Raw genomic sequence first — 57671 nt, 5'->3', positions numbered from 1 at the left:
TCATTGAATTTGATCCTAAAGGCACTGTGCTTTCTGCAAACCCCAATTTTCTCCGAACACTGGGATACAGTGCCTCTCAAGTAGTCGGTCAGCATCACCGTATGTTCTGTTTTGATGAGTTTTACAAAGATAATCCTCATTTTTGGCGAGATCTTGAAGATGGACAAATTAAATCAGGTCTTTTTCAACGGCGGAGTTCACATGGGGCAAGTGTTTGGATTGAAGCGACATACAACCCGATCAAGGATGAGAAAGGCAAAGTGGTTAAAGTGGTTAAATTTGCTAGTGATATTACAACCCGTATTGAACGCAACCAAGCAATCGCAGAAGCCTCAGAAGTTGCTTACTCGACTTCGGTCGAAACTGCGCAAATAGCTCAGGAGGGGGCTCAGCTTTTATCTGATTCAGTCGAAGTATCTTTAAACGTTTCTAAAAAAGCGGATGATACAGTGCAAAAAATTCAGCAGTTAAACGCAAGTTCTCAAAACATTCAGAATATTGTCTCAACCATTCAAGGTATTGCTGACCAGACCAACCTTTTAGCTCTTAATGCGGCGATAGAAGCGGCGCGGGCTGGTGAGCATGGTCGAGGTTTTGCGGTTGTAGCAGATGAGGTTCGCCAACTGGCTTCGCGTACTTCGGAGTCAACGGATGAGATAGTTAAAGTTGTTGAAGAGAATCAGGGGTTGATCAACGAAGTCACCGATATGATGAGTGAAGTGTCGTCGATATTGGAAGAAGGGAATGCCAAAATTACAGAAGTATCGACGGTGATGGATGAGATCCACAAAGGAGCCGAAAATGTTTCTAACACTGTGATGGGGCTTTCAGAAAGTCAGTCTTAGTGAGCATGAGAAGGTTGGTGCAAAAAAAACGGAGCAATGGTGCTCCGTTTTCGCAGATGACTTGTTATAAAAAGATCCGTTACTTTTGAAACAGAATATAAGCGTCGTGTACACCTTGAATCAGCATTTGCATTCCGATTACTGTCAAAATCAAGCCCATCAATCGAGTGACAATATTAATGCCACTCTCACCGAGTTTATCAACTAGCTTTGGACCAAATAAGAAGCAGATAAAGGTGATGAAACAGAGTAGTGCAAAGGCGGCAATAGTGACCACAATACTGAATATATCGCCTGACGCAGAATAGTTCATTGCAGTTGCGATTGTGCCAGGACCTGCCAGTATCGGCAGAGCTAGAGGAGAGATCGCGATATCACCACTTTGTGAATCTTCTTCACCTCCATGACTGTGCATTTTCGAAGAGCTACCTTGCAGCATATGATAGCCAACGAGAAACACTAAAATGCCGCCAGCCAAGCGAAGAGCAGGAAGGGTAATACCGATAACTTCAAAGATACCTTTGCCAAGAAAGCTAAAAGCAGCAACGATAGCAAAAGCGGTTGCTAAGGCTTTAAAAGCGGTCTGTCTGCGTTGCTCGGCGGTTTGTTGTCCTGTCATCCCGACAAAGACAGCCGTATTTGCAATCGGGTTCATCATGGCGAAAAAGCCCATGAAAACGGTCACCGCCGTTGTAGTTAAATCGTGCATTGGTTCATCACTTGTTTTGCGAGCTTAGCTATCACATTAGCACAGTATATAAAAGCCAGACTATCGATACATCCACAATAACCAATGCCTATAGTGTTGGTTTCACGCTTATTTTTTTGTAGAACCAGTAGGCAATGACTAACCAAAGTGCGCTTTGTAACCACAATTGGGTGTAGTTAACGGTTACATTTTGCCAACTCCCCCCCATTTGGTTCAACGTAAGGAAACCTTGAATAGCCGGCGTGCTTGGAAATAGTTCAGATAACCAAACCATAGGTGCAGGGATGGCTTCAACTGGCCATATGAAGCCTGCGCTGAAGATAAGTGGCATTGAACTGATGAGCACCACTAAGGTAACCAGTTCACGTCTGGGTGTAATTGCTCCCAGCCAGATCCCAATAGCACTGGAAGCCAAAAGGAATGGCAGCAGCAATGTCAAAAGATCTGTAGCATGAGCCAACTGGTTTACACCATGCATGGTAAAGCTTGCACCAAAGTAGTACATGCTTAACAAGTAATAGACGGTAATAAGAACAAGCAAACGCGTCGAGATCAGTTTTAGCGGTGAAACATGGCTCCAATAGCCTGTTCCGTGTTTTTGCGTGCCAACCATTAAACCCGCCGCCATTGCCAAAGTTTGTTGCAGAATCAAAACAAACACAGCGGGAACGACATAATCTACGTATCCGATACGTGGGTTGAAAGTAGGTTTTAGGTTTAGTTTGGTCGGTGCATATTGCTCAGTGGCTTTGGATAGTGGTTGACCATTTATCAGCAATTGAGCGATTTTGGTTTGAGCGGCCAAAGTGCCACCAGCTTGGGCTAAACCTTCCACGATCGTGCCGTAGACTAAAAAGTAAGAAGCATCTCCAGCATAGGAGAGAGTTGGGCTTTTTCCGAGCATAAGATCTTTATAAAAGTGCTCAGGAATAACCAAGATGCCGCTAACCTCGCCATTAAGAAAGGCTTGGTGTGCATCTTCTAAGGTGTAGTCGCGTTGAATGACCTGCACTTGAGGTGTGGCATCCACCATGCGTTCTAATTGATAGCTGGTTTGACTCTTGTCTAGGTTAACTACACTGATTTTTTGCTCTCTAGGTGTCTGGTGACTATATGGTAGGGGGTAAAGAAATGAATAAAATACCACGCCGCCAAACACGGTAAGAGTCACCACGGGATTAGTTAACAGTGCTTTGAGTTCGGCTTTAAGCAATGCAAAGAAACTCATGATATTCCCCTATCATTGGTACTGAGTTGCAGCGCGCCAATGTGTTTTTTAACCAAAGCAAATGCCAATAGGGCAGGAAGTCCGTAACCAAGCATTGGAGCCAAGTGCAGCAAAGACTCTGTCCAAGGTTGACCGTAGCTTACTTGACTAACCTGCACCTCAATATAATGGCTGATGGGTAATAGGCTGCGCCACGCTTGAGCAAGGCTGTTCATGTCCGTAACAGGGAAGGTAATTCCCATAAACGCGAAACTCGGAGCGGTAAAGGCACCAGCAAAGCTCATCGCACGAGCGGCATCGAGTGTTAAGAAGAAAAACAGGCTGCCCATGATCATACAAGCGAAGATGGTGGCCCATTGAGCCAAGATCAATACCAAAAAGCTGCCATTCATTGGCCATTTGAACCCTAAGTAAAACCAGCACAGGAAGGCAAACCCTTGGAGAGCAAACACCCATGAATAAGGTGCAAGCGTATTGAAGAGAGCCTTCGCAGGTGATTTTCCTAACCAATACTGCAGCCCTCTGTCTCTTATGTTGGCCGATAAGATTAAAATAGTGGTCACGACAACAACAATTTGCCACAAAGCAGGGATAACGGCTGAAACTAAAAACTGCGCGTAGTTTGAATTTTTATTAAACAGCGGAGTAATTTGGCTACGAATTGGCACAGCTTTGCTCATCGCAGAGGCAAGGGTCGCATTACCGTGACTTAAGTTTCCCATAGCGCTTACTTGAGCGTTAAACGTCCCCTGAGCCTGTAAGAAAGCGGAGTTGATCAACTTGCCGACTAAGATCATCTGGCTGTTGTAAAATACGCTAACCTGTGGGGGCAACTGTTTATGGGTATCTTGCTCAAAGTTATGTGGAATAACGGCGTAGGCGTAGATATTACCTTCGACCAGTGCCTGTTTGGCATCAAGGGCGCTAGTAAAGTGTTTATCGACCTTCATCGCTGACGTCGCGTCATAGTACCGGATCAACTGCTGTGACATTTTTCCCGAGTCGAGATTGACAACACCAATTGGTAAGTCTCGCGCTATCCCCTGCGAGAAGACTGCCCATATCATGACGGCCAACATGACAGGTAGCCATGTCAAGCTGGACAACAACCACTTGTCTCGTCGGATAATGGTGAGTTGTGAAACGTTATGGTCAGTCATATCGCTTTCCAATTATCCTTTCAGCTCGACAACTAGGCTCATTCCCATACGTAAGTTTTGCACAGGCTGAGTAGGTCTTGCTTCGACTTCAAAGGTTCTTAGATCAAAACCTTGAGCGGCATCTGTAGAGCGCCAAGTAGCGAAATCGCCCATCACAGCAATGTGTGAAACCTTAAGCTCAATCTCTTTATTCAGCGCCGGTATGAAAGCAGAGAAGGTTTGGCCTTTTTTAAAGTGGCTAAGTAAATCTTCGCGCACATTCAGAACCGCCCAAGAGTCATCGGTGTCGATCACCGTTACTACAGGGAACCCTTGTGGAGCCAGCTCACCACTTTGAAGTAGCACTTGTGATACCTCACCCTCAAACCAACTTTCAATCGTGGTATCTTCTGCGTAGGCTTCGACTTCTGCCACTGCACCTGCTGCCATACGAGCTTTTTCGGCGGCTGCCAGCTTGGTCTCGCTACGCGCACCTTCTTGTGCCATTTGGTACATTTGGAAAGCTGCACTCTCAGTATACTTAGCAGCATCCCATTGGGTTTTTGCTTCGTCACGTTTTTGTTCGGCGACCACGCCTTCCTTATAGAGGTTGTTGACGCGAAGGTAGGTTTTTTCCATTAGAGCAGATGCTGCTTTTGCTTTTTGCCACTGGTCTTTCGCTGCTTGGATTTGCTGAGCGCGTGCACCTTTTTCCGCTTCCATTGCAAGTGCACCCGCCGCTTTTTCACCTGCTTTTGCCTGTTCTAGTTTCGCTTCAATTTCTGGGCTGTGGAGCGTAAAGATGAGCTCGCCTTTTTCGACATGATCGCCTTTGCGCACCATTACCTGATCAATTCTTCCCGGTACTTTGGAAGAGATACTGTATTGCTGAGATTCAATCTGACCTTGCAAGCGAACCGGTTTTGGTTGATAGGCTTGGTAAAAGCTATAGCCAACCCAAGATGCAACGCTCAATGCGACAGCCGTAAGTAGAAGTGGTTTTGCATTTTTCATCTTAGATCCTTATTTGCTCGAAATATTGATAGCGTTGTGCTGGTATTGGCTGAATGCATCCATCTCACTCGATAGTGCAAGTAACTTGGATAGGGAGATTAAGTAGTTAAAGCTTGCTGCTGCTTTCTGAGTTTGAACGCTTGCGACGTAAAGCTGCGCGTCTACCACATCGGTGGAGGTGGATAGCCCTTGAGAGAAGGCTTTTTGACGTAGATTGAGATTTTCACTCGCTAACTCTATGCTTGACTCTAGGCCCAGAACTTCCTCTTGGGCTTGCTGCGCTTCAAGGTATGTTTTCTGAACCAGTACGGAAAGATCTTGTTTTGCTTGCGCTTTGAGGTATCGGACTTGCGAAACTGCGCTGTGCGCGGCTTTAACCTGATCACTACGTCCAGAATTCTCAATCAAAGGAATATTCACACCAACACCGACCAACCAATCGGGTTTCATTTGGCTCGCGAGAGAGTCATCTTCATGGAGGCTGTAATCCCCATACAGATACACTTCTGGGAAGTATTTGCCTTTTTCTGCCTTAATCAAACTATCAGCTTGTTTCTCTTTCGCATCAAGTAGTGCTAAGCCGGGGTAGGTATCAAGAGTACGTTCTACGAATAAACTCTGCTCTGGTAAGTTTTGGTTGATAAATAGGCTGTCGGCAGGCTCAACACTGGTTGTTTGGTTTAGGATTTGGGTGAGCGCAGATTGAGCGATCTCTAGGCTTTTTTCTGCTTTTTTGCGTTCAATTACCGCTTTATCCAATGCAGACTCTGCTTGCAAGCGTTCGACGCGAGCTATTTGCCCTTGCTGCTCTAGCTTAAGTGCATTATCTCTGTGCTTTGTTAATCCTTGTTCCACAAGTAAGCGAGTTTGCACCACCTCTTGGGCTAGTAATACAGAGAAGTAGTATTTGCTTAAGTCTTCAAAGCGAGCTTGGGTTTCCATTGCTAACTCACTTTGCGCTTGTTCTTTACGGCCTTCGGCAGCGGATTGTGCCGCGTTAATTCGTCCACCAGTGAAGATAGGCCAAACAGCACGGATTGAAGAACTGAAAATATCTCTTTCAGTAATGGTAGAAGTTACACCACCAAGTCCCGCAAGCAGTTGGTTAAATACAGGCCCAAGGTTTGGAAGATGCTGACCAGTACTTTCAAAAAGCTGACTTCCGGAAACCTTCACGTCTGTATCTAACCGCGTGTAATTAGCGCCAACAGTGACTGAAGGTAAGTTAAGGTTATCCGTTGCATTTTTGAGGTGTTCGTAGCGTTCTACATTTGAGCGCTGTGCTGCTAACGAATTGTTTTCTTGTTGTAAAACTTGCCAAGCTTGATCGAAGCTAATCGCAGCTGCGTTGGACAAGGGAGAGTAGACGCCAAGAAAACCGAACAACAGCGCTATGGGACGCAACGACATAGTAATGTACTCTATTTGTTAAAAAATAGAGTTTATACTCTAATTTCTGTGCGGGCAATCACTAAATTGTAAAAAGTATGGCGTTTGACATTGATCAGGACTCGATAGAAATGCATAGCATTCAAGTGACTGCTTGATCGAAATGAAAGTACGGAATTTGCTCTAAGTGGTTAATTATATGAGTAAAGAAAATGTGACTGGCAGCCTATGAATCATCATAAACTGCCTTTATTGCTTTAAGGTGTGTATCGCAGTCCAAGCATCTTACAATTATCTTCAAGGTAAGGATCGGTAACGACTTCGAACCCAAAGCTACCGTAATACTCTTTCAAGTGTTCTTGAGCAGAGATGAAAATTGAGTCTTGCGGATAAAGCTCTTTTGTTGACTCGAAACTTACTCGCATTAGTTCGTTACCAACTCCTTTACCTCTGTATTTTAGACTAACAATTACCCTGCCAATAGATACATCGTTAGCGTCATCCTTAATTAGTGGAAGCACTTCTTTTGGGTAACCAAGTTGTTGCGGCATGATTCTGCTGTAAGCAACCAGCTCTTCACCATCGAACCCCATCACATGGTACGTCTCAGGGTGCGTGTCTTTCCCGTCTAAGTCGCTATAGGGCTCTTCCATCTCGACAATAAAAATGTCTACTCGTTGGCGTAAAAAAGCATAAAGCTCATGCACGCTTAACTGATCAAATTTTTTGATTCTCCACTCTAGCATTATCTTTCTCCTTATATGCTTGGAGGACAAAATAGAAGACTCGCGCTGTTGACTCATTAACTTATGTTAATAATTCATATTTTGAATAAATATTGATATTGGCATGAGCTTTAATGGATAGATACTGTTGTAACCGCAATAATGGGTAGATGGTTTATCGAAGCTAGAGACAAAAAAGCCAGTCGGTGTCGACTGGCTTAGGTTAAGTCAAACCCAAATATACAGGAGTAGTGGTTACTGCTCTACTTTTTGTGGCGCTGGTTTTAGCTTTTGGAACAGTTTGACAAATAACGGGCTAAACAAAACAAGCACTGCCAAGATAGTGAATGTCATTGTAATTGGTCGCTCCCACAGAAAGTTAAGCTCACCGTCACTGATCATTAATGCTCGGCGTAAGTTTTCTTCCATCAAACCACCTAGAATAAATCCAAGGAGTAGCGGGGCGAGCGGGAAGTTAGCTAACCTGAGTGCGATTGCTCCCATTGCAATCAACAGCATGATGAAGACATCCATTGTGTTAAAAGAAACAAGGTATACACCTGTGATCGAGAAGAACAAGATCATAGGCAGTAGAACCGTTCTCGGTACAGCAAGTAGCTTAGAAATGTATGGGATCAGTGGCAAGTTCAAGATCACCAGTACGATGTTACCAAAGTACATCGAGATGATAACTGACCAGAATACATCAGGGTGCTCAACAAACAGACGTGGCCCCGGCTGAATTCCGTAAGCAATCAAAGCACCTAGCATGATGGCTGTTGTGCCAGACCCTGGAATACCTAGAGTTAGAAGAGGAACAAACGAGCCACTTGAAGCTGCATTGTTAGCAGATTCCGGTGCGACTAGGCCACGGATACTGCCTTTACCAAATTCTTCTTTCTTCTCCTTTGGCGCAAGGTTACGTTCCATACCGTAGCTAAGGAAGGCTGCGATGGTTGCACCAGCACCAGGAAGCACACCGGTAAAGAAGCCAAGAATAGACGAACGAATTGAAACTGGCGCTACCTCTTTCACTTCTTCTTTAGTGACTTTCATGCTGCCAATATTGCTCATTTTATTTTGTTCGTCTGAGCGTGTGTCTTGCTCAGGCTTTAAGATTCCCATCAAGGTTTCGCCTAGTGCGAAGGTAGCCATTGCCAATAGTAGGAAGCTAAAGCCATCCATTAGGTCAGTAAAGCCAAAGGTAAATCGTTCAACACCAACTCCTTTGTCGATACCAACCGTTGATAGCATCAAGCCTAAGATCGTCATCATCCATGCTTTAAGCACTTGACCTTTACCTGCAAAGCCAGCAACAGCAGAAAGGCCAAGTAGCATCAAGGCAAAGTAGTCTGAAGATTGGAAGCTCAGCGAGACGTTAGCCAGTGCAGGAGCAGCAACTAATAGCATAATTGCTGATAACGTACCACCAGTAAACGACGAGTAAGCCGCGAGTGCAAGGGCTTTACCTGCCTGACCTTTTTGCGCCATAGGGTAGCCGTCAAAGGCGGTAACAACGGTTGATGAACAACCAGGAGCATTGATTAGGATCGATGACGTTGAACCACCAAATACAGCCCCGTAGTATACGCCAGCCATCAAGATAAGACCTGAAGATGGCTCCAAACCATAGGTAATTGGGATCATCAGGGCGATAGCAGAAATTGGGCCAAGACCCGGTAGCATGCCAATAAACGTACCGACAAAACAACCAACAATCACCATTATGATGTTCATTGGCATCACTGCGGTCGAAAGACCTTGTAAAATTCCGTCTAACATAATGTTATTTCCTTAAATTACGACCACATGGTGAAAATAACACCTGGCTCTAAATAGATATCTAGGCCTTGGGTGAGCAGTAGGTAGAAAGCGATGACAAACGGGAAAGATGCACCAAAAAGCACTTTCTTACGTCGTTCCCCCAATAGATAAAATCCTGCAAGCAAAAACAAACCTGTTGCAATGACGAAGCCGAAGTAGGTTAGGCCAACACCGTAAAGCGCCATCAAAACTAGAAAACCAATAAGTAGTTTCCAGTTGAAATCAATGACTGCTCCACTTTTTACATCGGGTTGCCCTGTTACCAATAAAAGCAGCGAAAGGCCGATACCAGCGAATGTTAATAGCGTTGGTAGAGTGCGAGCCGTAAAGGGTTCGTATTCATCGCCAGGGAATAAAGGAATTTGGGTTGTCTGGTAGCCATAACATAGGCAGACAAGCAAAAATATCATCGCGCCAACACGGTCGCGACAGAGTAGGTTTTCTTTTGAGAAAAAATTACCTTTAGTGAATGAGTTCGTTGGCAAGTCCGACATATCCAACTCCATTTGCGTTACAGGTAAGGAAAGAAAAAGCCGTACACGAGAGTTAATGAGCATGTTTCACCAACGAATAAGCCATTTGCTGCTAGTCAAAAGGCCGTATACCAATCAGAACAAATATCTGACTGAATGGTACAACTGTTTATAAACAAACAGAGGAGATTGTGTGTAGTTAGCTCATGTACGGCGAAAAGAGATGAGGGTGGTGTAAAATCACCCTCATACAACTGGTTTAACAGTTACTTTAGGAAACCAAGCTCGCGCATCAGATCGCCCATCTGTTTCTCTTGGTCTTCTAAGAATGCATAGAAGTCTTTGTCCGCTTTATAGTTATCAATCCAACCGTTACGGTCGCGAACGACTTGCCACTCGTCTGTTTTGTACATCTTAGTCAGAGCTGCATTCCACTCGTTAATCTTCTCTTGGCTAGTGCCAGGTGCTGCGAAGAACCCACGCCAGTTAGCAAACACGGTTTCATTACCGTATTCCGTTAGCGTTGGAATATCTGGTGCCGCTTCAAGACGTTTAGGTGCCGTTACTGCAAGGATCTTAACCTGACCAGACTTCGACATTTCTAGCACTTCACCTAGACCTGTAGAAAGGAGTTGTGTTTCGCCAGATAGAAGGGCTGCCATTGCTTTACCGCCAGCGTCGTAGGCAATATAACGTACTTTCTTAGCATCGAAACCTTCCCCTTTGAAGGCGGCTGCAACAACAAGGTGATCCATGCTTCCTCGCGCGGAACCACCAGCTATTTTCACTTTACGCGGGTTAGATTCAAATTCCGTAACGACGTCTTCCCATGTGTTGTATTTAGAATCAACCGACGTGACGATTGCACCATAGTCTGCAATGGTTGCTGCTACAGGGGTAAGATCACGGAAAGATTGTGGAAAGATCCCAGTTAGAGAGCGCACTACAATTGGCGTCGAGTTCACCATAAGCGTATCTTCTTGGCGCTTGGCTGTTTCGATTAGGTGAGCAATGGCTTTACCACCACCACCACCTGACAGGTTTTGGAAAGAGACGTTGTCGACAATGTCTGACTTAACTAACACATCACCTGTGCCACGAGCAGTCATGTCCCAGCCACCTCCTGCACCTCCAGGAATTAAGAAGTGGATTTTCTCTACATCAGCTGCAAAAGCGTTGAAAGAAAAAGACGCAGCGATAATTGAAGCGGCTAGGGTTGGTTTTAGTACCTTAAACATGATTCACGTTCCTTATGTATGAGCATGTACTTCATAGAGAACACGCTTATCGTTATCAATTGTCTACTAGCAAGGAGGGAACTTGTTGGTAGATGCGTTCAAGGTTAACAATGTGTTAAATTTGTGTCTCCAATACGTTGATAAAAAGAATAATGGTCATTGTGGAGTTTTTGTTCATAAAGTTCACAGGTAGATGAATACGTACAAATGCGCAAACATAATGCAATCTGTCTCATATTTTACGGGATGGAGTGTGGAATTGTTGGGGAAATATTCTAATACTGAATTGTACAAAGATAATTAAAAAATACTCACCACAAAATGGTTCAGTTCGTTCAGTCAATGCCAATGGAGGGCGTTAAAGAATGAAAGATCACACACGTCAGACTAAGAAGTTTTCTATACAGTTCACGGTCGGAACCATGTTCTTATGTGCCACTCTGTTTACCGCATCTGTCGCCATTGGGCTACAGTACTATTTCAGTAAACAGATGTCGGAAGAAAATGTACTGGCTAAGCTTACTTCCGCCTCTTCGGATATTGGATCTTATCTCGAACTGGTGGATAAAAACGCGACAAATAGCGTGCAGATTCTCAAAAGCGTTGCTGAATCAACGACTCACACTTTTGCTGAAACCGAAATACGCAATATATTCACTTTAATCCTCGAAGATAACCCACTTTTTTATAGCCTGTATGTTGGGCGTGACAATGATGATTTTTATCAGATCATTAACTTGGAATCCTCTTCGATTGTAAGGGAAAAAATAGAAGCCGATCTCAATGATCGTTGGGTTATTATCAATATATCCGGCTCTGAAAATCAGCGAATTCGTACAACCAACTATCTCACAAAAAATTTTAAGCTGACCAAGAAAATAACCGAAGTCAGCAACTATTTTCCTACTCAAAGGCCTTGGTACTTGGGACCCAAACATCAGCAGGTATTTAAAACAGAGCCTTATCTATTTCAGCACCTCAAGATTACAGGACAGACATACTCTATTCGCACTCAATCAAGAGTGATAGGAGTGGACATTGTCCATTCGGCAATGAAAGAAAAGATGATGCCTACGCAACTCGGACTTTCACCTGATAGTGGTACAGAGTCTTTTGTTTTTAATGACAAGGGCGAGGTGATTGCGTCCAACGTTGAGTTGTATCACGAAGTGCGTATCCCGAACCCAAAGCCCCTAGCTCTGAGCGAGAGTGAGAAAGCCGATATAGAAGCTGTGGGTTCGCTTATGGTCTCCAATCAAAATGATTGGGGGCCTTACGATTATGCTCAATCAGGACAACCAAAAGGATATGCGATAGATCTGTTGAGTATTCTGTCCCAGATGACAGGGATAGAGCTAGAATTTGTTAATGGATTTAATTCGATGACGCTGTCACAAATGTATCACCAAGGAGAGCTCGATTTACTTCACTCTGTGCCTGAAACTAAAGCGGTGAGTGGAGTGAAAAGCGCCATAATGTTTAGTGGCGAGTTGGCGCTAGCTTCCAATCCTGATAAGCCAGTTTACTCGTCACTGGCCAGCCTCTCTCAAGAGTCGATTGCAGTTGTCGGTGGCTATGGAATGAAATCGTGGTTACTAGAGCAAGCACCAACTCTAAACCTAACTGAAGTATCGAGTTTAGATGAAGCCAAACAAGGGCTTGCCACGAAACACTATGACTATATCATTGATACCTTTCATACGTTATCTGAACTAAATGAACTGTCTAATACCGAACAAGCCAAGGTATCAAAGTTGTCCGGTATTGAAATACTCCCTTTTCATTTCTATATGAAAAGGGAGCATAGCTCTGTAGTCGATATTTTAGATAAAGCTTTACTAGCTATCACGCCACAACAACGAACCGCTTTGAAGGAAAAATGGTTGGATACCAGCCAATGGCGAGGAACGTTTTTACCTTACCCTGAGCTTTTTTCCGCATCGCGCAGTCCCAGCCTCCATAACTCGATGGTTAAAATTGATATTCAAGGGCAACAGTACTTTATCTATGTGACTCCGCTGTTGTCGGAACAAAATCACAATGAATTCTATGCAGTAGTGCTGCCTGAAGACATCATTTATGAGCAAGTTTGGCCTAAACTGATGACCTCGATCGGGCTGACCGTTTTAATAATGACGGTCTTGCTTCCTTTAGCGTGGAAATTTAGCGCTCCAATTGTTGTTCCAGTTAAAGCGTTACGTCTAGAAACCAAGAAAATAAAAGCGAGAGATTATGACGCAGTATCTCTGGTTAATACGCGAATCAAAGAAGTATCAGAGTTATCTGAATCTATCGCTTCGATGGGGGCGGCGCTCAAACAGCATGAAAAGCAACAAGAAGACTTTGTCGAATCTTTTATTAAGTTGATTGCACAGGCTATTGATGACAAATCCCCTTACACAGCGGGCCACTGTAACCGAGTTCCTGAGTTGGGGATGATGTTGGCAAAAGCGGTAGAAGAGTGCCAAGAAGGCAAATTCAAACCGTTTAAGTTTGAGAGTGATGACGAAAGAAGAGAGTTCAGAATTGCGGCTTGGCTACACGACTGCGGAAAGATCACTACCCCAGAGCACATTGTTGATAAAGGAACAAAATTAGAAGCCAATTACAACCGTATTCACGAAATTCGTATGCGCTTTGAAGTGCTTTGGCGAGATGCAGAAATTATGTTTTTAACATCACAGCTTGCAGCCAGCAAAGACAAATCTACTGCGTTAGCAGAGCTAAAAAGTATCAAGCATACGTTGCAAGAAGAATTTGAGTTTGTCGCTCGCGCCAATGTAGGCGGCGAGTTTATGGGCCAAGAAGAGGTTGAGCGCATCAAAGAAATTGCCCAAAGAACCTGGCAGCGGAACTTTGATGACCGGCTAGGCCTATCTCCATTTGAAGATTTAAACAAACCGAAATCTGAAACAGTTCTTCCTGTGACGGAGTCTTTACTCTCTGATAAACCTGAACATATCCAAAAGAGAATTCGCCCATTAGAGTTTGATGATAAGTTTGCGATTAAAGTGGATGTGCCTGAGCATCAATATAATCTCGGTGAGATATATAATTTGTCTATCTCTCGCGGTACGTTGACCGCTGAAGATAGATTCAAAATCAATGAGCATATGATCAGTGGTATTAAAATGCTTGAAGCGCTGCCATTTCCTAAAGAGCTCAGTCGTGTGCCACGCTACGCATCCACACACCATGAAACTCTCAAAGGAACGGGTTATCCACGTAAATTGAAAGCAGAAGACATTTCGATTCCAGAGCGAGTGTTAGTTATTGCAGATATATTCGAAGCACTTACAGCAGCGGACAGGCCCTATAAGAAAGCTAAACCTATTAGCGTTGCGATAGACATTTTGTACAAGATGGCGCAAGACGAACATGTTGATATGGACCTGTTCTTGCTATTCCTAGAAAGTGGTGTTTATTTGGATTACGCTCAGGCATTTCTTCCCGAAAGCCAGATTGATCAAGTTGATATCAGCCAGTACTTTTCCGAGCAGCAAGTTGCTTAGCTATTCTGAGTTGTTGGTCGAGAAGCATTTGATATCTTGAAGGAAGAGCTCCCAATTTAGGGAGTTTTTCTGTTGCTACGAACTCCGCAATGGATTGCCCATGGTAAGGGTGTTTGCCTGACATAGCCTGAAGTGTCAGTGCTAACGAGGTATAGTCATCTTGAATGCGAATAAGGCCATGGCGTTTTAGCGCGCTGACACATGCAAAGCTGGGTGTAACAGAAGAGTGTGCTTGCTCTGAGTAACGTCGCCCGATTGGAAGTACGCTACCAAGATCGACAAAGACAGGCTCACCGTTTGGGCTAGTTAAGATGTTTGCAGGTTTTATGTCACCGTGGATAAAACCCGTCTCATGAATTGTTCTAAGCCCAGTTTCGAGTTTTGATATCAAAGCGCTATTCGATTGAGCTTTACAGTCAGCCTGCGATTGACCTTCGACAAATCCGTACATCAGCCAACTGGTCTGATTATGGCTATCGGCATCGATAAAACTAGGCCAATAGCTAGAAGCATAGTTAGCTAGAAAATTAGCCTCGTTGTGGAGTTGAGATTTGGCAAGTTTAGAAAGAGCAAATTTGAGGGCAACCTTTCCGTATAAAGGGCTATCAACGAGATACACTTGATTACCAATATGCGAGCAATAGGAAACCCCTAGAGCTCGCATACAATTTTGGATGCTAGGATGCAGTGATGAACTAGCATCCCTCATCTTAAATACTGGCAGGAAGAGTGAAAGCAGAGAAGAAGTTAGGAACAAATGGGTTATTTTGTCCTTGCGTCTTAATGCTTAGTTGAACCTGACTATCGTCATAAACAAACTTCACGGTAGTATCTTGGGAGGTTGTTGAGACCACTCTTGGTTCAATCAGTTTGAACCAAGCCCAGCTGCCGGTGAAGGCTTCGTCTGCTATCTGCGTATTTTGCGCTTGCAACTTGAAGCTAATGGCATCTTTGTCGACATCAGTCGCTGACCAAGATTGCTTACTCCACAGTCTTGGACCGTGCTGATAAATAAACAGAGGCTTCTCAGCAATGATCGAGAACTGAGTTAAGTTTGAACTCATCTCTTTTGCTTTTAATTGAAACTGAAGTGACAGGTTTTGCGGGTCTTGCAAAAACAATGCATTGCGAATATCTGTGGCTTTGCCAATCATTTGCCAAACATTTGGGTCAAGTGCGAGTCCAGAGTTTGGTAGCAATCCTGGCAAGAAAGGCGAACGTTCATCGGTAGAAAAGCTTTTTAATTTGGATTGATAGAACTTATCCAACACACCATTGCTTTTAAAAAACGAGGCAACATCACTGGTAGTTGCATCCACCGACGCCGTTCTATTGAATGGATAATAGGCTGCAATGGTGTTTTGATAGGTTTGGAACACTTCTGACTGCCAGGTTGAATTGAGATAGCCATGCGCTAGCAGCATCACCATCTCGTTAGCTTGCTTGGTTATGCCATTGATTATGTTTACGGAAAGCAGTGGTTGTTTTTCAGTCTGCTTTGCGACGGCCGATACAGGGTTGCCGACTTTCAGTTCGGCTGTTAGCGTAGCGAACGCAAGCTCCTGAGGGGTATCTGAAGAGTAAAACTGCTCTAGATAAGTCTCCATCTCTGTTATCTGAGTGAGTATGGTATCTATCGGTTTGACACCTTGGTCATCTGCTTTTACCTGTTTGTGATACGGCATAAATGCAATGTAAATCTGGCGAGCCGATTCTTTTCTATCAGCATCTTGGGCTGGAGGTTGCGCCTGGCCTTCTTCTGCCTTTGGGACCTCGATTTCTACCGAAGTATATTTACTGATCGTGCCATAGAGCTGTGCTAGTGGATTGTTGGATGCATTAGTCAATACAGAGAGGGCATTTTTTAATGTATCAGCACTATCTACGCTATTAGCTTGAATGTGAGATGTAAAATCTCTCCAGTAATTGATGTAGTCATTCTGATACATCTGTTTTAGATCTCGACTAATTCGGTAAAGCTCAAGGGCACTTGGTGAGTTCCCCGCTACACCTTCATAGGCTTGCAATGCTTCTGTCAGGGCAGGGGAACCGACAGAAAGGTCAAGTTCATTAAAACCTGAAGGTGTGTATAAATAAGGGACTAAGTAGCCAACATAGTTTGGTGAGAAACTGAGTAACTGTGAAAAATTGGAACCCAGCTCTTGGCGTACGTCGACCCGTTTAGAGTAAGTCGGTGAGTTTAGAATATGCTCGTAAAGTAGCGTTTCGACACCAGTTTGATTGATGACTTTCTTCGCTAGTTTTTCAAGATCAAAATTGGCTTTGGTTGGTACAATGTCTTGGGCAAAAACGTCATCAAGTAGGATTTTAAGCTGCGCAAGATTTACACTATCTGCTTCGCCCTGATCGGTCAGTGAAGACATAAAGTAACTCTTTAGCTCTTCAATATTGGTGCGTTTAGGGTCAAACAACAATCGGTAGTTATTGAGCAGTGATAAGGTCTTCGCTTGATCTTCAAGGTTGACGTACACGAACAAATCTTTTTCTAACGTGTTTTCCATCGAAGGAATCAAAACACGAGCAAGCTCATCGAAATAGGCCGCTTCCACGACTTTCTTAATGCTTGAGCTCGGCATAAATGAAAGTGTGTACCAAGGGTCAGGCTCGAGATAGAGTGCGTATATGCGATTGAGTGAGTACAGGTTAGGGATATTATCCGCCATGTTTTCAATGTCGTAAGGAGACGCCGCGATCGCTTCTTTGTATCGTTCAAGCATGTTGTCTGCGCGGGTTTCACGAGCGTTTTGGTAATCAAAATCAAGTTTGATTACGGCTAAAAGAGTGATGAGGAAAGCAGCGCAGAACACGGTGTAAGCACCTTGCCAGAAAATCAGCATGTTTTCTTTGCGTCGGTTAACCCCAACCAATTCGTTTTCGTTCAAGACGACGTGATTCATGATGTGCTGAGCAAATAGGGTCTGAGTGACAGGTATTTGCTGATGCTGCTGGAATTTTTCGTTGCCTAAAGACTCGTTGACCACATTAGCAAGAAGATCGTACTGTTTCTCGCTCGCCCCACTGTGGGTAAAGTAAAATCCTCTAAAATTCAGCCCGTTGTTTAGCTGGTCCCCACGATAAAGCCTTTGTAGGAAATGCCACAAGCTCTGTTTTAGCAAACCAAATTGGTAGGGCGCAGCACATATAGAGTTACGGTATTCCTGATTTAACTGTGAAGATAGGGCGCTACTAGTGTTAGCGATTAACTGACTGATTAGATGGTCATATTCTTCATGGAACCAGTCTGCATCAATACCACCATTTTTAATCACCGGAGAAGTCGCGCCGAACACATCATTGCGTTTTGCTTCATCGAAAGCAGAGAAAAACTGGCAAAAATCATTGACCTGACCCATGTTAGTGATGAGGTTATAAACGGGCAAACTCAAACCGAAGGTGTCATTGAAGGTTTTGATGGTCGATTTAACATCATCTGCTCGTTGAGTGAGTTTCTCTTTATTACCCAGTAATGTCGCGACCTCGGTTGTTAACAATAAGCCGTTAATGGCTTGGCGTGGACGCCATTTGTTTAGACAGTTAGAAAGCGTTTTAAGGTATTGAGGTTGCTGATCGTCCCCCATGCTAATAGAAATAAGAATGGAGTGTTCACTTAGCCAGAAAAGGATTGGGAACTCAATGTCATTGCCAAAATCATCTACCTTGTATGCCTCGTAACCCATCTGCGTGATGATACTTTTGTCCTTACATGGATCATCACTCAACAGAAGATAGATAGGCTGGTCATAACGGCTGTTTAAACGTTTTTTACGTTTTTGAACACCAAGCATGCGTTTAAAATGTAGTGCTAATAGTTTGCTACGTTTTTGAACCAATAGCCTTTGCTGATCGGGTTCTTTGCTAGCGCCACTTTTTCGTCTCATTAGCCAAAACGTGATAAGTCCAACCACCAGACCTGAAATGAAGGTTAATGCACCACCTAGCATCAGCTTATCTAGCCACCAAGTTAATGCTCCACCGATCAGCATAACCAGCACTGCAAGCACAATAGACCAGATTATTCCGCGCTTTTTGGTGTTTTGTGAGGGTTTAGCGTCACTCATCGTTATTGTGCCTCTTTATCATTTTTATGGTCGCTTTGCGTATTTCTGACGATGATTGGTGTGAGCTGGTCTTTCTCAATATACCAACTCTTAATTTCTCTGGCTTGTATTGAAGATTCACTTCGAACAATTACGCGGAAGTAAGAATCGAACTCGTCTACTACAGGCTCGTATTTAGATGGAGCGAGTTTAGAAGTAAAGTTTTCAGCATTGGTTTTGGAAGAGAAGGTGGCCAACTGAACTAACCAAGTGGAATGACTAGTCCCCAAATTAGCTGGCGCAGGGGCATCGACAAGTTCTACTTTACTTGCCCGTTGTGGCAAGGTTTCTAAATCGGCATCGTCACTGATAAATACAATATCGTTCACTTGGCCGGACATGACGTAACGTGTGCTGAAGTCAGGTAAGTTGTTAAAGTCTCTTGCGCGTTGAGAGTGAGTATTGTTGTACCAAAAGTAAGTAAGTCCAATACTCGTGAAGATTAGGCACAAGAAGAAGATAGTTGTGATCAAATAGCGCTTACGACGAGTCGGTTTGCGAACCTTGGGAAGTTTAGTGCGAGTGTGGCAGTGCATTGTACTCGACTGACGGTACTGACTGACTAACTGCTCTAGCTGATGGATAAAGGCTTTGAGCTGGTCATTGCCTGTTTCTCGGTATTGACCTTTAAAGCCGATATTCAAGAAAATGTAGATAATTTCGAGCAGGTCAATCATCTTGTGCGGCTGTCTGAGTGCTTTGTCTGAGACAGTGAAGAACAACTCACCACCATTTCGCATACCAAACAGCTCACTAAGCAGGGTTTTATTTTCCCAGCCTCTAGACTCTCCCCATTGGCTATAAATGATTAGTTCATCTAAGACAACAGCATATAGAAAGCAAAGTTTATCGATTACTGCAACCGGGTACGAAAGCTCTGCCCCTTTTATTTTGATGTCGTTAATGCCATCAACCAATTGCTGACGTAGGGTAGTGACATCTTCTGGTTCAGGAAGTGTCGAAACTTTTAGGGTTGTCGCTAATAGTTCGCTGCTTATATTAAGGAGCTGGTTTTCAGCTTTATCAAAATAGTGCAGGAACTCACTGCGCCCACGGCTGGCGTCAACAGATAGCCAAGAACTGTCGCTGCTATCCTCCTCCTTAGCGACGAAATCGGACTCTTTTGCATCCCAGGCTAGGGTTTCTTCATCCAAATAGTTCATAGCGTTATCTCAGGGCATAGAGCATGACTTCAAGGTCAGCAATTCGAGTGTCAACGTGGAGAGCAATCGCATCACGGTTTTCTAACATCTCTAACCACATGCGGTCGGCTGTATCTACCTCAAAATAGGACACACCCTGCATTGGCTTTAGCTCGCTCGGCGCTACAGGAAGTGGAGACAGTGCAATACCAGATAAGCCATTGCGTACGATTTCGACAATGCGAGCGTTGTTGCTGAGCTTGGCGGCAATTGGGAACAGTTCGCTGAGTTCGGCGCTGCTAATGGTCGATTTGACTGAGAGTACAAAGCGACGATTTGAAACGCTGGCGGTGTCCTTAATTAATGTTCTTAGCAGTCGGCGTCTCTCAAACAGAGAACTATCCCAAGCAAACTCAAGGACAGAGTCTTGCTGAACAAGTGTCAACATGTTGCGCAGTGAGGCAAATAGAGTATTAAAACTCTCATATAGCTTGTGGTATTGCAAAGGCAAACATGGTTCAGGAATTGCTGGGGTTAACGCCATGATCTGTGCTTCGAACTTGCGTAATTCGCCGTAAACTTGGTGCGTTTGCAGCTTTGGGTTAGCCATTGTTAGATCAAACCATGGAAGCCAACTGTTTAACGTCTGTAGCCATAAATAGTCTTGCATCATTGACTGTGGACTTTTCTGACCTTGGCCCGCTTGGATCCTTTGCAATAGGGTGGTGGCACGGTTAGAGGTTAGGGCATGTATTTCTTTAAGCCGCTCTAGTAAAAGCTGTGATGCACCGTAATGCAAACAGGCCGGAATAAACGCACGGTCAAGAATGACTTCACCCGCTTCAGTGCACTCTAGAATTTTGGCTACTGGAATAAGTGTAAAGCCGGACGTGTCTTCACCTTCAAGCTTAATTGAGGTATTTAAATGCGCAACGTCAATTTCTACGCTAGCATTTTCTGATGTCGATGTGTCGAACACGTTGATAGAGCGAGACAGGTAGCGGCCTTGATCCGACTGTTCTTGACCATAGTCATTATTGCCTTGCAGTGAGATAGGCAGTGCAAGATAGACCACTGTTTCAATACTGCCTTGAATGACATCTCTTGCCACTTCATGCTTCATTTCAAACTGAGTGCCGTCAGGAAAGATACCGGCGCTACTAGCAATCGAAAGCTTGCCAATTTTCAATAATTCGTGGTTGATGGTGAGTTCTGTCACACCATAAAAGGGAGCAAAGCCAGCAAGCGTCTCGACGTTTTGACGAACATAGTTCTGAACGTAGCGATCTTGTTGCTGAAAATGTTGTGGGGCAATAAACATGCCTTCTTGCCATACTACTTTTTTAAACGCGTCCACGTAAATTCCCTATATACTGACTAAAAAATTTGCCACCAGCTCGATTCTGGAGTGACTATTTCTAATGTGGCTTTAGAGCCTTGTAAGTTGAGTTGCAGATATTGATCTGCTTGCAACGGTAACGTTGAAAATGCTTTTGTTTCACTGTTTTGGTAATCAACAAACTCGACTAGTACTGCCACGTATTGAGTCGTTTTATTTATGTCCAACACTTGATCGACATTCGCGTCTGGAAGAACAACAGGCAGAACTTGCTTAGATACAAGGTTGGCGCTTAAAAGCTGAACATCGTTGGAATACAAGTCGATAAACGGCAGTTGATTAAACATCTGCACATCTGTGAGTTGATACAATCTCACAACGACTGGGTTTGCGGCGTTAGAATCTGAAGGATTCATCGCAGTATCTGATTTGATCGTTAAGTTGTATTGAGACACGACAGGCACTGGATCAGAAGAACAACCAGCGAGGAATAGCACTGTCGCCAAATACCACTTTTTCATCAGCTTTCCTCTCTCTGTTTTTGCATATTTTCTAAAAACAAAGCTTTAAACTGGCGACGGAAGTCCCCATTTTGCTGACGGTGTTGGAAGTGTTTACGATAAATCTTCCAATATTTCTTCTCTTTATTACTAAACAGCCCACCTGAAAGGTATTCGCTAAACTGACTTTCCAACTCCTGTGGAGCGAATTCACTAAGGAACTGATCAACAGTTTTCTCAAGTGCCTCAAACAAAGCATCATGATGAAGCATTGGGTTTTGCAAGTATTGCTGATTTTTTTCCGAGAGCGTGAGAAGCTTCTCGATCGACGCTTCCAATTGAGTATTTTGATTGGGGGTATCGACAGGTAAGTATTCTAGATCAGTGGCGGGCTCGAATGTTTTCACCTGCCCTAATTCATCCACCTCGACATGTGCCGCTATTTCATCACTATCTAAGTCTTCAAAAGGGTCTGAGGCGAAAGGGTCATCACTAAGTACATTTTTATGAGAAAAAGTACCGCTGTTTTCTTTCGGCTTAGGCGTTTCGGCTTGCTCTAAGAACTCGGTGTCATCATCGTTAAGATTCAGCTCAAATGGCTGTGAAAAAACATCGTCGCTATTCTCTGGCTGAGCTACTTCTACATTGGAAGAGACTAAGGTAGATACAAGCATGGTGTAGCTTTCTACTTTGATGATGTCGCCGTCATTGAGTGGATACTCTTTATCTTTCACCATGACTTTGTCATTGAGCAGCGCACTATTTTGTCCGCGGCTAATCAATACATACCCACGTTCAGTTAGATGCACTTCACCGTGAGTTCGAGAAATTCGTTTGCTTTGGTCGGGTAAACAGATATCACACGCAGGAGCACGACCAAGAGTGCCTCCTGATTCTGGAAGATACACAACTCTTGAGGATACGACCTCTTCAGTGGGTACAGAAATCAAATGGATACTGACGGCCACTAGTTACCTCTCACACTTAGATACGGCTGCATTAAATACAGACAGAAAACCAGAATACTTACTTAGGAAACGATTTGAAAAATAGACGCCCATTGGTTTAGTTTCGAGAACTTGATACTGGAAAAAATCATTGGGCAAACCTGCTTCATCTAACTCACTTTTGAAGACCAAATCATCTTCTAAAGCGATGTCAATTTCCCTTTGTTTTAAAAGCTTTAGTAATACTTTAGCATCTCTAGGCTGTTTGACTACGTTATAGCCATTACGTTTTAACCAAAACCACTTGTTCGACCCAAATTTGGCCGAGAATTTAAGGTTAAGTTTTGACAATTCATCGATTTTAGGCTCGACCCCAGGGCCGAAATACCACATCAACTTCTGCTCTGCGATGGGTGCCGAAAGTGTGGCATACTCATCTCGTTCGTCGGTTTGTGTTGCGACAAAGAACCCATGTTGAGCACCACTATGAACGCGTAGTTGAGCGTCAGACCAACTGGTCATTGTAAGTTGATAAGGTTGCCCCATTTTTCCAAGGACGCACTTTACTTTATCCAATGCTAGTCCTTGCATCTGTCCATGCTTGTATTCTTGGTATGGCGCCCACTCTTGAGTGGTCAACAACAATCGAGCTGGTCCAATGCTAGTTTGTGCGAAAGCCTGGGTGCTGTTTAACAGCCCCATAATAATCAGTAGGCAGAAAGTAAAACTTGGCATCATTCTGACCATTCATTTCCTCCAATTAACTCGGAAATTTTTAAAATTGAAACTGGGGGATAATAATCCAACGCGCGCGCCGCACCCACATTCACTATGTACGAGTACTGACTGAGCGGTTCAATGGGTAAATCTTGGGCTCTACTTTTGTTGCTTAGGATCTGTTCCGCTTTATGTCCCGCAAATTCACCAACGTTATAATAACGGCTAACTATACCAAATAGCGCGTTGTGATTGCGAATAGGGGATTCAGTTGCTGAAAAAGTAGCAATTCCTTGTGCGTGTAGGCTATCTACAATTCCCCTTCCTTGACTGATAATGTATGAATCGGGCGGCAAATAAGCGAGCTGCACTTTATCTTCAAGCATAGTATCAATCACTTTGGACAGAGAGCTTAAGTCGGGCTTGCCATTTTTTGTCCGCAGCGGATACAAATACACATCGATACCAAACTTGGCAGACAGCATTTGTATCTTACGTGCGGTAATTACAGCGTTGTTTTCAAGGGGGTTAAAAACGATCCCCATTGTTGAGATATTTGGTAGTTTTTGAATTGCGTTAAACTGCACTTGATGCGGTACGATGTGGCTAACACCAGTAAAGTTGCGATGTTCAGAGGCGTAATCAGACACTATTTTCGAGCCAACAGGATCTGTCACAATACTAAATACGACAGGTGTCTCGCTGTGCGTTCGAAATGAGGTTGGTTTATCCTCAGTTCCAAGTAATGATAGGGTCGTCGTTGTACCAAATGTATAGACAAGATCGGCGTCGTATGAATCTATGTCGGCGATATAGCCTGACAAGGTGTCTCGATCTCTTTTGGCATCTAGCAAGGTGTAGCTGACGGGCATCTTACTAGAGAGGTACTCCATAAACCCTTTTTCTGCGTCGGTTACTCCTCGCCATAAGATCATGACGACGTGTTTTTTTTCTGCAGAAAGTGCGATCGTTGGTACTGAAAACTGCGCGACCAAGGTGATCAAAATCAAGATGAAAACTCTCATTTTGCTACCTCTAGTTGTCTGTCTTTCTTAGTGAAAAATGCATAGAATCCCACGAGTACTGTTGAACTGATGAACAGTGTGATGCCAAACAGAATAATGGTGTCCTCGAAGCCGAATAAACTTAGACACAAGCCCGCTAGCATTGGGCCCGCAATGTTGCCAATGCGCTCAGTTAAACGGAAAATGCCGATCGTTTTTCCCTTATCAATGCCCTCATGGGCAAGTAAATCCATGACTAAAGGAATCTGTGGAGAAACGCTAATTCCGTGTGCAATACCGACTAGGACCACGATCAACAGCAAGCCCAAGGTCCCTGGCAAAATGACAATATTGACCAATGCCAGTGCAGACAGTAGCCCACCGAACACGATGAATTTAATCTTGTTGTCCCAGCGGTCAACCAGAAAAGCGCTCAGCGGTGATATTACGATAATGGCGAGACCGTAGCTCATCATGACACGGCCAGATACCGCGCTGCTTTCGCCTAGATGTTGCAAATAAACAGGGCAGATGTAATACAAGAAACCAGTCAACACGACCTTAGCCGGAATCGCGCTGAAAAAAGTGATCAAAGAGAAGTATTTGTTGCTAAGTAGGATTTTAAAGTCATGCAGCCTAACCGGTTTACTTTGCGCATTTGAGCTGCCATGACTAAAGAAACTCATTACGAAAATTACGCTTATTAGAGCGAGCACAGAGGCCAACATAAAGGTTACATTGTAGCCGAGCTTGTCAGCAAGAATTCCCCCGATTGCGGCTCCGCAAAGCGAACCGGAAAAGAACGAAGATAAGAAGGTCGACATGCCTTTGGTGCGATTTTTAGCGGTCGTGGTATCGGTGATATAGCCTTGAGCTGAAATGAAAACTATACCATAACCCACTGCCGTGTAGGCGCGAGCAATAAGAAGAAGTTCGAGTGTCTGACACATGGCAGTCAGCGCTAGCCCCGTGCTGGTAATCAAGCCTCCGATAATTAGAGATTTTCTACGCCCAACTTTGTCTGACCAATAGCCAGCAAAAGGCAAAGAAATCGCCCAGCAGAACATAAATAATGATATCGGTAAACTTGTTACTAAGCTGTCTGGAATCCAATTCTGCGAGCGTGATAAGCTTGCGACAAAGTTAGGAAAAAATGCCAATGAAGCGGCTTCGGCAAAGACCAACATGAACAGCGGCAGTCGAATAAAGCGATAATCTTGAAGGTTTTGTACTTTTAGCTTCTTACTCACATGCTGGCGCTGAATAATCGTGTTGATAGCACCTGTGACTCGTCCTAATTCATCTTTAGCTGAAATATGCGCAAGCCATAACGAAGCACCAATCTTAGAGTGGGTAAGCAGTTGTTTGATCTGGTGCCAAGGCTTAATGATCATAAAGTTGCAAACAAACAATATGATCTCTATGACAACAAGGGCAGAAGCGATCAGCACCGTCAGCATATCCATCAAGCTATCTTCGATAAGTTGAGGAATGATGTTCATATCGGTGGTCATTCGAATTGATGTCGATGACTCTTGGTCAATGTTTAGGTCAACCGAAGATGAGTGGTCATTACCCACAAATTGAGCTGGAAATTGGTACAAAGATCTATCCGCTTGTCGTAACTCTATGGAGAGAAGCTCTTTATGTTGGCGGGTATATTCTGAAAACTCTTCTTCCAACCCATAAAGTTTATCGAGTGGAACACCATGGTTAAGTAGTCTTTGAATCATACTACTAAGCGTGTCACCGATGACCATCGACTTTTGTTCTAGCTGTGTTTCGTAAATGGTAGAAAACTTATCTAAAGCTTGGTATGAGCTACCCAAATTTGAAGCTACAGTGAGAACGATTGCTAAGGCAATAATAAGCAGCGGAAAGTACTTGTCACGAAAGCGTTGCCAACCATTTTTCCCACTTTTAGAAAAAAATCGTTGATTGGCATGCTCAATCAGTTCTTTGTCGCTGAGATCGGGCTGCTCAAGTGTTTTGGATATGTTTTCGAGCTTTAGTAGCAAGAAATTAAGGCCGGTATACAAGATGAAATAACCAATCACACAAGCGACGAGCACCCACATCAAAGTATCAGTGAGTTGTTGCTTCAATAGTGTATGTTTGATGCTATCTAAGTAACCGGTGGAGTAGTAAAGCTGTAATGCACCTTCTTTTACATCAAACGTATTGTTGATGTCCGCTGTTATCATTCGCTCATGCTCTGTTGCAGCACCGGCAGAATAAAGAACGTCGCCTTTGCTGCTGACGACTTGCATTCGGCTGATGCCGTCGACTAAAGAGAGGCGCCTCTCAAGAAGTGATTGGATATTGGATATAGAAGAAAGAGGCAAACCTAAACTGATCGCTTGCTTAATGTCGTGATCAGTTTCATTTAACACCACTTGGTAAGTGGAGTCGCTTGTTTGGGTAAGCCTCTTTTCAAAGTTAAGGTAGTTGAGGGTACTATTTAGACCATTGGAAAACAGCAAGACAGCGAAAATCGCCAACACAAGTTTGACCCGCAATGAGAAAAACGTACGACGTGTAGAGATTTGATTGTGGCTCATACTTACTGCTTTCCTTTACGACACTTTATTGGATAGTTAGCTCAAAACCTGCGGGACTAGCGACAGCAACGACAGAAACCTGAGTGATTGGCTGTTGTTGACTTAAACGGCTAATACATTCTTCAGCGAGCTTTGGCATTAACGAGCGGTTAATGATCTGCTCTACAGCTCGACCGCCAGTTGTTGGGTCAGTGTTTTTGTTAACGACAAAGTCAACAAAGCCCTTATCCCAAGTGAAGCTTGCTTGGTATTGCTCCGCCAGTTTCTTTTTGATGCGGTTAAGAGAGATTTCTGTAATTTTAGCTAACTCTTCATCGTTAAGAGGGTAGTATGGCACAATGGTTGTGCGTCCCAAGAAAGCGGGTTTGAAGTAGTGCTGCAGATCAGGACGAATACTTTCTAACAGCTCTTCGTTGGTCATGCGCTCTTCACGATCTTCACACGCATCGCAAATCGCTTGGTCTGCGGCATTCGAAGTCATGATGATAATGGTGTTTTTAAAGTCGACGGTACGACCTTCACTGTCTTTGATTTGGCCCTTGTCAAAAATCTGGTAGAACAAATCGTGAACACCCGGATGAGCCTTCTCCATTTCGTCTAGGAGCAGCACTGAATATGGGTTGCGTCGAATAGCCTCGGTTAAGACACCGCCTTCACCAAAACCCACATAACCTGCTGGAGAGCCAAGAAGCATAGAGATTTTATGCTCTTCCTTAAACTCGGTCATGTTGATAACGGTAAGATCATTGCTTCCACCGTATAGCTGCTCTGCAAGTGCCATCGCGGTTTCAGTTTTACCAACCCCACTTGGGCCACACATTAGGAACACGCCAATTGGTTTACGGCTATCAGTCAAGCCAGCGCGTGAAATTCGGATGGCTTTCGCAAGCTCTTGCTTAGCCACATCCTGACCGATAACACGTTTATCCAGCTGTTCCTCAAGAGAAAGTAGGCGTGCAATTTCGTCACTCATCATGTTGCCAACAGGGATACCTGTCCAGTTGGCAATAATCTGCGCGATAGTATTGTCATCGACCATGGCATTGACTAAAGGAAGTTCGCCCTGAAGCTCGTGCAGTTTATCAAGCGTGTCGTTAAGCTCTTTCTGTTTAGCTAAGTTGCCTTTTTCTTCGCCTTCTGCGCTGCTGATATCTTCCTGTAGCGCTTTGATTTGATCCACTAGCTCAACTTCTTGTGCCCAACGGCTATTCAGCGCCTGAAGCTCAGTTTCATTGGCCTCGATTTCAGTGGTGATTTCAGCGATTTCTTCTTCCGCAATACCAAACAGCGCATTCTCTTTCTCTAGCGCTGCTTTCTCGTTATTTTGGTAGCGGATGGCTTGCTCTAGTGTTTCAATTACTTCTGGTTTAGCACCTTGAGTCAGGGCGATACGAGCACTAGCGGTATCGAGCAGACTGATTGCCTTGTCAGGCAATTGACGACTAGGTAGGTAACGGATAGACAGGTTGACCGCTGCATCAATAGCTGTTTCGGCAATAAATGCACCGTGGTGTTTTTGCAAAGATGCTGCGATACCACGAAGCATTTGCTTTGCATCGTCTGCATTGGGCTCTTCAATCGAAACTACTTGGAAACGACGAGTAAGGGCAGGATCTTTTTCAAAGTATTTTTTGTACTCAGCCCAAGTTGTCGCGGCGATAGTCTTGAACTCACCTCGGGCAAGAGCAGGTTTTAGCAAGTTTGCGGCATCATTTTGACCTGCTGCGCCACCAGCGCCGATCAATGTGTGCGCCTCATCTATAAAGACGATAATAGGCACTTCGCTGTTTTTAACTTCATTGATGACATCTTTTAGGCGGTTTTCAAACTCACCTTTGACACTCGCGCCCGCTTGTAGCAGGCCGAGATCAAGCGAGTGAATCTGAACGCCTTGAAGAGCGCCGGGTACTTCATCGGCAGCGATTCTTAATGCTAGACCTTCCACAACCGCTGTCTTACCAACGCCTGGCTCACCCACCATGATCGGGTTATTCTGACGTTTTCGGCAAAGAATATCGACCGCTTTACGTACCTCTGCGTTTCGACCAGAAATTGGATCAATCTTGCCGTCAATAGCTTGTTGGGTAAGGTTGATCGTGTATTTACTTAAGGCATCATTTGCGGTTGATTGGCCAGCGGCAGCGCCACCTTCAATCGATGTCGTTTTGCTACGAGCAACCGCTGTTTTGTTAATAAGACCTTGTAATGATTCTAGTGACACTGACTGCAGGCTTTCAAGTTGCAACGTACTGACACCCAGAACGTTCTGCTGCATTAAAGCTTGAACTAGGTGCAAGCTGATCACTTCTCCATGTCCATAGTTAACAGAAGCGATCATCCAAGCGTCTTTAATGAGCTCTGTCAGGCCATGACTCAATGTAGGCTGACCTTCACTACCTTTAGGTAGGCGGGCTATTTTCGTTGATAGCTCATTCACAAGGCTATCTTGAGACAACTTTTGCGATTGCATCAAGTTGTTTAGGTTAGCATCTTGCTGAGAGATGAGTTGAAGCAACCAATGCTCAATTTCAATAGAAGGAACGCCCTGATTCATGGCGGCTCCGGCAGATACTTCAAGAGCTTGTTTCAGCTCGGGAGATAGTTTGGCGACTAAATTGGTCAGTGTTACTTGTGTCATACTGTTTTCCTTGTATTTCGAAGCATCAAAACAACGAAGTTACGGATTGTTTCCATCATTTGAGCAAGATACTAATCATTTTGTGCGGCTTACGTTCCGGTGCAAGGCAATCTACCTCTCCCAGTTTGGCGGCACGGTTGATGTTGCTGGAAAGTTTTGGTCGCGATAGGTATTCGCGTTTGACCTTAAGATAAATCGAAACGGGAGTGTTATCGCGTAGATAATGCTGAATGAGTTCACGCATACTGGTTGCTAACATTCGGTCGTTTTGAATATCAATAAGGTCTTGTTCATTGGCTGGCTTAATAGACACAACCAAATGATTAAAGTGTGTTAAACAAGTTTTACCAATCAGGAAACCTTGGCCAATGCGGCTGTTATAAGTTCGGTTTACGCCTAACTTGGTTAATGAGTCCACCGGCAGTTGGCGACGTTCTTGCTGCTTTGCTGCCACTTCGATGTCGAAAGGGAAGTAGTCATTTAACATCTGCTCTAGGCTAGCGAGGTTTCTACTGCTTTGCCCAAGTAAAAAAGCGTATTGGAAGAAGTTGCCATGTTGGTCGTTGAGCGCTGCTATTTGGTTTAGCAACCGTGTTTTCTCTGGATGAAGTTCGTTCTGTACCACTAACCAAGGTGATGTTTCGAGTTGTGCTATTAACTCAAAATATCTTTGGTTAAACACGTCTAGAAAATCTTTAAGTGCGTGATCATCATCATGAAGCGCGGCCAGAAGCTCTTCGTAAATGTAGTAGGGGATTACCCCTTTAACACCAGATAAGGCCTGTTTCGCCAGTCGTAGTTTCGCGTTATTATTTTTTAAAGAGAAATACTGGATTTCGCTTGCATCCCCAGTTGGCATCGCCTCAGCTTTGAGCACCAGTCGGATTCGCTGATCTGACTGAGTAATGAAGTGCGATAGCAGCCTCATAGCTTGAGCAAAATCGTATTTCTCAGTGTTGTTCGTTAGGTCGTTAACTACATTCATTTTCTTCAACCCACCTTACATGGCATTCTGGCTGCCGTGAATTTTTGGGTAGCGCTTTACATAACCGTCGCGGCCGTAGACCTTAATTGACAATTGAATATAGCGATCGAAACTACAAAATTGTTGGAAAAAGCGGTTTAGTACGTCGCTGAATGCTAAGTACCCACTTGTGGTATCCAATGTAATCTCGATTTCTGTACCAGGAGAGAAAACATTCTTACCAAGAATTCTTAACGCTGAAACTTGAGAACGGATGTTGACGCTGCGGATGGTTTGAATTTCATCTGCAGAGATCTGGCTTCGGCTACACAAGCGCAGCATTCTCTTTAAAGCTTCTTCTGGGTGCTCTGCATGAAGTAGAGAAACAAAGTTTGCGTTAAGCAGGGCAATAAATTGCCAGTGCAAGTGCGGGTCTTGTTCTCTAGCAATAGGAGCCGATGGCGGATAAATTGGGCTGAACTCACCTGGTAAATCGATACTTTCTAAGCATTCAAAATTGCCTTGAACCGCACAAGCTCGTTTACCATTGGTACACAATAACCGCGTTCCATACAACTTGTTGAATTCGAGTTCTTGCTGGTTGTTTAAGCTGATCGCGAGACGAAACTCATTGTCGCTGCTGCGAGTGCACTGCCAATGATCAGCTTTTGGGTCTGAGCGGTAACTGTCTTTGAAAAGTGGAGTTAAGGTTTTCTCTCCCATAGAGGTAATTTCAAACACCTCTTTCACTTCGACAATCTCAATATCGCTGTCACTGTGTGCATCAGCATTGACCGGTATACTTAAACTACGCTGGTCGTATGTTGTCGGCTCACCAGTTTGCTCGAATAAATTGATCGCTGGAACAATATTCAATTTAAACACTTGGTTGTCGAATAGGCGCATGAACTCAGTTGGCAAGCTATGCATAAACAGATTTAATACAACCTTTGATGTATCGAAGTGCTTAATGGCTCGGCCGAACTCTTTAAGACGGAAAAACTGACGCTTTTCTTTAAAAAAGAAGAACTCACTGATCAATTGATAGCCGGCAAACTGATTGCCTTTCTGTGGGAGAAACTGGAAATTGGCATCGCTGATTCTGCTTTTTAAACGTTCGGGTTCAAGCACGATGTGTTTTTCGCAAGCGGCATCCGAAATAGAAATCGCTAGGGTTTCTGCAAGTAGTAATTCAACCAGAGAGTCTGCATTGTTTTCAAAACCTTGAACAAAAAAATCGAGGTCATCACAATCGAGAGAAGAGAAATGCACATCTGGGTCATTGGTCGAGAAACTCAATTGGATAACGGCGGTTGTTTGTTCTGTACCTTGGGGGCGATTGAATCTGAATGGGGCGCTTGAGGCCGTTGTATCAATCAGCTTAAACGAGGTGGTTTTTAGCTCGTCTATGGTCGTGAATGAGCAGTTTTGATTCTGAGCTATTGCTGAAAACTGTGCACCTTTAGGTAGCGTAACAGACTCTGCAAGTTCAGCGTTTTCATCAAGCTGAAGGTAAGCGATACTTGGCACTGTTTGAATATAACTTGGGTATAAAACGCCAAGTAATCCTTCGACGACTTCTGGTAGCTGATCAGACAGCTTTTTTTCTACCGTTGCGTTAAGGAGCGCAACACCGTCAAGCAATCTTGCAAGACTTGGGTCTTCTATTTGCCCTTGGTGTATGTTTAAACGATCGGCGTGAGTCGGGTGTTGATGTCCAAATTGACCTAACGCGCGTCTTACAAGGGTCAGTTCCTGTTCGAAATACCTTAACAACGGATCACTCATAACTGTCCTCCGTCATTAGAGTTCTTAAATCATTCAGTGAAATTTTTGAGTCAAATACCAACTCGGTTTCTCCTTGAGTGGTTTTGGCTTTTGCAACAATGTTGAATGCTATGGCGTTTTCGTTCTCTTTACGCTCACCAAGCTCGACCATGACATTAGTCAATCTAGGTTCGAAGTGCTTGATGTAGTTTTCTAGGCGTAGCGCTAGTTGAGCTTGATCGAGACTTGCACTCAGCAGTTGTACATCTTCAATGCCATAACGGAAGTTAGAGCGCTGGAGCTCTATAAATCGATCATCTATTTCGAGCAAAGACGCCTCTGACTCAAGGAGTTTCGTCAGGTTGTACTTGATGTCTTCGATATCGTCATTTGGCCCAGAAACATCATGGGGTTGCACAAACGTTCTCCAAAAGCTCATTACGCCACCTCATCGAGTTCGGTCGTTAAAACGACTTCACCTGTGAAATGATCATATTGATACTGAGGCACAATACGCAGAGTACAAGAAAAACTACCTTTGTGATGCGGAGATTCGGAGACACTGATTTTCGCAAAGCTAAGAGGGTACTTCGAAAGTGTTTCTTCATTAGCAAAAGAGACATTACTAGAAAACTTTTCTATCCAATGAGTCAGAAACAGCTCACATTCAGACGCCGTATTGAAGTTGCCTATCATTTCTCGCACTTGAACCTTCAAGTAGTGCGCAATACGACAAGACATCAAACTTGTTTGGAGCTGGGTCAGAACCTTTTCGTTGTCTGTTTGAGTGTTACTTTGCCAGATTGAGTTATTGCCGTTGAAGTAAAACTTTTCGCTAAGGGCACTTTTAGTCAGAGGAATAAACCCATTCTGAGCGTAAAACGTTGAAATCTGACCAAACAAAACCACATCGGTTTCCGGATGAGAAAGGTATTGGCTCTCGTGGTGCTCTAAATTGACTAAGGCACCTTGCGCTTTATCGTTCCAACGTGATTTCAAAAAACCAAACCAATTGACTCTGTGGTGCTCACGCATAATTGTTGCGGCAAAAGCAAATGCTGCGTTACCCCACAGCCCTTGACCAGATTCATTGTAGATAAATCCAACCTTGGCATTTTTGTAGCGATGGCGCATGCGAATAGATGGCATGACTAATCCAACAAACTTGGACGAAGTTTTCAGTCTTAATTCTTGCCAAGGCTTGTAGTCGTCTCCACTGAGGATTTTTTCAATTCGATTCGTATCCGAAATCCAATCGGCACTCGGTTGAACGAAAAAATAGTCGTCAGGAGCAAATAGCATCGGACAGAGAGTGACTTCACCGAGCTTTCCTAGCAGCTCAAGGGTAAACAGATCGTCGTAATCCGCATCAAAATCCATATCAAGAGAGATTTTGTGTGTGAAAACAATGCTACCAAATGGGTGACCACCCAAGGTATTCAACTCTTTGTTACCAATTTTGTTGTATAGCTCGGAGCTTTTAACAGTATAAGCCTGGTTGACATCGTTAGACACCTCCGCCCAATCCATATCAAGCAGCTTTAGTTTGGTGCGCTGTTTGTTGACGGGAAGTTTAGACAAGCCTTCGAGGCCCAGCCAACTGCTGTGGAGAGCTTCAAAATCTTTGTGGTGCAATATCTGATCAAGTTGCTTTGAGATACTGCTATCCAGTTCGGTGATCAATTGAGCAAGAATAATCGTTAGGTTACCTTTGCTTTCGAGTGCTTGCGGAGCGATCTCAGACAGCAGAGATAGCGACTCTTTTAAAAAGTCGTTGTCTGTGGTGTCTAATCCGGCAAAATTCCGTTGCCATTCTGAATTGATGTTCAAATTCATCATGTCCTAAGAATAAAGAGAAAAAATAGGCCGGACGAAGCCGGCCTTTGTTCTGGTTTAGCCTGGAATCTTAGCGACCATTCGAACTGAGGTCGTTAGTTCTTCAAGTTGTAGCCATGGGCGTAGATGGGCGACCGCAGAATATGAACCTGGGCGGCCTGGCTGTTCTACTACCTCGATACGAGATTCAGCTAATGGGGTTTTCGCTCGTTGCTCGTTACCAATGGCACCTGCGTTGGTGTATTGGTCAATCCAAAGTTGAAGTTCACGTTGGATATCCGGAGCCTCTAGGTTTGAACCTAGCTTGTCACGACCCATAACCTTCAAGTAGTGAGCGATACGGCCACTTGCCATGATGTAAGGCAGACGAGCAGAGATTGCGGCGTTTGCTGTTGCATCTGGGTCGGTGAATGTTTTTGGTTTTTGTGTCGTTTGACCACCAATAAACACGCCGTAGTTTGAGTTTTTGTAGTGAACGAGAGGCAAGAAACCTAAGTCACTTAGCTCTTTTTCACGTTCGTCAGTTAAGTTAACTTCAGTTGGACACTGTTGTACCAAGTCACCAGCTTCAGTTTTGTACGTTAGGTTTGGCAGGTTTTCTACTTTACCGCCATTGTCTAGACCACGAATAGCCGTACACCAACCAGATGCTGTGTAAGCTTGCGTCATCTTAAGGCCAAGGTCGTAAGCCGCATTTGACCAAACGAGCTCATCATTGTTTGCAGGGTTTGGGTTACCATCCATATCTGTACCTAGCTCTTCGTAGTTGAACAGGTTGGTACTTAGACCTTTATCGCCATATGGTAGACGAGCCATAGTGCGGGGCAGTGTTAGCGTTACGTAGCGCGCGTCATCACTTTCGCGGAAAGAGTTCCACGCAGCATAAGCAGGTGAATCGAAACCAGCAGCAACTGGCTTACCTTCATCAAAGGTAGTGAAATCGTTGAACTCAAACATTTGTGCATTTGCAGCGGCAACAAATGGAGCGTGACACGCAGCTGCAACTTCACCCATGTAACGAAGTAGAGCTACGTCTTCATCTTTTGCGCTGAACTCGTAGTCGCCGATAAATGTACCGTAAGGTTCACCACCAGCTGTACCAAATTCGCCTTGGTAAACTGCATTAAACAGTGGGCTACGGTCAATAGCTGGTGCATCTTCGAATTGCTCTAGTAGCTCTTCTTGAGTGAAATCGACCATTTTAATTTTAAGGTCACGGCCCAATTCACTCTCTTTGACAAGCTTTTGTAGACCACGCCATGAACCCTCCAGTTTTTGGAAGTCATCTTGCTGCATAACTTGAGAAAGTTGGCTAGAAAGCTTTTTGTCGATCTCAGAGATTGCGTTTTCAATGGTCTTGGTTAAGTTCTTATCCCAAGTGACAGTACCTGTCAGCGCCTGCTCAGCGAGGACAGAAAAGAGTTCTTTTGTAGTATCAGCCGGAGTCTGAGTCGTTGCTTCAATTGCTCTGTCTAGAAAACTAAGCGTACCTTCCGCAGCTTCCGCCGGCTGGGCTTGATTTTCAGCTTCTGTGCTCATTATTCAGCTCCTTCTTTATTGATACCTAGCTCTTCGGAAAGAGCGTTGATGGTGTCTGCACTCTGAAGCACTTCTTTAAGCAACTTTTCAAGGTCACGAGAGCGGTCAGCCTTAGAAAGGAGTACTTTCAATTGGTTGCGTGTTTCAACCAGCTTTTTAAGCGGTTCGACTTGTTCAACAATCGCTTCAGGTTCGAAGTCTTTCATTGAGTTGAACTGTAGGTTTGCTTCGAACTGGCTGTCATCATCGGCCAGTACGTTGTCAACCTTCATGCTTAGCTCGGGGCCAACACGCTTCATGACGTTGTCGAAGTTATCTTTATCGACGTTGTAGAACGTGCGTTCTTCAACGTCTTCTTTGTCTTGTTTATGACCCGAATAGTCACCAATTACCCCAACGACAAATGGGAGTTCTTTGGTTTCTACAGCGCCATTAGTTTCCACATCGTAAGTAATACTTACGCGGTTTTTACTTACGCGTTTGTGTTGGGAATTAAGTGCCACAATGGATCTCCTTATTCAATTACGCTGCTGTCGATGTCACTTTAGCTGTTGTTGCATCGAAGCCTACTTCAGGACCTTTCTCGATCTTACCGCCTTCGCCTTCGATGTAGTACGCTTTAGAAATCTCAGTGTATGTTAGACTGAAAGATTCGTTTGGTAGCGTGCCGTCAGATGCCGCCATGTTGTAGCTAGACATACGCGCCGCTTTAAGAGTCAGGATAAGGTATGGATCAGCACCAGAACCTTCGCGGTTAGGCTTGGTCATTACGATTTCAATAGTTTTACCTTCGCCACCTGGAGCGTATAAGAATGTGGTTAGGTGAGGTGTTGCACCATCACAGCCACGTGTTACGTTGACTTCACCTAGTGCAACCATACCTTGGTCTGCGTTGTTTGCGTTACCGACATCAATGCCTACGCCGCGTACAGCGTTCCAAGTGATAGTATCGATAGCGAAGAAGCCATCTTTACCACCAATCTTTTCTACTGTTGCAGCGCCTTTAGGTTTTGTACCGTCGATTCTCATGAAAATAGAAGCCATTTTATTCTCCTTTGCTGATCAGCATTTGGTTACCACTCGAAATCATTCAGACTAGCTGATGACTCGGTGGAGCTTACTTCAGTTTGTGATGATTGATTAGTATCGGTCTTTTCCTGAGTTGTAATTTCTACAGGAGAAGTCTGATTAGTTGGTGTGGCAGCGCTTTTAGCTGCTACCACGGTTGAATTAACACTAGCGGAGGCTGATAAAACTTTATCGCTTAAATCGAGCTGATCTAAGTTGTCCATTCCCGTTAATTGGTTAATTTGTTGCATTGTGCCACTGTTACCAGCAGTCATTTCTTGCATGAGTTCTGGAAGGCTCATGTAGCCCCAGCGTATTGCTCTTTCCAGCAAAAACGAAATCGGGCTGTGTGGTTCGGTTTGTTTAAAGAACTCAGAAATCTTTCTTAGTTCTTGAAATGCTTGATCGCGGTTAGCAACTTGGTTAACGCTCACATGGACAGGGGCAACTTCGGTTTCTACTTGTGCGATAGTCTGAGGCGAGCTGTTCAGTGTTGCTTGAGGCGCTTTCTGAGTCGGAGTAGACTCTACTGCCGGATCATGCAATTGTTCACTGTTTACTTCTGGGTGCTTTTCTACCGTTTCTTCTTTGCGAACTTGATAAGTATCATCCAATGGCCAATGCAAAAATTTGTCTTCAGTGAGAAAACGAATCGCGTTGATAGAGTCCGCAATATTCGCTTTAACAAATCGAAAACTGATTGGTGTCACACCTACCTGTTGGCATTCATGAGCGATAGCTGTTTCCGCTTCGGTGAAGTTTTGGTGGGCTTCAGAGAGCAATAATACGGTGCGTTCAACGTCGTTGCTGTATAGCTGTTGTGCCTGTTTTTTTAGCGCTTCTAGGTCACCCGAACGTTCTGCTCGGAGATAATCACCAAATGTAATACCTTCTATCAAGCCGACTAGTTGTAGTGGCATAAACAGTGCGGTTGAATCGTTGCTTTCACCGACCAATTGAAGCAGAGGTTTGATGCGAAAATCAGCTAGCTCTTTTAACTTGCCTTGCTCGTCGTTACTCTTGATTTTGTTTTCTGGCAGAGTAGGGTGCAAGTCTCCCCAAAACGCGTCGATATAACCTTTTAGTACTTTAGTTGAGTCAGCTAGGTTCTGATAGGGCTGCGCCGTAAATAATTGACTCGAGATGTACCATCCTAACAACTCCAAATCTTTGGTTGATTGAGTCAGAGCTTCATAAGTGCTATTGCGCAGTTGAGCCCAATTGGTTTCATTGGTATCGAGTAGCGTTTCGTCGCTGGATGCCTCCGGCGTTTCTATAAGCTGACGAAAAGAAGATTGGGCGGCATTATAGCTATTACGTAGTGCACGGTAGATCGAGCGATCTAGCTTCAGGTAGTTCCCTGTCGGGGATTCTTCAGAGATAGGAGCCAACAATTGAACAATGTCTACCATGTATTATCCGTTATATAATTATTGTAATTTAGTAAACGTAAGCAATTGTTAGAATAGTAATTTGTTAGCATTTGCTCACAAAGGATAGTCTAGGCTTATTTTAGAAAAAGGCTCGTCCAAATTTATTATTTACGTAAAATAGTGACCTACATCTAGAAAATTGGCCGGAGCACGTTCATTTTTTATTAAACCCTTGTTCGGGAGGTGGTTTTTTAACCACCTATCATTACGGTGGGCATTCCAAGCACAATAGTGCCACCATGTGCAGTTGTATCTCCCATACGAGCCGCTGGCTTGTTCATAATTAAAACGGTCGCGCTGCCTTTAATGATCGAATCCGGTGGACCAACGCACACGCACATATCTCCCAAAGTAGCTGCTGGCATACTGCCAATGAGCACCGTCGGTACTCCAGGACCTGCTATCGGACCTCCAACATGTGGGATAGGAGGGACTGCAGGGGTTTGCATTGGGCATACGTGCATGTCAGTTAGACGAGCTGCTAAAGTCATTCTGTTCCACCGTTTCCACCGTTTGCTATGTTAAGTGCATAGTTTACCGATTGAGTATAGTACTGTTCTGAACCGTCCCAGTTTGGTAGCGCGGCAGCATGATTGATAGCCCCTGCGACCGCTTTAGCATACAGAAAAGGGTCGGGTAGTACGGCTGGTAGATCTGGGGCGACAATGCTTCCAGAGCCGTTCCAGAAAACGGATTGAGTCAGCCAAGACGGACCACAGTTTAAGTCAAGTCGATTAGAGAGTAGCTCTGCCTTGCGCCTGAGATCTTCTGCTGGGCCTTGCACCCATTGTTGCGCTGTCTGAATACATTGCGATTGTGTCGAGTTCCAAACATCGTTACGCAGTTGAATACACAGGCTTGCCCACCAGATCGCTTCTCGAACTGGTAGAGAGTGTGCAAGAAATTGAACGAGGTCATTGTATAGTTTGTTGTCTTGGAGCGTTTGAATGGTCTCTTCTATAGACAAATCTTCGTTGAGTAACTCTTTGGCTTCTTCAGATGCTGAGAATCTTGGCAGTAGTTGCCCACAGCTCTGATAAGGAATTTTTTTATAAGTCATTAGTTTACCTTGACAATTGCCCCTTTCACTTCGCCCATGACGCCGCCGTTAAATGTTGCTTTAAGCCCAGACTTAAACTCTGCACTTAAAGAGCCTTCTGCAGAAAGGGTGGTATCAGCTTTGATCGCGACACTTAAACCTTTGATTGAATTTGAGCTGGTGGCTTCTAACGCGGTGGTTGTGCCAGAAACTTTGTTGGCTGATGTCGCCTTACTAGTGACATTGGTGCCTTGTAGGTTCAAGCCGCTGCTGGCTTTTATATCAATATTGGTTGCTTCAATAGATATCGAAGAAGATGAAATCGAAATTTTGCTCGAACCCACTTTTATGTCAATGCTATCGTCAGCCTCGATAGTGATGGATTTCGCTTTTTCTGACATCGCTTTGGTCACGGTTAGGCTGTAGTTATCTTCCGTAGAGATAGCCATTTGTTTGGTGACTTTCTGTGTTAGTTCGCCTTTTATCGTTTCAGTATGATTATTTTCTATCTCTTGGGTAATGTCTTTTGCCGCGTGCAGATAGATCAGTTCATTATCTTTTTTATCATCGAAGTACAGCTCATTAGACTGTCCGCTAAGCTTGGTACTAATCCCACTTTTGGTTGAATTGGCTTCTTTATACGGAGGAGCATTCTTACTGTTGTACACACTACCTGTGATGATGGGTTGATCCGGGTCGCCATCGATAAATGAGACCAGAACTTCTTGACCAACTCTAGGGATAAACTGAGCCCCATAACCGCTACCTGCCATCATCTGAGCAACACGAACATAGCAACTGGTTTTATCGCCACTTGCTTCTGTATCCCAATGAAACTGAATTCTTACTCGGCCTTGCTCATCTTGGTTGATCTCTCCAGCTGTTGAGCCCGCTACTGTGGCACTCTGTAATCCATGGACTTTTTGTTTGTCTAGTGGCTTTGGATAGTACGAAGTCGACTTAGGAACCGCTTTGACTTCAGTGTCACATATAACATCTTCAGAGTAGTGGGTCTGTATCGAAACAATTGAGTAGTCAGACAGTTGTGATTTATCTAGATGGCTAGAGAGAGTGAACCAGGTAGCGATATCAAACAGGTCATGTTTCGCTGTCGCCACAATGGTCTGGTAGTTCTGTCCCAACTGATCGATGCGACGTTTAGCAAGGTTACTTGCTAGATCGGTTTTATCACCAGAAATGCCCAAAGGTGGGTAGTGAACATTGGTCAGTTTGGTATTGTTTGCTATAGAATGGCTGCTCTTCTGGGCCTTACTGGAGATCAGTTTGGCTTGGCTATAGTCGTATGCGGTTAGCTCGACACTGGCGCCATGAAATGCGACTGCAGGTGACCAAGACTCGAGTAGGGGTAAAGAGCCTGTTGGCGTTTCTACCATATCGAATTTTGCGTTGTCAGCTTTATCGAAAGGCGATTGCGCATCTTGCAGTACGAGAGTGTGCTCTTTATCTGAATGGGTGAAATAGTAATGGATGCCTTCTTCTGCGAGCAAGCGAGAGACAAAGTCAAAATCAGACTCGTTATATTGTAAACAATATTCACGTTTTGTTGTCGGCATCTTGGCTATTTTATAGCAGCCCTTAAAGCCAGCATTGTCGAAAACATCGCTCACAATATCTTTGGTCGATTGGTTCTGATATACGCGGAAAGCGTGGGTATGCTTGAGCAGGTCTAGCCAAGGTTTGAGAGTGACTTGGTACACAACGTATTGTAGGTTGCTATCCATTCCCAAGCTTTCAATTCGAGTGATTATCCCATTGAAAGAACGAGTCAGCGTAGTACTGCCCGAGAGGTTTGAGTAACGGTTAATGGTAAGAAGTTGACCTAATTGACTTTGTGCATCGAAATGACTGGAGACAAGGGTCGCTGAAATAGAGAAAGACTCTGACATAGCTTGAGTCACAGAAAATTGGCTTACCTTGTGTTCTTGCCCTTTACTATCTTTAGCAGAAATTGGGCTCGCCGACGCCGAATATTTTTCAGCCATAGCACTTCCTTTAAAACTGACGAACATGCTTCAAGTAAATGTATTCGAAACAATGGGTTGTAATGTCTGTTAATAATTCATTAAAAAGTAGCAGGTATTCATTGGTAAATAAATCAAATTCATCCTGATTTATAGGCTCTGGCACGGTGGTAAGAGGTGATGTGTTTAAAATGTGAACGAACACTGTCACTGAATAAGAACAAAGAAGCCGTACGGAGAGTGTACGGCTTGATTTGACTTTATTAGTGGTAATCTGGTTATTCGCGATCTTGATCGAAGTCGCCATGGAAGTGGTCGTGATCAGAAACGCTGTCAGCAGCTTTTAGTTTCTGTCCTACGCGTAGCTTACTACTTGGTGCTTCTTCAACTGCGAATGTTCGAATCTCAGCCTTAGCTTCAGGCTCTTGTACTGGGAACAACGGCTCGCTAAACGCATAATAGGTTGTAACGTAAGCAAGTGACTGTGTATTGACGTAAAGAGCTTTCTGACTCACGTTGTTTAAATCGTCACAAGCTTGGTGATAACACTTATCATAAGCGACATCGATATCACCACCAAATTGCTCAACCTCTTGCGCAGACTTGACCTTTTCAGCTCCAGTAAATAGTCCACCAAACGCGATGCCCCAGTCTGCGAACCCTGCATAATCTGAGCGCTTAGACAGAGCCTGAGGGACAGTGGACTCTGACTTCTCAGTAAAGAACTGATTGAAAACTGATTCGATATGCGATGTGCCATATGGCGGTTTGAAGTCACCAGTATAGGCGTTATCAGGACTGTCCTTGGTATCTGATAGGTCGCCATCCATTACACCAAAGATGTAGTTTGGTGAGCCAATCATGTCAAAGTTCAAATAGAGCTTAACTTTGTTCAGTTTGTAGTAACGCGCATCAACAAGATCGAGCTGTTCTGGAGTCAGCTGACTTGGGTCTTCAAGCCCAAGCTCCTTAAGAATCTCCTGCTCGGCTTGAGCTCGTAAAGGTGCAAACAAATCGTTGGTGTAGTACTCAGAACCGACAAGCCCAGCTTCTTCAGCCGCCCACCATGCAAATCGTACTTTGTTTTTAACTGGGGCGTCTAAGTCTGCCAGAGTAACCGCGTATTCCAGTAGGCCAGCAGTACCCGAACCATTGTCATTGATCCCAGGGCCTTCTGGTACTGAGTCAAGGTGAGCACCTAGCATAACAACTTCATTTTCATTACCACCTTTGGTCTCAGCGATAATATTTTGGGTTAAGACGACGTCATCTTGAACATTAATGGCAAGCGTGACAGGTACTGAAGTGGTTTGGCTTAAATCATGCCATTGTTTGCCCAACGCGTAGCGAGCACCAAATGCAGGAATGTGCGCCGTACTATCACTGCCAAGCGTGCCGTTTACGGCGCTTGTACGACCTTCACCATTGCCTTGGTTGAAGACGATAACCCCCTTGGCACCTGCGTTTTGAGCATTGACCACTTTAGTATTGAAGCTACACCCTCCACGTTGGATGATGGCGACTTTGTTGGTGATATCTTTGCCAGTGAAATCTGACGATTCACATCCATCGGTACTGTCATAATCTGGGGCGTCGAATCGAAAATCTGGCGTTATGAACACGGCTTCAGCGGTTATTGAACCGTTCGAATTGCCTGAGTAAGACATTACTGCAAAGTCAGGCTCGACACCTTCACTGGCGTTACGTACGCCGATGAGATCCAGACCATTGACGTTTAGTTTCGTTCCCGCAAGCTCTTCCCATGCGCGAAAATCAAATTCTTGTATCGAGACATCGTAATTGTGCTCGCGCATGGTGTCGACGATGTAATTGAGAGACTGTGCATAGCCTTCAGTACCTGCCGCGCGAGTAACCGAAGCGCCATCCGTTGTCTTAGAGGCTCTTGCTTCTAGCTCCTCAAGATGTTCGACGACTTCTTCTCGATCGATTTTGCTGCTGACGTATTTTGCCGCTTTTTCGGGATCATCCCAGTAACACCCGGTTAGTAGCGTTGAACTAATAACAGTGGCGAGCATAGTTTTTGTTGTTGTGATGCTTACTTGCATTTGTGACTCCTTGTATTAAATAAGCGAATACATAGTTGCCGAAATGCAAGGTTAAAAAAATGTTAATTTTAATTGGATTTATAAAATATGAAGGTAGGTCAAATTAGTTTCGTCTATTAAAAATATCAGTTACATATGTAATCGATATGCATTCACACATTCAACATAAACAATGACTTATTTGAGTAGTGCCGGATAAATAGCACTGTCCCAATTGCTGACCAGACCCACTGGCAGTTGAACTAAGGTTTGGGTGATAAAGACTTATCGACTGTCAACAACCAGTAATTTGGCGCTGCGATAAGCAAACTTCATACTTTCTACTTCGTTGGGGCGGCTGATCAATTGGTCAACAGAGGGAAGGACAACAAAGAAGATCAGAGGCTCGGAATGCATATATCGCCAATTGTGAGCGTCCGTGTCTTTTTTATATGCCTTCAAATTTATGGTGAGTACAACGCTTTCGGGGGGTAACTGACTTCCTTTAAAATGCCCAAGTTCGTGAACAGCCCCCCATAGCGATTCTAATGGACGTTCGTGGGTACTTTTAAGAAAGAGCTCGAGTTGCAGGGTACCTTCGTCGTTTCGTTCAATTGCGCTTAACCGCTGAGCAGTACGTACACCTTTCTCAAAAGGAAGGTAACCAAGCCCATTGTCAACAACCTGATTCGATTGCGGGCATAGTTGAATAGAGTCAACTGGCTGTTGGCTTGCGTACAGTTCACACGTGAATTGCTTTATGATCAGTTCTAACCCTTGGTGAAACTCCTCACCTTTCAAGTCTTCTACAGAGACAGAGTGGTTATTAATAGCTTCAGCAAAGACTTTGTCGACAGATTGATTAACCCGAGCCCCATCTTCAACAAGCACGAAGTCATTGTGTTTTACTGCGGACTTTAAGACATTATCCGTTTCTATCACGGCGATATCGTCGCCAGAGTATGTACTGTTTCTGAGCAACGGGTAGTATGGTTCGCGTTCATCAGCAAAGAAGAGCGAGCATCCTGCAATATTAGCGGTAATCAATCCTGCAAGGATCGAATTAGCAGTTATAGAGCGCATTAAGCCTCTTATTTTAGAAGATTCCTTTCTGTATCTAAGATATTAATCTCATACTTGGGTTAAGTCATTGCTGTAAATGAAATTGTGCTGTTCTACATCACATATCACTTTTGTTGATGGACTTGATCTCACCGCTTTAGACCCACTTCATCTACTACCTTGGTCTAAATTGTCGACAATTTTCTTGATTGTCGACAATGTTATAGTCTATTTTAAATGCATAAGATGAAATTGTAGACAAGTTGGTGCTATAGGGCGAGTGTATTGACAATGAATATCGAATTTAAAACTCGACAAAAAGAAGGCGTTTCTGAAAAAGAAAACACCAAATCAGAGAGCTTAACTGAATCCTTGGTTGAGGCTATTGTGAGTGGTGATATTGCACCAGGCAGCAAGATATCTGAGCCAGAGTTAGCTAAGAAGTATCAGGTAAGTAGGGGGCCTCTGCGTGAAGCGATAATGCGAGTTGAAGGATTAGGCCTAATCGAGCGTATCCCTCACGTCGGTGCCAGAGTGATTACTTTCTCACCTGAAAAGCTAATAGAGCTATACGCAGTTAGAGAGGCGCTAGAAGGTATGGCTGCTCGACTTGCAGCTAGGCATATCACTGCAGAAGAGATTGTAGGATTAGAAGCAGTATTGTCGACACATTCAAATCATATTGATGAAGTTGAGGGTGCTTCGTATTTCCATCAGCACGGTGATTTCGATTTTCACTATCGCATCATTCTCGCTAGCCGTAACAGTAAGCTTATTTCATTGCTGTGTGATGAGCTTTACCACTTATTGAGAATGTATCGCTACCAATCACCTAGAGCTCAGTCGAGACCCGTTGAAGCGTTAGATGAGCATAAGTATATCTTACAAGCTATCAAGAATAGAGACGAAGAGTTAGCTGAGATGCTGATGAGACGCCATATCTCGGGTAGCCGAACATTAATCGAACAACAAATCCTTAGGGACTAAAGCCCAAAACGGACTAGAGGAAAGAGCAATGAGTTTATCTCAAGGAGCCAAATTTAGACTTGCCGTTGAGCAAAACGATCCACTGCAAATTGTAGGGACCATTAATCCATACTGCGCCATGATGGCAAAAAATCTCGGGCACCAAGCTATTTACTTATCAGGTGGCGGTATCGCTAATGCCTCTTATGGCTTACCCGATTTGGGGATTACCACACTTAATGACGTGTTAGTCGATGTCGAGAGAATCACCAATGCGTGTGACTTACCACTGCTGGTTGATATCGATACGGGGTTTGGTGGAGCATTTAATATCGCGCGAACCATCAAGGCAATGGAGAAAGCGGGTGCGGGCGCGGTACACATGGAAGATCAGGTAGCGCAAAAACGTTGTGGTCATCGCCCAAATAAAGCCATTGTTAGCCAACAAGAGATGGTCGATCGCGTTAAGGCCGCAGTGGATGCGCGTAACGATGACAACTTTGTGGTGATGGCTCGTACGGATGCTCTGGCGGTTGAAGGGATCGATAGTGCTATCGAACGTGCGATTGCTTGCGTTGAAGCTGGTGCTGACATGATTTTCCCAGAAGCAATGAACAAACTAGAGCAGTATGTTCAGTTTTCTGAAGCGCTAGAGAGTGCAACAGGGAAACATGTGCCGATACTGGCGAACATTACCGAGTTTGGTCAGACGCCACTGTACGGCTGTGAAGAGCTGGCAAAATCCAAAGTTGATATGGTGTTGTATCCACTCAGTGCGTTCCGTGCAATGAACAAAGCAGCAGAGATGGTGTACAAGCATCTGTTAGAAGTGGGTAACCAAGAAGCGCTGACGGATTCGATGCAAACTCGTAAAGAGCTCTATGCGCACCTCAAATATCATGATTATGAAGACAAGCTTGATCAGTTGTTTTCAGAAGGAAAATAGGATCAAACGGAAGCCCAAGGAAACCGATTCGGAATTAATCCAATAACGTGAAATTGTTTGGTAAATAACGCTCCACTTAGAGAGCTATATCAAACAGAAAAGGAGTTCAAAATGCCTCTATCATCGAAAAAGAATGAAGAGTTAGGTGGCGCAGGTCTTCGCGGCCAAAGCGCTGGTAGCACAGCTTTGTGTACTGTCGGTAAAACGGGGACAGGTCTGACATATCGAGGTTACGATATTACTGACTTGGCAAACAATGCTCAATTTGAAGAAGTTGCCCACATGCTGTTACGTGGTCACTTACCCAATCAAAAAGAGCTAGATGAATATAAAACGCGTCTGATTAGTTTACGAGGTCTACCGAGTGAACTTAAGCAAGCTTTAGAGCTTATTCCTGCCTCTGCGCATCCAATGGATGTGATGCGAACAGGTTGCTCGGTACTGGGTAATCTAGAGCAAGAGATGAGCTTTGAAGAGCAGCTAGACGCGACAGAAAGAATGCTCGCTCTATTTCCCGCCATCATTTGTTATTGGTACCGCTTTAGCCATGATGGTGTACGCATAGATACAGACGATCAATCCGAAACCTGTATTGGCGGTTACTTTCTAAAAATGCTGACAGATAAAGCGCCAACTGAGATTCATAAGCAGGTCATGCACTGTTCGCTCATTCTATACGCAGAGCATGAGTTTAATGCGTCTACCTTTGCAGCGCGCGTATGTGCTTCTACACTTTCCGATCTTCATTCTTGTATTACAGCAGCGATCGGTACGCTTCGTGGCCCTTTACATGGTGGTGCAAACGAAGCTGCAATGGAGATGATTCAAAACTGGCAGACACCAGATGAAGCGGAAGCAAACATCATGAAGATGCTAGCGAACAAAGACAAAATCATGGGCTTTGGTCATGCTATCTACCGTGAAAGTGATCCTCGTAATGCGTTGATTAAGCGTTGGTCAAAAGAGCTTTCAGATACGGTAGGAGATACCCATTTGTACGCGGTTTCTGAGCGCGTTGAAGCGGTGATGAAGCGAGAGAAAGGCTTGTTCTGTAACGCGGACTTTTTCCATGCCTCTGCTTATCACTTCATGGATATTCCAACCAAGTTGTTTACGCCGATCTTTGTCATGAGTCGCCTAACAGGTTGGGCTGCGCACGTTTACGAGCAACGAGCCAATAACCGAATCATTCGACCAAGTGCAGATTACACAGGTCCTGATCATCAAGATTGGGTTCCAATCGAAAAACGATAGCACTGTCGACTTTGCTCCCTTCGATTAGGGAGCAAACATCTACCTCAATGGAAGCAGATATGAGCATGAATACCCTATACAGAAAATCGCTTCCGGGAAGCCATCTTGATTATTTTGATGCCCGAGAAGCCGTAAATACACTATCCCCAGGTGCCTACGAAAAACTCCCGTATACCTCACGAGTGCTGGCTGAGCAGTTAGTTCGACGTTGTGACCCTAACACTCTGACTCAAAGTCTAGAGCAAATTATCGAGCGAAAGCGCGACTTAGATTTTCCTTGGTATCCTGCTCGAGTTGTGTGTCATGACATTCTAGGTCAGACGGCGTTGGTTGACCTTGCAGGCCTTAGAGATGCGATTGCCCAACAAGGTGGCGATCCTGCCAAAGTCAACCCTGTGGTAGAAACCCAGCTGATTGTTGACCATTCTCTTGCTGTTGAACACGCGGGCTTTGACCCAGATGCATTTGATAAAAATAGGGCGATTGAAGAGCGCAGAAATGAAGACCGTTTTCATTTTATTGAGTGGTGTAAAACCGCGTTTGAGAATGTCAGCGTTATTCCTGCTGGTAATGGCATCATGCACCAAATCAACTTGGAGAAAATGTCTCCTGTTGTTCAGGCTAAGCAAGGTATCGCATACCCAGACACTTGTGTCGGTACGGATAGTCACACGCCGCATGTCGATGCTCTAGGGGTGATTGCGATTGGTGTGGGAGGGCTTGAGGCGGAGACAGTCATGCTTGGCCGTCCTTCAATGATGAGACTTCCAGATATCGTTGGTGTCAAGCTTACTGGCAAGCGCCAGCCTGGGATTACTGCAACAGATATTGTCTTGGCGATTACTGAATTTTTGCGTAACGAACGAGTCGTTTCGTCCTATCTTGAATTCTTTGGGGAAGGAGCAAAAGACTTAACCATCGGCGATCGAGCAACCATCTCTAACATGACGCCAGAGTACGGCGCTACGGCTGGGATGTTCTACATCGATGAGCAGACCATCAACTACCTAAAACTGACGGGTCGTGATGATCAGCAAGTCGAGCTTGTTGAAACATATGCCAAACAGACGGGTCTTTGGGCCGATGATCTTGAAACCGCTGAGTACGAGCGAGTATTAGAGTTCGACTTATCCAAGGTTTCTCGCAACATGGCAGGGCCATCGAATCCTCATAGACGTTTGCCAACCTCAGAGCTTGCACAGCGAGGTATAGCAAAAGAGAGTGAGGTTAATACTAGTGAGGGGCAATTACCCGATGGGGCAGTGATTATCGCGGCGATTACCTCATGTACCAATACAAGTAACCCGCGTAATGTGGTCGCCGCTGGCCTTGTTGCCAAGAAGGCCAATGAGCTTGGACTCGTTCGCAAACCTTGGGTGAAATCTTCTTTTGCTCCGGGCTCAAAGGTTGCAAAGTTATACCTTGAAGACGCAGGTCTTTTACCTGAACTCGAAAAGCTAGGCTTTGGAATTGTCGCTTATGCCTGTACTACTTGTAATGGTATGAGTGGTGCGCTTGATCCAGAGATTCAGCAAGAAATCATTGACCGCGACGTTTATACAACGGCAGTGCTATCAGGTAACCGAAACTTTGATGGTCGGATTCACCCTTATGCTAAGCAAGCATTCTTGGCATCGCCGCCACTAGTGGTCGCTTATGCCCTAGCTGGAACCATGCGTTTTGATATTGAACGTGATTCGTTAGGTAAAGATAAACAAGGCAATCCTATTTATCTCAATGACTTGTGGCCGAGTGATGAAGAGATTGATGCGGTTGTCGGCAAGCATGTTAAGCCCGAGCAGTTTAATCAGGTCTACATTCAGATGTTTAAACTCGATGAAGGTGAGCGTAATAGCAACCCTCTTTATGACTGGCGACCAAAAAGTACCTACATTCGCCGTCCACCATACTGGGAAGGGGCGCTAGCAGGTAAAAGAACGCTATCCGCGATGAGACCTTTAGCCGTACTAGGCGATAACATCACGACTGATCACTTATCTCCCTCCAACGCGATACTCGCGAGCAGTGCCGCGGGCGAGTATCTCGCTTCTATGGATGTACCTGAAGAAGACTTTAACTCTTACGCAACCCACCGTGGTGATCACCTAACTGCGCAGAGAGCGACGTTTGCAAACCCTAAACTGTTCAATGAAATGGTTAAAGAGAATGGTGAGTTGGTACAAGGCTCACTGGCAAGGGTCGAGCCAGAGGGTAAAGTCACTCGAATGTGGGAAGCAATTGAAACCTACATGAATCGCAAGCAGCCGTTAATCATCGTTGCGGGTGCGGATTATGGTCAAGGCTCTTCACGTGATTGGGCTGCGAAAGGGGTTCGCCTAGCTGGGGTTGAAGCAATTGCAGCCGAAGGTTTTGAACGCATTCACAGAACTAACCTAGTCGGAATGGGTGTTTTGCCACTTCAATTTAAATTTGGCACAAGCCGAAAAACGTTACAGCTCGACGGTAGTGAGCTTTATGACGTCATCGGTGATATCAAGCCTAGCGCAGATCTAGCGCTTGTCGTAACTCGTGCTAATGGAGAAAAGTTCGATGTTCCTGTGACTTGTCGTTTGGACACCGCCGATGAGGTTAGTGTTTATAACGCTGGTGGCGTTTTGCAACGCTTTGCCCAAGACTTTTTATCCCAATAGGTGGCCGCTATGACAGCATCTAGCCAAATGAAAGTACCAGCCACCTATATGCGTGGTGGGACGAGTAAAGGGGTATTCTTCAGTCTAGAAGATTTGCCAAAACAAGCTCAAACTCCCGGAGAGGCGAGAGATAAATTGCTGCTAAGAGTGATTGGTAGTCCTGATCCTTATGCCAAGCAAATCGATGGTATGGGCGGTGCCACGTCGAGTACCAGCAAAACCGTGATTGTATCGAAAAGTGATAAGCCAGATCACGATGTCGACTATCTATTCGGGCAAGTATCGATTGATAAACCTTTTGTCGATTGGAGTGGCAACTGTGGCAATCTATCTGCCGCTGTTGGTCCCTTTGCCATTCATGCTGGTTTGGTCGATGAAGATCGTATCCCAACCAATGGTACGGTTACCGTCAAAGTGTGGCAGGCGAATATCAGCAAAACCATCGTAGTTCATGTGCCAATAGTGGAAGGGCAAGTTCAGGAAACAGGCGACTTTGAACTCGATGGGGTGACGTTTCCAGCTGCTGAAATTCAAGTCGACTTCATGCACCCCGCAGACGGCGAAGGCAGCATGTTTCCTACTGGGAATGTGACCGATGAGCTAGAGGTTCCTGATGTTGGCACGTTTGAAGTAACGATGATCAATGCGGGTATCCCGACGATTTTCCTTGACGCTGAAGCTCTCAGATATCAAGGGACGGAACTTCAAGAAGATATCAATAACGATGAAGCTGCATTACAACGCTTTGAAACGATTAGAGCTTATGGTGCGTTGAAGATGGGTTTGATTGATTCTTTACAAGAGGCTGAAGCTCGTCAGCACACGCCAAAAATCGCCATAGTTGCGAACCCGAAAAGTTATCTTTCTTCTAGTGGCAAACCAGTCGAAGCCGGTGAGGTGGATGTATTAGTTCGCGCTTTGTCGATGGGTAAATTGCACCACGCCATGATGGGAACCGCAGCAGTAGCGATTGCATCGGCTTCCTGTGTGCCCGGCACTATAGTCAACCGTGCTGCTGGTGGCGGAGAAATGGAATCAGTCACTTTTGGTCACCCGTCGGGAACGCTGAAAGTAGGAGCGGCCGCCACGCTAGATGAACAAGGTTGGGTCGTTGAAAAAGCTGTAATGAGCCGCAGTGCTCGAATCATCATGGAGGGATTTGTGCGCGTACCCTCCGATATCTTTGCGTAATTAGCACCGGTTAATTACCAGAAAAGCAATGTCAGGACATACTGGAGGAAGCACTATGTCTGCATATCAAAAAGAGTATCAATGGGCGCTGTCAGAACCTGAGTCGTTTTGGGCGGAACAAGCGAAAAATATTGACTGGTTTAAACAGCCACAAACTATTCTAGCCAAGGATGAAAATGGCATAGAGCGCTGGTTCCCCGATGGAATGCTTAATACCTCTTGGTTAGCACTAGATTATCACTGCGAACAAGGACGTGGCGATAACACCGCATTGATCTACGATTCACCAGTGACTGGTACTAAGCGAAAATATACTTATACCGAGCTTCGTGATCAGGTTGCGAAAACAGCGGGTATGCTCGCAGCACAGGGCGTTGAAAAGGGTGACAGAGTGGTTATCTATATGCCCATGATTCCTGAGGCAGCAATGGCAATGCTTGCCTGTGCGCGACTAGGCGCGATTCATTCCGTTGTGTTTGGCGGCTTTGCGGCTAACGAGCTAGCGATTCGACTTGAAGATGCTGAACCTAAATTGGTGATGACAGCTTCTTGTGGTATTGAAGTTAATAAAGTTATTCCGTACAAGCCATTGGTCGATACAGCGATTATGGACAGTCGATGGAAGCCTGAAACAGTGGTTGTTCTGCAAAGAAGCCAGTGTGAAGCTCAGTTGCAGCCTAAGCGAGATGTGGATTGGGCGACTGCACTTGAAGGCTCTCTACCTCACGCTTGTGTACCAGTATTGGCGACTGACCCGCTCTACATTCTTTATACCTCAGGGACGACTGGTAAGCCTAAAGGTGTAGTACGCGATAATGGTGGGCATGCTGTTGCGATGAAGTACTCAATGAGCGCCATTTATAATGTTCCACAAGATGGTGTTTACTGGGCAGCTTCTGATGTGGGCTGGGTCGTAGGCCATTCTTACATTGTCTATGCGCCGCTGATTCATGGCTGTACAACAGTACTATTTGAAGGCAAGCCAGTACGGACTCCGGATCCGGGCGCATTCTGGCGAGTGTGTGAAGAGTACAAAGTCGAAGTACTGTTCTCCGCGCCAACCGCTTTCCGCGCAATTAAGAAAGAAGACCCTGAAGGTGAGTGCCTCAAGCAATACGATTTATCAAACCTTAAAACCATCTTTATGGCGGGTGAGCGCCTAGACCCTCCGACATTAGAGTGGGTAGAAAGCAAAACTGACAAACCAGTAGTCGATCACTGGTGGCAAACGGAAACAGGTTGGGCGATTGCCGGTAACCCTACCGGAATTGAGCTGATGCCAGTGAAAGCAGGTTCAGCGACTAAACCAATCCCAGGTTATCAGGTTGAGATCCTTAATGAGCTTGGTGAGCCAGTAGAAGCCAATCAACAGGGCTTTGTCGCTTTGAAACGTCCACTGCCACCAAGCTGTCTGCCTACGGTATGGCGTAACCACGACCGCTTCGAGTCTGGATATCTGAGTCAGTTCCCGGGTTATTACGTATCGGGTGATGGTGGTTATCTCGATGAAGAGGGCTACCTATTCATTATGGGGCGTATCGATGACGTGATTAACGTTGCGGGTCACCGTCTATCAACCGGTGAGATGGAAGAGATCGTAGGCGGCCACCCAGCCATTGCGGAATGCGCGGTTGTTGGTGTTCATGACGATTTGAAAGGGCAGTTGCCACTTGGTTTAGTGGTACTTAAAGACGGCGTAAAGGTCGACGACGTCCAGCTTGAAGGTGAGCTGGTTGGTAAGGTACGCGATGAAATCGGTGCAGTCGCTTGCTTTAAGCATGCGCTCGTTGTGGAGCGTTTGCCAAAGACGCGATCCGGTAAGATTTTGCGCCGTACCATCCGTCAGATAGCCGATGGCGAGCAGTACACAGTGCCTTCGACGATCGATGACCCAACGAGCCTTGAAGAGATCGAAAAGGCACTGCATTCCTAATCCTGTTTTGGATACTTCATCTGATAGTAAAATTAAGCCCTGAACTAAAGGGGCTTTTTTATTGAAAAAATTTTGTTAAACCGCCAAACTGTTACTTTATTCGTAACGCAAAAATATTTATGCACAATGTGACCATTCGTAGTGCGCATGACAAAGATTTAGAGCAGTTAAATGATCTCATGTTTTACTTGCATGATGAGCATCATCGCCAATGCCCCGAACACTTCAAAACTGCTGTAGATATAGAGCAGGAAAAGAGTATTGCACGATATTTAGATGATCCTGAATGTCTTGTATTTGTCGCATGTGAAGACGATAAAATCATAGGATTTATTAGTGGTCACTTTTGCGAACTGATTTCCACAGTAAGTAAGCCAGTTCAGATGGGCAGCATCGATGAACTGTATATCGTTAAGGACTACCGTGGCAAAGGGCATGCAGTCGAACTGTGTCAGCATATCGAAACGCGTTTTGAGGAATATGGCGTAAAAGAGATCTTTGTTGAAGTCTGGGAATTTAATCAGTCTGCAATTGAGTTTTACCGTCATTTCGGCTTTGAACATCATATCCATTGGTTACGAAAGTCCGTAACCAATTAACAAGAATTTAGAATGAAGCTCAACACTAAAATATTATCGCTCGTACTCGGGTTTATCTCTCTATTTGCCTCTTCACTTACTGTTGCGAATGACTCGTCAATCTCTGGAGCTGCGTGTGTCATACGTTCTGGTGAGAAGATTGTATTGGTAAAAGAAATCCTCACCAACAAGCTTTCTCTCCCCGCAGGAGGCGTCGCTAAAGGGGAGTCTCCAAAGCTTGCAGCGCAACGAGAAACGTGGGAAGAAACAGGACTTGTTGTTTCCATTAAGGAGGAACTCGGGCGTAACGAGAAAGCGGTGTTCTACGATTGTGTTTCTGACTCGGATATCGTTTCATTCCAGTTTAACAACAGGTTAGACGGATATGAACTGCCTATCTGGTTCGCTCCACATTATGGTATTGAAGTCTCTTCTGCGATGTTGATCGATCCTACTGTTGTGCCTAGTCAAGAGTACCGCTTCCCTGAGCAACTTCATTGGCTTGGTACCGTTTTACAACAAGCGACTGATCAAAAAGTGGTGTTCGTCGATAACCTTATTGAGGCGGCTCCCACATTCCATCAAGTTGAATTGAGCTGGATGACTCAGCTTCAGCACTTCTTCTTAAAGCTACCCAGTGGCACAGTGCATATTGTCGAGCCTTTGTTACTCGCTGGAAACTGGCTGGCTGAACCTTCGTTGATTCTGGTTCTTTTCCCACTTTTATATTGGCGATTTGGTAAAGAATTCAGCTATAAAGTCTTTTTTGCCGTCACTATGACTTCATTGCTTAGCTTGGTTGCACAACAAGGCTTTGCTTTTCCAAGGCCTCACGTCTACTTACCAGCTTTGGATCTTGCCAAAAGTTATGGTTTCAGCCTACCTAGCTTACCTATCGCAGTGTGGTCGTGTGTCGGGGTACTGGTGTTGAGTGCAAGCGAGAAACTCTCTATTAATCGTTGGTCGATGTCTCTGTTGGTAATACTCTTCTGGTTAAGTCTCGCGAATTTTTACAGTGGATCTGCATTTCTAATTGATAGTGTCAGTGGTGCTTTGTTGGGAATGTTGTGCGCTTGGCATTTGGTTCGTCTCGAATCTAAACCCGAGGTGGACTCAAATGCGTTCATGACCTCGAAGTCAGTTTGGATTATCCTTCTGGCTGTATGTGCGCTAATGACTCTATTTTGGCCGACACCGATTTTTACTTATTGGCTAGCGGTTATTTTAACAGTGCTGGGTCTTGTTGTTACCTTAAAACGTGATGCGAATATGGCATCAGGTAGAGCGTTGGTTTTGATTTGTGCGGGGATGGTGGTAACAAATGGGATAGTAAGTATGATAGCGGTTCAAGTATCGACTAGTAGTATCGCTTCATTAAGCGTAGAAACGTTGAGGTATCCAATATTGATCTGTCTATTTGTGATTTCAGTGCGTAAGCTAGCTAAAGCTGACTAATCAGCTTTAGCTTTGCGTTCTATTAATTTAAAACAAAGTCTTCGATTACCTTAGCAACACCGTGTTCATTGTTGCTCAAGGTAATATGGTTAGCGATGGCTTTGGTTTGCTCCATCGCATTCTCCATCGCGACACCCAAACCCGCATATTCAATCATATGGTGGTCGTTTTCAGCATCACCCATACAGATAATTTGGTCCGATTTGATCCCTAGGTGGTCAGCAATTGCTTTGACTCCAACTCCTTTGTTACTAGCGAGGTTTAGAAACTCAAGGAAGAAAGGTGCGCTTTGAACAATGGTAAACTCGTTGTAGTAGGAAGCGGGAATATTTTCTATTGCAGCGGTTAGTTTTGCTGGCTCGCCAACAATCATGACTTTGATGATCGGATGGTTATCTTCAAGTTGATCAAAGTTCAATTCAGTTACAGGGATTTGGTTAATCGTTGCTTCGATATCGGTATATTCATTGTTACATGGAGTAATCAAACCAAATTCAGTACTAAAGGCATGGCAATTTAAATCCAGTTCTTCGGCTAACTTAGCAACTTGTTTTGCATGCTTTCCATCAATAATTGCCGAGTGGATTACTTTGTCTGTACCAATTTCTTTTACCATGGAACCATTGAAGTAAACGACAAACTCGTTGTCGCCAGTGATGTCTAGCTCATCAAGCTTACTTTGCATACCTGCTAAAGGTCGACCAGAGGCGAGGACAACTTTAATGTCATTTGCTCGGGCATTAGCAATTGCCTTCTTGGTTCTTTGCGAAATGGTTTTTTCGCTCGTCAAAAGCGTACCATCTAAATCTAACGCAATCAGTTTGTACATAACTTACCTAAAATATAACTATAAATTAATCAAAAGAAGCAGAATAATCGCTCGGAAACGATTGATCAATTTATGATTTAGTTGACCTTATAGGGCGTCTCCTTTAAGGTCTCGTTCCTGCAGAATTTTGACGATGAATTAGGCTGAGTTTAAGTTGTATAAAATTAACGAAATGTTTGAAACCATTCAAGGGGAAGGTGTGTTTACTGGCGTACCTTCTGTGTTTGTTCGTTTACAAGAGTGCCCTGTTGGCTGTGCTTGGTGTGACACTAAGCAAACATGGGACGCAACTCCTCAAGATGAAAGATCTCTTGATGAGGTTTTAGCGAAGACAGAAGACTCCCCAACTTGGTGTTCGGTGACGGCTGAAGACATTGTTAACGAATACAAAAATCAAGGCTATACGGCAAAACACATCGTCATTACCGGTGGTGAGCCATGTATTTATGACCTGACGCTTCTGACTCAAGCATTTGAAAATAATGGCTGCAAATGTCAGATCGAAACCAGTGGCACTTCAGAGGTTTGCGTAACGGATACAACCTGGGTGACAGTGTCACCTAAGGTGGCAATGAAAGGCAAGTTACCAGTTCTAGACTCTGCACTATTGCGTGCGAATGAAATTAAACACCCAGTCGCGACTCAAAAAGACATCGATCAATTAGATGAACTGCTTACTAGAGCAGGTGTATCGGAAGAAACTACGATCGCACTGCAACCTATTAGTCAGAAACCGCGCGCTACTCAATTATGTATTGATGTCTGTGTTGCTAGGAACTGGCGCTTATCAATTCAAACTCATAAATATCTAAGCATTGCGTAAAGGAACTCATTATGAAAAAAGCGGTTGTTGTATTTAGTGGTGGACAAGACTCTACAACTTGTCTGGTACAAGCAATTAAACATTTTGATGAAGTTCATGCCATTACGTTTGATTATGGCCAGCGCCACAAACTAGAAATCGAAGTGGCGCAAAGTTTAGCGAATGAACTTGGCGTTAAAGCGCATAAAACTATGGATGTTGGGCTGCTCAATGAACTGGCTATTAGCTCTTTGACTCGTGATGATATTCCGGTTTCTCATGAGCTACAGGAAAACGGCCTGCCTAACTCATTTGTTCCAGGGCGCAACATCTTGTTTTTGACTCTCGCGGGAATTTACGCCTATCAAATCGGTGCGCAGACAGTCATTACAGGTGTATGTGAAACCGACTTCTCTGGCTACCCGGATTGCCGAAATGATTTTGTGAAAGCGATGAATAACGCTTTGGTCCAAGGTATGGATCGCCCATTAGAGATCTCTACACCATTAATGTGGCTGAACAAAGCGGAAACATGGGCATTGGCAGACCAATATGATGCACTGCAACTGGTAAGAGAGAAAACCCTGACATGCTACAACGGCATCATTGGTGATGGTTGTGGAGATTGTCCGTCTTGCGAACTAAGAAAAGTAGGGCTTAATGACTATCTTGCTGACCGCAAAAATATCATGGCTGAATTGGTACGTAAGCAGAGCTCGGTAGATAAATAGGCTCGTCCTATATTTACCAAAAATGCACTCGCCTCAGAAGCGAATGCCTGTGGGACGAGTAGTTAGAGCGTCTTAAACCTGAGTGGAATAAATGCGCCTGAAGGCGCACTTTTTAATAAGGCTAGGCTAAATACATCTTAGCCAGATCTGATGGTTCCATCTCTCTACCGTCAAGTTGATCATTCCAGTTCGTCCCAACTAGAACACCATCTTCTGCAAGGGTTAACAGCCAATCTTCAACAAAGATATCTAGAGGAATTTCAAGAATTTCAAAATCCGCCCACTCCTCAACATTGTGAGTTTCCGCATCTTCTTTAGAAGACCAGAAAGGCATAACTTCGCTGTTTTCAAACTCTGTAGAGTCGCAAGACAGCCAGCCTTCTTCATTGCGCATTCCCCAAACTAATTTGGATTGCTTCGTTTCAGCAACGAATAGTTCGAGGTTTGCCTGAATATCAGAAGTTAATTTGCTCATTGGTTTCATCTCATAGGTGGATTCGCAGCTAGGTTAACACTCATAGTTAAAAAGCCAAATAAA

46 protein-coding genes (1 of these 46 only partly in view) are annotated in these 57671 nt (G+C 44.5%); 12 read left to right on the top strand and 34 right to left on the bottom strand.

What is annotated here, in order from left to right:
* Nucleotides 1–845, top strand: partial view of a methyl-accepting chemotaxis protein gene (locus APB76_RS23505; RefSeq protein ID WP_049843988.1) — the 3' portion only. It extends 451 nt beyond the left edge of the window; only the last 845 of its 1296 coding nucleotides appear in the window; its start codon lies beyond the left edge, outside the window; its stop codon occupies nt 843–845.
* A 79-nt stretch (nt 846–924) separates the two neighbouring features.
* Here APB76_RS23505 and APB76_RS20410 read toward each other — a convergent pair whose 3' ends face one another.
* From APB76_RS20410 to APB76_RS20370, 9 genes are all read right to left on the bottom strand, one after another.
* A complete protein-coding gene (locus APB76_RS20410; RefSeq protein ID WP_049843989.1) occupies nt 925–1554 on the bottom strand; it encodes a MarC family protein in 630 nt (209 codons plus the stop codon).
* Between the two features lie 88 nt (nt 1555–1642).
* Nucleotides 1643–2782 carry an ABC transporter permease gene (locus APB76_RS20405; protein ID WP_049843990.1) on the bottom strand — a complete coding sequence of 380 codons (1140 nt, stop codon included), beginning with the start codon at nt 2780–2782 and terminating at the stop codon, nt 1643–1645.
* Nucleotides 2779–3942, bottom strand: coding sequence for an ABC transporter permease (locus tag APB76_RS20400; protein WP_049843991.1), 1164 nt, complete (start codon nt 3940–3942; stop codon nt 2779–2781). Before APB76_RS20400 ends, APB76_RS20405 begins: the two co-directional genes overlap by 4 nt.
* Before the next feature lie 12 nt (nt 3943–3954).
* On the bottom strand, nt 3955–4935 hold the full coding sequence (locus tag APB76_RS20395) for an HlyD family secretion protein (protein ID WP_049843992.1): 981 nt from the start codon (nt 4933–4935) through the stop codon (nt 3955–3957).
* 9 nt (nt 4936–4944) lie between these two features.
* On the bottom strand, nt 4945–6345 hold the full coding sequence (locus tag APB76_RS20390; protein WP_049843993.1) for a TolC family protein: 1401 nt from the start codon (nt 6343–6345) through the stop codon (nt 4945–4947).
* A gap of 236 nt (nt 6346–6581) precedes the next feature.
* Nucleotides 6582–7070 carry a GNAT family N-acetyltransferase gene (locus APB76_RS20385; RefSeq protein ID WP_049843994.1) on the bottom strand — a complete coding sequence of 163 codons (489 nt, stop codon included), beginning with the start codon at nt 7068–7070 and terminating at the stop codon, nt 6582–6584.
* Nucleotides 7071–7304: 234 nt separating this feature from the next.
* Complete coding sequence (locus tag APB76_RS20380; protein ID WP_049843995.1) at nt 7305–8831, bottom strand: tripartite tricarboxylate transporter permease; 1527 nt, start codon at nt 8829–8831, stop codon at nt 7305–7307.
* 17 nt (nt 8832–8848) lie between these two features.
* The gene (locus APB76_RS20375; protein ID WP_049843996.1) at nt 8849–9367 is read right to left on the bottom strand and encodes a tripartite tricarboxylate transporter TctB family protein; all 519 of its coding nucleotides are present in this window, start codon (nt 9365–9367) and stop codon (nt 8849–8851) included.
* A gap of 245 nt (nt 9368–9612) precedes the next feature.
* Nucleotides 9613–10584 (bottom strand): tripartite tricarboxylate transporter substrate binding protein, encoded by a 972-nt coding sequence (locus APB76_RS20370; RefSeq protein WP_049843997.1) that lies wholly within the window; start codon nt 10582–10584, stop codon nt 9613–9615.
* A gap of 365 nt (nt 10585–10949) precedes the next feature.
* Here APB76_RS20370 and APB76_RS20365 point away from each other — a divergent pair, with 365 nt between their 5' ends.
* Nucleotides 10950–14096, top strand: coding sequence for an HD domain-containing phosphohydrolase (locus tag APB76_RS20365; protein ID WP_049843998.1), 3147 nt, complete (start codon nt 10950–10952; stop codon nt 14094–14096).
* Here APB76_RS20365 and APB76_RS20360 read toward each other — a convergent pair.
* The 23 genes from APB76_RS20360 to APB76_RS20250 all read right to left on the bottom strand — a co-directional run bounded on the left by APB76_RS20360 (nt 14062) and on the right by APB76_RS20250 (nt 43818).
* Nucleotides 14062–14715 carry a protein kinase domain-containing protein gene (locus tag APB76_RS20360; RefSeq protein ID WP_054962473.1) on the bottom strand — a complete coding sequence of 218 codons (654 nt, stop codon included), beginning with the start codon at nt 14713–14715 and terminating at the stop codon, nt 14062–14064. The genes APB76_RS20365 and APB76_RS20360 overlap by 35 nt on opposite strands.
* Before the next feature lie 91 nt (nt 14716–14806).
* Nucleotides 14807–18175, bottom strand: coding sequence for a type VI secretion system membrane subunit TssM (tssM, locus tag APB76_RS20355; RefSeq protein WP_054962472.1), 3369 nt, complete (start codon nt 18173–18175; stop codon nt 14807–14809).
* 2 nt (nt 18176–18177) lie between these two features.
* Complete coding sequence (icmH, locus tag APB76_RS20350) at nt 18178–19377, bottom strand: type IVB secretion system protein IcmH/DotU (protein WP_054962471.1); 1200 nt, start codon at nt 19375–19377, stop codon at nt 18178–18180.
* Nucleotides 19378–19381: 4 nt separating this feature from the next.
* A complete protein-coding gene (gene tssK, locus APB76_RS20345; protein ID WP_054962470.1) occupies nt 19382–20713 on the bottom strand; it encodes a type VI secretion system baseplate subunit TssK in 1332 nt (443 codons plus the stop codon).
* Nucleotides 20714–20733: 20 nt separating this feature from the next.
* On the bottom strand, nt 20734–21216 hold the full coding sequence (tssJ, locus tag APB76_RS20340) for a type VI secretion system lipoprotein TssJ (RefSeq protein WP_049844003.1): 483 nt from the start codon (nt 21214–21216) through the stop codon (nt 20734–20736).
* Nucleotides 21216–22163, bottom strand: a complete 948-nt coding sequence (locus tag APB76_RS20335) for an FHA domain-containing protein (protein WP_049844004.1) — start codon at nt 22161–22163, stop codon at nt 21216–21218. The genes tssJ and APB76_RS20335 overlap by 1 nt, the downstream gene beginning before the upstream one ends.
* A gap of 3 nt (nt 22164–22166) precedes the next feature.
* On the bottom strand, nt 22167–22889 hold the full coding sequence (locus APB76_RS20330; protein ID WP_049844005.1) for a type 2 periplasmic-binding domain-containing protein: 723 nt from the start codon (nt 22887–22889) through the stop codon (nt 22167–22169).
* Nucleotides 22877–23884 (bottom strand): ABC transporter substrate binding protein, encoded by a 1008-nt coding sequence (locus APB76_RS20325; RefSeq protein WP_049844006.1) that lies wholly within the window; start codon nt 23882–23884, stop codon nt 22877–22879. The genes APB76_RS20330 and APB76_RS20325 overlap by 13 nt, the downstream gene beginning before the upstream one ends.
* Nucleotides 23881–26424, bottom strand: coding sequence for an MFS transporter (locus APB76_RS20320; RefSeq protein WP_054962469.1), 2544 nt, complete (start codon nt 26422–26424; stop codon nt 23881–23883). Before APB76_RS20320 ends, APB76_RS20325 begins: the two co-directional genes overlap by 4 nt.
* Nucleotides 26425–26449: 25 nt before the next feature.
* Nucleotides 26450–29062 carry a type VI secretion system ATPase TssH gene (tssH, locus tag APB76_RS20315; RefSeq protein ID WP_054962468.1) on the bottom strand — a complete coding sequence of 871 codons (2613 nt, stop codon included), beginning with the start codon at nt 29060–29062 and terminating at the stop codon, nt 26450–26452.
* Nucleotides 29063–29117: 55 nt separating this feature from the next.
* On the bottom strand, nt 29118–30047 hold the full coding sequence (locus APB76_RS20310) for a type VI secretion system baseplate subunit TssG (protein WP_054962467.1): 930 nt from the start codon (nt 30045–30047) through the stop codon (nt 29118–29120).
* A 15-nt stretch (nt 30048–30062) separates the two neighbouring features.
* The gene (gene tssF, locus APB76_RS20305; protein WP_054962466.1) at nt 30063–31814 is read right to left on the bottom strand and encodes a type VI secretion system baseplate subunit TssF; all 1752 of its coding nucleotides are present in this window, start codon (nt 31812–31814) and stop codon (nt 30063–30065) included.
* Nucleotides 31807–32232 (bottom strand): type VI secretion system baseplate subunit TssE, encoded by a 426-nt coding sequence (tssE, locus tag APB76_RS20300; RefSeq protein ID WP_049844011.1) that lies wholly within the window; start codon nt 32230–32232, stop codon nt 31807–31809. Before tssE ends, tssF begins: the two co-directional genes overlap by 8 nt.
* The gene (locus tag APB76_RS20295; RefSeq protein ID WP_049844012.1) at nt 32232–33629 is read right to left on the bottom strand and encodes a type VI secretion system contractile sheath domain-containing protein; all 1398 of its coding nucleotides are present in this window, start codon (nt 33627–33629) and stop codon (nt 32232–32234) included. Before APB76_RS20295 ends, tssE begins: the two co-directional genes overlap by 1 nt.
* 57 nt (nt 33630–33686) lie before the next feature.
* Nucleotides 33687–35168 (bottom strand): type VI secretion system contractile sheath large subunit, encoded by a 1482-nt coding sequence (gene tssC, locus APB76_RS20290; RefSeq protein ID WP_049844013.1) that lies wholly within the window; start codon nt 35166–35168, stop codon nt 33687–33689.
* On the bottom strand, nt 35168–35671 hold the full coding sequence (gene tssB, locus APB76_RS20285) for a type VI secretion system contractile sheath small subunit (protein WP_049844014.1): 504 nt from the start codon (nt 35669–35671) through the stop codon (nt 35168–35170). Before tssB ends, tssC begins: the two co-directional genes overlap by 1 nt.
* A gap of 19 nt (nt 35672–35690) precedes the next feature.
* Nucleotides 35691–36212: an Hcp family type VI secretion system effector gene (locus APB76_RS20280; protein WP_049844015.1), complete on the bottom strand. Its 522-nt coding sequence runs from the start codon at nt 36210–36212 to the stop codon at nt 35691–35693.
* A 29-nt stretch (nt 36213–36241) separates the two neighbouring features.
* Nucleotides 36242–37648 carry a type VI secretion system protein TssA gene (locus APB76_RS20275; protein WP_049844016.1) on the bottom strand — a complete coding sequence of 469 codons (1407 nt, stop codon included), beginning with the start codon at nt 37646–37648 and terminating at the stop codon, nt 36242–36244.
* Nucleotides 37649–37860: 212 nt separating this feature from the next.
* A complete protein-coding gene (locus APB76_RS20270; RefSeq protein ID WP_049844017.1) occupies nt 37861–38160 on the bottom strand; it encodes a PAAR domain-containing protein in 300 nt (99 codons plus the stop codon).
* Nucleotides 38157–38729: a DUF6931 family protein gene (locus tag APB76_RS20265; protein WP_049844018.1), complete on the bottom strand. Its 573-nt coding sequence runs from the start codon at nt 38727–38729 to the stop codon at nt 38157–38159. The genes APB76_RS20270 and APB76_RS20265 overlap by 4 nt, the downstream gene beginning before the upstream one ends.
* Entirely contained in the window at nt 38729–40711 is a 1983-nt protein-coding gene (locus tag APB76_RS20260; protein ID WP_054962465.1) for a type VI secretion system Vgr family protein, read from the bottom strand. Before APB76_RS20260 ends, APB76_RS20265 begins: the two co-directional genes overlap by 1 nt.
* A 257-nt stretch (nt 40712–40968) precedes the next feature.
* Entirely contained in the window at nt 40969–42756 is a 1788-nt protein-coding gene (locus tag APB76_RS20255; protein WP_054962464.1) for a M28 family metallopeptidase, read from the bottom strand.
* Between the two features lie 264 nt (nt 42757–43020).
* Nucleotides 43021–43818, bottom strand: a complete 798-nt coding sequence (locus tag APB76_RS20250) for a hypothetical protein (protein ID WP_054962463.1) — start codon at nt 43816–43818, stop codon at nt 43021–43023.
* 270 nt (nt 43819–44088) lie between these two features.
* On the opposite strand from APB76_RS20250, the gene APB76_RS20245 reads away from it, so the two are divergent.
* The 8 genes from APB76_RS20245 (at nt 44089) to APB76_RS20210 (ending at nt 54771) form a co-directional block, all read left to right on the top strand.
* Nucleotides 44089–44784, top strand: a complete 696-nt coding sequence (locus tag APB76_RS20245) for a GntR family transcriptional regulator (protein ID WP_049844022.1) — start codon at nt 44089–44091, stop codon at nt 44782–44784.
* A 28-nt stretch (nt 44785–44812) separates the two neighbouring features.
* Nucleotides 44813–45709, top strand: coding sequence for a methylisocitrate lyase (gene prpB / locus APB76_RS20240; RefSeq protein ID WP_054962462.1), 897 nt, complete (start codon nt 44813–44815; stop codon nt 45707–45709).
* 111 nt (nt 45710–45820) lie between these two features.
* Entirely contained in the window at nt 45821–46963 is a 1143-nt protein-coding gene (gene prpC, locus APB76_RS20235) for a bifunctional 2-methylcitrate synthase/citrate synthase (protein WP_054962461.1), read from the top strand.
* A 59-nt stretch (nt 46964–47022) separates the two neighbouring features.
* Nucleotides 47023–49614, top strand: coding sequence for a Fe/S-dependent 2-methylisocitrate dehydratase AcnD (gene acnD / locus APB76_RS20230; RefSeq protein ID WP_054962514.1), 2592 nt, complete (start codon nt 47023–47025; stop codon nt 49612–49614).
* Between the two features lie 9 nt (nt 49615–49623).
* A complete protein-coding gene (gene prpF / locus APB76_RS20225; RefSeq protein ID WP_054962460.1) occupies nt 49624–50805 on the top strand; it encodes a 2-methylaconitate cis-trans isomerase PrpF in 1182 nt (393 codons plus the stop codon).
* Between the two features lie 55 nt (nt 50806–50860).
* Nucleotides 50861–52738: a propionyl-CoA synthetase gene (locus APB76_RS20220; protein WP_054962459.1), complete on the top strand. Its 1878-nt coding sequence runs from the start codon at nt 50861–50863 to the stop codon at nt 52736–52738.
* 119 nt (nt 52739–52857) lie between these two features.
* Nucleotides 52858–53337 (top strand): GNAT family N-acetyltransferase, encoded by a 480-nt coding sequence (locus APB76_RS20215; RefSeq protein ID WP_054962458.1) that lies wholly within the window; start codon nt 52858–52860, stop codon nt 53335–53337.
* A gap of 12 nt (nt 53338–53349) precedes the next feature.
* Nucleotides 53350–54771: a bifunctional NUDIX hydrolase/phosphatase PAP2 family protein gene (locus APB76_RS20210; protein ID WP_054962457.1), complete on the top strand. Its 1422-nt coding sequence runs from the start codon at nt 53350–53352 to the stop codon at nt 54769–54771.
* A gap of 22 nt (nt 54772–54793) precedes the next feature.
* Here the strand turns inward: APB76_RS20210 and APB76_RS20205 are convergent, their stop codons facing one another.
* Nucleotides 54794–55600 carry a Cof-type HAD-IIB family hydrolase gene (locus APB76_RS20205; RefSeq protein WP_049844029.1) on the bottom strand — a complete coding sequence of 269 codons (807 nt, stop codon included), beginning with the start codon at nt 55598–55600 and terminating at the stop codon, nt 54794–54796.
* Nucleotides 55601–55772: 172 nt separating this feature from the next.
* Here APB76_RS20205 and queE point away from each other — a divergent pair, with 172 nt between their 5' ends.
* On the top strand, nt 55773–56423 hold the full coding sequence (gene queE / locus APB76_RS20200) for a 7-carboxy-7-deazaguanine synthase QueE (RefSeq protein ID WP_049844030.1): 651 nt from the start codon (nt 55773–55775) through the stop codon (nt 56421–56423).
* Between the two features lie 11 nt (nt 56424–56434).
* Nucleotides 56435–57133, top strand: a complete 699-nt coding sequence (gene queC, locus APB76_RS20195) for a 7-cyano-7-deazaguanine synthase QueC (RefSeq protein ID WP_054962456.1) — start codon at nt 56435–56437, stop codon at nt 57131–57133.
* A gap of 121 nt (nt 57134–57254) precedes the next feature.
* Here queC and APB76_RS20190 read toward each other — a convergent pair whose 3' ends face one another.
* Nucleotides 57255–57608 (bottom strand): DUF2750 domain-containing protein, encoded by a 354-nt coding sequence (locus tag APB76_RS20190; RefSeq protein WP_049844032.1) that lies wholly within the window; start codon nt 57606–57608, stop codon nt 57255–57257.
* Nucleotides 57609–57671: the final 63 nt, after the last annotated feature.

The organism is Vibrio bivalvicida, assembly GCF_001399455.2.
Taxonomy (GTDB): Bacteria; Pseudomonadota; Gammaproteobacteria; order Enterobacterales; family Vibrionaceae; genus Vibrio; species Vibrio bivalvicida.
The sequence above is the reverse complement of the archived record's forward strand: the minus strand, read 5'-3'. Positions and strand labels throughout refer to the sequence as shown.

Excerpts from the sequence above, each read along its gene's own strand:
- tssH (WP_054962468.1), bottom strand. The coding sequence starts at position 29,062 with ATGACACAAGTAACACTGACCAATTTAGTCGCCAAACTATCTCCCGAG.
- APB76_RS20270 (WP_049844017.1), bottom strand. The coding sequence starts at position 38,160 with ATGACTTTAGCAGCTCGTCTAACTGACATGCACGTATGCCCAATGCAA.
- APB76_RS20250 (WP_054962463.1), bottom strand. The coding sequence starts at position 43,818 with ATGCGCTCTATAACTGCTAATTCGATCCTTGCAGGATTGATTACCGCT.
- APB76_RS20410 (WP_049843989.1), bottom strand. The coding sequence starts at position 1,554 with ATGCACGATTTAACTACAACGGCGGTGACCGTTTTCATGGGCTTTTTC.
- APB76_RS20190 (WP_049844032.1), bottom strand. The coding sequence starts at position 57,608 with ATGAGCAAATTAACTTCTGATATTCAGGCAAACCTCGAACTATTCGTT.
- acnD (WP_054962514.1), top strand. The coding sequence starts at position 47,023 with ATGAGCATGAATACCCTATACAGAAAATCGCTTCCGGGAAGCCATCTT.
- queC (WP_054962456.1), top strand. The coding sequence starts at position 56,435 with ATGAAAAAAGCGGTTGTTGTATTTAGTGGTGGACAAGACTCTACAACT.
- tssE (WP_049844011.1), bottom strand. The coding sequence starts at position 32,232 with ATGAGCTTTTGGAGAACGTTTGTGCAACCCCATGATGTTTCTGGGCCA.
- tssF (WP_054962466.1), bottom strand. The coding sequence starts at position 31,814 with ATGAGTGATCCGTTGTTAAGGTATTTCGAACAGGAACTGACCCTTGTA.
- icmH (WP_054962471.1), bottom strand. The coding sequence starts at position 19,377 with ATGAACTATTTGGATGAAGAAACCCTAGCCTGGGATGCAAAAGAGTCC.
- APB76_RS20400 (WP_049843991.1), bottom strand. The coding sequence starts at position 3,942 with ATGACTGACCATAACGTTTCACAACTCACCATTATCCGACGAGACAAG.
- APB76_RS20390 (WP_049843993.1), bottom strand. The coding sequence starts at position 6,345 with ATGTCGTTGCGTCCCATAGCGCTGTTGTTCGGTTTTCTTGGCGTCTAC.
- APB76_RS20215 (WP_054962458.1), top strand. The coding sequence starts at position 52,858 with ATGCACAATGTGACCATTCGTAGTGCGCATGACAAAGATTTAGAGCAG.
- APB76_RS20375 (WP_049843996.1), bottom strand. The coding sequence starts at position 9,367 with ATGTCGGACTTGCCAACGAACTCATTCACTAAAGGTAATTTTTTCTCA.
- prpB (WP_054962462.1), top strand. The coding sequence starts at position 44,813 with ATGAGTTTATCTCAAGGAGCCAAATTTAGACTTGCCGTTGAGCAAAAC.
- APB76_RS20295 (WP_049844012.1), bottom strand. The coding sequence starts at position 33,629 with ATGAATTTGAACATCAATTCAGAATGGCAACGGAATTTTGCCGGATTA.
- APB76_RS20395 (WP_049843992.1), bottom strand. The coding sequence starts at position 4,935 with ATGAAAAATGCAAAACCACTTCTACTTACGGCTGTCGCATTGAGCGTT.
- APB76_RS20325 (WP_049844006.1), bottom strand. The coding sequence starts at position 23,884 with ATGAGAGTTTTCATCTTGATTTTGATCACCTTGGTCGCGCAGTTTTCA.
- APB76_RS20210 (WP_054962457.1), top strand. The coding sequence starts at position 53,350 with ATGAAGCTCAACACTAAAATATTATCGCTCGTACTCGGGTTTATCTCT.
- APB76_RS20370 (WP_049843997.1), bottom strand. The coding sequence starts at position 10,584 with ATGTTTAAGGTACTAAAACCAACCCTAGCCGCTTCAATTATCGCTGCG.
- APB76_RS20260 (WP_054962465.1), bottom strand. The coding sequence starts at position 40,711 with ATGGCTGAAAAATATTCGGCGTCGGCGAGCCCAATTTCTGCTAAAGAT.
- APB76_RS20385 (WP_049843994.1), bottom strand. The coding sequence starts at position 7,070 with ATGCTAGAGTGGAGAATCAAAAAATTTGATCAGTTAAGCGTGCATGAG.
- APB76_RS20255 (WP_054962464.1), bottom strand. The coding sequence starts at position 42,756 with ATGCAAGTAAGCATCACAACAACAAAAACTATGCTCGCCACTGTTATT.
- tssJ (WP_049844003.1), bottom strand. The coding sequence starts at position 21,216 with ATGAAAAAGTGGTATTTGGCGACAGTGCTATTCCTCGCTGGTTGTTCT.
- APB76_RS20245 (WP_049844022.1), top strand. The coding sequence starts at position 44,089 with ATGAATATCGAATTTAAAACTCGACAAAAAGAAGGCGTTTCTGAAAAA.
- queE (WP_049844030.1), top strand. The coding sequence starts at position 55,773 with ATGTTTGAAACCATTCAAGGGGAAGGTGTGTTTACTGGCGTACCTTCT.
- APB76_RS20405 (WP_049843990.1), bottom strand. The coding sequence starts at position 2,782 with ATGAGTTTCTTTGCATTGCTTAAAGCCGAACTCAAAGCACTGTTAACT.
- APB76_RS20205 (WP_049844029.1), bottom strand. The coding sequence starts at position 55,600 with ATGTACAAACTGATTGCGTTAGATTTAGATGGTACGCTTTTGACGAGC.
- APB76_RS20265 (WP_049844018.1), bottom strand. The coding sequence starts at position 38,729 with ATGACTTATAAAAAAATTCCTTATCAGAGCTGTGGGCAACTACTGCCA.
- prpF (WP_054962460.1), top strand. The coding sequence starts at position 49,624 with ATGACAGCATCTAGCCAAATGAAAGTACCAGCCACCTATATGCGTGGT.
- prpC (WP_054962461.1), top strand. The coding sequence starts at position 45,821 with ATGCCTCTATCATCGAAAAAGAATGAAGAGTTAGGTGGCGCAGGTCTT.
- APB76_RS20275 (WP_049844016.1), bottom strand. The coding sequence starts at position 37,648 with ATGGTAGACATTGTTCAATTGTTGGCTCCTATCTCTGAAGAATCCCCG.
- APB76_RS20320 (WP_054962469.1), bottom strand. The coding sequence starts at position 26,424 with ATGAGCCACAATCAAATCTCTACACGTCGTACGTTTTTCTCATTGCGG.
- APB76_RS20280 (WP_049844015.1), bottom strand. The coding sequence starts at position 36,212 with ATGGCTTCTATTTTCATGAGAATCGACGGTACAAAACCTAAAGGCGCT.
- APB76_RS20310 (WP_054962467.1), bottom strand. The coding sequence starts at position 30,047 with ATGAATGTAGTTAACGACCTAACGAACAACACTGAGAAATACGATTTT.
- APB76_RS20220 (WP_054962459.1), top strand. The coding sequence starts at position 50,861 with ATGTCTGCATATCAAAAAGAGTATCAATGGGCGCTGTCAGAACCTGAG.
- APB76_RS20330 (WP_049844005.1), bottom strand. The coding sequence starts at position 22,889 with ATGGTCAGAATGATGCCAAGTTTTACTTTCTGCCTACTGATTATTATG.
- tssC (WP_049844013.1), bottom strand. The coding sequence starts at position 35,168 with ATGAGCACAGAAGCTGAAAATCAAGCCCAGCCGGCGGAAGCTGCGGAA.
- APB76_RS20365 (WP_049843998.1), top strand. The coding sequence starts at position 10,950 with ATGAAAGATCACACACGTCAGACTAAGAAGTTTTCTATACAGTTCACG.
- APB76_RS20380 (WP_049843995.1), bottom strand. The coding sequence starts at position 8,831 with ATGTTAGACGGAATTTTACAAGGTCTTTCGACCGCAGTGATGCCAATG.
- tssM (WP_054962472.1), bottom strand. The coding sequence starts at position 18,175 with ATGAGTGACGCTAAACCCTCACAAAACACCAAAAAGCGCGGAATAATC.